This is a genomic window from Coprobacillus sp., from assembly GCF_984815275.1.
In genome coordinates this window covers 1-57,671 of record NZ_CFJNYH010000019.1, presented here as the reverse complement: position 1 = coordinate 57,671, position 57,671 = coordinate 1, and the positions used below count along the sequence as shown (strand labels likewise).

Sequence of the window (57,671 nt, the reverse complement as noted above, 5' to 3'; positions counted from 1 at the left end):
CAATACTTGATATAGAAATAGACCACCAAATTCCATTAAGTGCTAAGAAGGTTGTTGATAAAATCATAACAAGAGGTATTCTTGCCACTGTGAGTACAATGGATACTGAGGAAGGGATAAAGGTTTTTCCAAGCCCATTTAACGCTCCTGCTAAAGTACTTTCTATACACATAAACAATTGTGAAAAAGCGAGTATTTGTAAATAATCTATACCTAAAGGTATAACATCTTTTTCACTAATAAAAATTTGGAATATAAACTGTGGAAATATAAGTAACACAAGCGTTGTAAAAACACCCCATATCATGCAAGTCTTAAGGGCTGAAAAAGTTCCTTTTTTAACTCTTTCTATATTTTCTGCACCATAATTTTGTGCCACAAAGGCATTCAATGCATTTCCAAAGCCTTCTGCACTCATCCAAGATATAGATTCTATCTGCGATCCTACCTTTTGCACTGCAATTGCTACATCCCCATATCCTGCAATGAATCTAGCAATAACCATTGAAATGAAAGTAAAACACATACTTTGTATACCTGTTGGAAATCCTATTTTAATAATCTTCATAAATATAGAGGATGTATTTTTTTGCATGACTCTCATCTCATCAAATAGTATTTTATCTTTTTTAGCATAGTATAACATCAATATCAACACAATTGCCTGGGCAATAACTGTTGCTATAGCAGCTCCCATAACACCCATATGAAGTCCAAATATTAATAATGGATCTAAGACAATATTAATAACCAATCCAATAGCAGTCGCAACAAATGGATGATGACTATTTCCAATAGCAGTCATCAAACTTGTAAATATCTGATTAACAAAATTAATAACAACAAACCCACAAGTAATAATTAGATATATTTCTGCATCTTTAATAACATCAGGTGATGTCAAATGAAAAAATCCTATCATCTGACTATGAAATAATAATGTAATCATTCCATAAATAACTCCAAAAATGATTCCTAACTGAATAGTAGCAGAAGCATATTGAGCAGCATCTTTTTTATTCTGTGAGCCAATTGATTGACCAACACGAACTTGTCCACCCATCTTTGCAAGTGTACTGATACCATTAGATAACCACATATACATCCCAGCACTACCAACAGCAGCAACTGCATTAGCACCGATTCTTCCAATCCAAATCATATCTGTTAAATTGTAAGCCATTTGAATTAAGGATGTTCCCATAATTGGTAATGCTAATTTCATTAAGCTTGAAAATATTGGTCCCTCTAATAAATTAATCTTCTTCTCCATAATATCTCCCTGTAAACAAAAAGATAGATACCTCTATCTTTAGTCTTCTTCAATAACTCCCATAATTTCTAATATTCTATTTAAATCCTTTGTATCAGAATATTTAATTGTAATCGTATTATCATCTACTTTAATTTTTGTACGATATTTTTTTCTTAATAATCCTTCTACATAAACATATTCTTTAGGCTTCTCCTCTTTAGGCTTCGCTTTTCTTGCATCCTGAAGTTTGATACCTTTCACAATATCTTCAACTTCTCTAACAGACAATTCGTTATCAATTGCTTTTTGAGCAACTTCTAAAGCTTTCTTTTCATCTATTGTAATCAATGGTTTAATATGACCCATTGTTAATGTACCTTCTAAAACATAATCTTGTAACTTTTTAGGCATTTTTAAAAGTCTTACTGTGTTTGCAATATGAGCTCTTGATTTTCCAACACGTTTTGATAATTCTTCTTGTGTCAGCTTCAATTTCTTCATCATAGACTGATATGCTTGAGCTTCTTCAATTGCATTTAAGTCTTCTCTTTGAATATTTTCTAATAATGCAATCTCCATCATTTGCTGATCCGAAAAATCAACTATAATAGCTGGAACTTCCTCTAAACCAACAATAGATGCTGCTCTAAAACGTCTTTCTCCAGCAACAATTTCATAGCCCTGAACAGATTCTTTCAAAATAATTGGCTGGAAAATTCCATGTTCTTTGATTGAAACAGCTAACTCATTTAACTTTTCTTCATCAAAATGCTTTCTAGGCTGATATGGATTAGGTCTAATATCTTTTAACTTAACTTCTACCTGGGATAACTGTGGGGCTTTTTTCTCAATAGCACTAATGACTGATTGTAAATCTCCACCTTGTGATGCCTCTCCAAAAATAGCATCCAATCCTTTTCCTAACTTCTTTGTTTTTTTACTTGCTGGCATTACGTTTCACCACTTCCTTAGCTAATTTTGCATATGCTTTTGCACCTTCAGATGTATTATCATAATCAAAGATATTTAATCCTTCAGATGGTGCTTCTGATAATTTAATATTTCTAGGAATGACAACATCATAGACTTTTTCTCTAAAGTATTTTCTCACTTCCTGAGAAACTTCGATACCTAAATTTGTACGTGAATCTAACATTGTTAAAAGAACACCCTCAATAGTTAATTTCTCATTAAAAACTTTTTGTGTTAATAAAATAGTATTAAGTAATTGTGTTAATCCTTCCAATGCATAATATTCACATTGAACTGGTATCAATACTGCATCTGAGGCTGTCAAAGCATTTGTATTTAATAGTCCCAACGCAGGGGGACAATCAATAATTACAAAGTCATAGCGTTCTTTCACTGTTTCCAATGCATTTCTAATTCTTTGTTCTCTACCTGATTTTACTTGTGATAGTTCAATTTCAACACCTGCCAAATCTATATTAGCAGGAACTATATCTAAATTTTTTACATCTGTAGAAATAATAATGTCTTTTAATGGTGTACTTTGTGTAATTGCATCATACACTGTTAATGATAACGATGAACGATCTACACCTATTCCTTGTGTAGCATTTGCTTGAGGATCAATATCAACCAATAGCACTTTCTTTCCCATATACGCAAGCGCAGCACTTAAATTAACACTTGTTGTTGTTTTTCCAACGCCACCTTTTTGATTTGTGACTGCTATAACCTTTGACATTTATATTTCCTCCTCTAATAATTATGCGTAACTATTTTAACATAGCCTTTCTCTTTTTTATACCTATTTTTTCACCCATAAGAACTCTTGTTTCATCATGATGACTAGAATTTCTAATAATGTCTTCATCAACATCTATAATATCCTTTTTAAGTAGGACAACGATTGTTGAACCACCAAATTCAAAATAACCTTTTTCTTGCCCCTTTTGGAAACTTTGTAAATCGTGATTCACAATCTTACCAACCATCATTGCTCCCACTTCCATATAAATAACATCATTAAAATGATCTGTATGCAATACAGAATATGAGCGTGAATTACGTTTATATATTGGATAATAATCATTTGCAATTGGATTAACTGTATGGAAAATCCCTTGAATATAACAATCCTTTTCTTTTGTTCCTGAATCAACAAAACAGTATCGATGATAATCATCAACTGTTAATCTAAAGATTAAACAGATGCCTCCATGATATTGTTTCGCTAATTCTACATTTTGTAATAAGTCTTCTAAACTATAGAGAGAATCTTTTATTTTTAATTGAATATTTTCAGTAATTGGATAGTATGTAAGTTTTGAATCAGCAGGTGCTATAAAAATATTTTCTTCTAATCGAATTTGTCTTTGACCTTCAATAATATGTCTTGTAAAAAAATCATTATAACTGCTATATTCCTTTTGAACATATTGACTCATATCAATGTGATTGTTATGAATAAATGGCTGAATTTTACGTTTTGAAAAAGAACTATTCATATACATCCCACCAATATGGGTAATAAAAGGAAGGGTTAGCACTTTGAGCACACATCTTCCTAAAAAATGACTATATAATAATTTTAAGAGATTATTCTGGCCCTGATCAACAATGACCTCTTGACCATTTCTATCATAAATTTTCATTATACAAACATCAATCCTATAAAAATGAGAAATCCTACAAAAGCCATTCCTATAATACCTTTTAATCCTGGTTTAATCACCTTAAAATCAACAACAAAAGCAATAGCCACAAGTGCCATACACCATCCATATATGCTATATGTTAACAAAGGACTCAAAAATCCCTTTAACAAGTAAATTGCTGGAAAAATTAAAGAAGCACTTGTTACAGGTAGTCCTTGATAATATTTACGTTTTTCAGTTGTTTCTTTTTGTCTCATTTCCTCGACAACATTAAAATATCCAAGTCGACTCACTGCACAAATAGCATAGATACCAAATATAATTCCCCATAACCAGCCAGTAAGTCCCATTGTATAACCAATGATTGCTGGAAAGATACCAAAACTAAACATATCAACAAGTGAATCTATTTGTATACCAAACTTCTTTTCTGCTTCAGTTCTACCTTTTTTGGTACGAGCAACCATTCCATCGAATGAGTCAAAAGCTCCACATAATAACAAACATGTGAGAGCAGCAACAGTTTCTCCCTGAAATGCCAAATGTGTCCCAAATAAAGCACTGATTAGACTTAAATACGTTAATATAACCGTATAATTATAATAACCAATCATATTCTTCTCCCAATTTCTAGTTTAACGTCTGTATTATAGCATACTTCTACATTTTTTTATAGCCCTTTTATCAAATCACAAAAATTACCTTTTCTTTTGTTCTTGATTGTATCCAAAACTCAATATTTCATGATAAAATGGTAAATTATGACTTTATAGATTCAAAAAATTCTTATATTTAATAACATCTTGATTCTTTTCTTCTTCAATACATTTTCAAAGATTTTTTTCTATATAAGAAATATAATATCCAATTTATAACACTACAAATAAATAAAAACTAAAATATAATTCTAGCCAGTTGTTAATGCAATAATCTATTTATTCCTACAATATTATATATTTCACGACTATCCATTCGATATAAACTATCCAGTAATAAGAAAAATAATGGCAAAGTTATATATGCCATTATTTAAAAGACAATCAAATTTATTAGATGAATTCTACACATCTACATATCAATTTGAATTCCACTCGATATTCTTTTATTTACTTTCTCTTTCATCTTTGCTATAGAAATTTGAATACCTTCATAACCATTAAGACCATGTTTCTTTGCAAGTTCTTCTGTATAATCTTTTAATCTATAAACAGTAAAATTTTGTCTTGTTCCATAAGCATCTTTTAAGTTAGTAATTTCATAATGATTAACCAAAGGTGTTAAAACTACATTTTCAATAGAACAACGATTATCTTCTTTCTTTAAGTCAAAAGATATCATACCTTCCAATTGTGTTTCTTCTTCCATCATACCACTTACAAAGTTACCTAAACTATATGCAACTAATGTCTTATGACCATCTTTGCCTTCTACCCATTCTACTGGTTGTAAAGTATGTGAATGAGTTCCTAAGATAACATCCACTCCTAAATCAGCAAATAATTTTGCATATTTCTTTTGAAAAGCATCTGGTTCTGTATCGTATTCATTTCCCCAATGGCATGACACAACAACAAAATCACTAATTTCTTTTGCATTCTCTACATCTTTTTTAATAACGTCTTCATCAAAAAGATTCATACAATACGAATTTGGCATTTTGTGACCATTTGTTAATTGATTATACGATAACAGAGCAATCTTAATTCCATTTTGTTCAACAACAGTAATATCATCTCTTTTTTCTTGAGATTCATATAAACCTATGTATTTCATATTCTTATATTGCTGGAAAACTTTAATAGAATTTAATATAGCATCTCCACCCTTGTCTAATGAATGATTTGTTGCACCATTCACAATATCAAAACCAACATCCTGTAAATTCTTTGCCATAATATCAGGTGTATTAAAATTAGGATATCCTGAAGCTTTACCTCCACCTAAAATTGTTTCCTGATTCACAAATGCCAGATCACTCTTTTCAATGAATGGCTTGATATTTGTATAATAAGGGCTAAAATCATAACCATTATCAGTCTTGGCTTTATCTAACAATAACTGATGCATAAGATTATCTCCAACTGCTGTAAATGAGACTTTATTTTCTTTTGTTACAGGTGTGTCTTTTGTTGTATCTTTTGGGGCTGAACAGCCTACAATCAATAACATTGCTACTATTAATTTAATTATTTTCATATAAACTCCTTATCTGGTTGTGCTCCCAAATCCTCCATTACGCAACTCTGATACATCATCATCTTCAACAATACCATATTGCATAAAAATTCCTTGAGCGATACCTTGTCCTTTTTTGACATCTACAATTTTTCCTTCATTAGAATCATTTGTTATTTTAATGAAAATATGACCTTCATTATCAGAATAAAAATAATCACTATCAATAACTCCAACTGTATTATTAAGCTGTAAACGATATTTAAATCCTAATCCACTTCTTGGATAGATCATAAGAACCCATCTCTCATTCATTTCACAACGTATACCTGTTGGTATTTTTAATGTTTCTCCAGGTTTAAGATAAACATCAATAGGAGTATAAAAATCATACCCTGCTGATCCTTTCGTTGCTCTTTTGGGTAACTTCAATTCATTATAAATATTATGAATTATTTCTTTTGAAGCATTAGCATTATAATCTAAGAAACCTTCTTCAAATTGCTCATATGAGACTTTATAAAACTTTGCTGTATCCATAACTCCTCCTATTGTTTGTAATATTCCTCTAAAGTTAAATTCTGATCATGTAATTTTGTTGCTAAATCTATACCAACATAACGAATATGCCATGGTTCGTATCCATAATTTGTAATAGCAACCTTATCTTTCTTATATCTTAAGGTAAATCCATATTTATAAGCATCACTGATTATAAACTTACCAATTGCGCTATCAGCAACTTTTTCACTTAAACGATCTCCTTGAGTTGTGTATGAAACATCAATTGCTAAACCTAATTGATGCTCACTTCTTCCTGGATAAGCACTATATTGAGATGCATATTCCTCACCATAAACTTTCACTTGATTATTCCAATATAAGGTTTGAGTTGCGTTTGTACGATATCCAGATATAGAATAAATATCGATACCTTTTGCTTTTGCAGCATTATAAAATTTTGTATAAGCCTCATTTGCTTCTTTTCTTAATTTCTGATTAGCATTATCAATAACTGGTTCTAAATCATCTGGAGTCCATCCTTCTGGAATCTGATGTAATTTATTCACAAGAACTGTTACATCTTCTGGATTATCAACTGTATCTGCTTTTACACCTAACGGACTAAAGATTCCATTTTGAAAGTATTTTACAACATCTACCAATAATGTTTGTTTGCTTTCATTGCCACTTTCATCCTTAACAGTGTATTGAACTTCATATTGACCAGTCTTTGAAGTGTCAATTTCATTATATTGAACTGCTGAAATTAAATCTCCATCAACTTCATCAATTGCTTTTTGAATATAAGATTGATAATCAACTTGTGAATTCACTCCAACCTGTACTCTTGTTTTTGTTAATTCTAATGCTGGTGCTGTTTTATCTTCTTCTTTTACTATAGAACAACCAGTTAAACATAATGCACCAATCATTGTTAGTAAAGCTATCTTTTTCATTTTTCTATCTCCTTCTAGCGAACACCGCCACCGCCTCCACCTGAGAAGCCTCCTCCGCCTCCTCCAAATGAAGAACCACCACCAAATCCACCAGATCTGGCAGCCTCAGCCTGAGCATGTGCTGATGCTGAAGCACGCATACTATTATAAGCAAACATATGAACCATATGCATTGTATAAATCGTATCAAGATTTGATTGTTCATTGAATGTTGGACACATTTTTCCAAGTTGTTCTTGAACTTTGTCCGCAATACCTAATATAGATGCAAAGATTAAATATTCTTCCCATAATTTGACCTCTATCACTTCTTTTTCATCTATTAAACTCATCTCTTGCAAGAATTTCTTTAAACCTATAATATGCTCCATTTCCTCACGTACTGATGCATCAAAAACATCTGTATTATGAGAGATTTTCATACCCATAAATTGAGTATAGGTTGTTTCTAACTTTAATAAACCCTTTTCGCGATATTCACTTTCAATATTCGTTTCAATCTCTTCAAACCAATGATCAATCTCTTCATAATGAGATTGACACCACTGATCAAATTCTTTTGTTTCCAGTTTTCTATTAGATCCAGCTGCATTTCTAAAAAATCCCAATAGTTTCAATTCTAAAGGATGATCTAGAAGAATTTCTTTATCTAAATCAATTGAAAAACCTTCTTTTTTCAAGAATATCATATGTGTTTCTTCAGTCTTTTCAAATTCAATAAAGCCACTACGAATCCATTTTAACAATACAGCTGAAATCATTCCGCCTTTATCACTATCGCTAATCAGTCCAATTTTCTTGGCTAGGTAATAAAACTTAAAAATATCTTTTTGACAAGGAATATCTCTAAACATATTCACATTGTTGATATCAAGTGGTATTTGATCACTAAACGTAAATTTTTCTTTTTTACTTGATTTAGCCAAAAATGAAACAATGACAATAAAACCTATAATGCAAAAAATAACAAACCCAGGGATAAATATACTCAAATATCCATTATTTGAATTTCCATAACTGTCATAGGTAAATGAATTATAATATCCATTATTTTGACTATAATCATTATCATTATAGTCGCTGCCTTGTTTAGCATCAGCTAAAACATCCTGAAAATCTTCACCCTTATCATATGCCTTTGTAAAAGTTCCATTATCAATACGCATTAAGAGTTGCATTTTAGCACCTTCTGGAACACTTCCATCAGATTCCATAATGACTTTTCCATCTTCAAATGATACTTTTCCATTATAACCAAACGCCCATATAGAAGCATTATTCTCATTAAATTCATATGGTGAAGAAAGAGTAATTTTTGCTTGTCTTGGCTCTAATTCCATTTCAGAGAAAAATGCATAATTAATACCTTGATCATTCGTATATTGATTTACAAAATAAGAGACATCATATTCAAACGTATACGTTCTGTTGCCATATTCACCAACACCAAAACACAGTTCATAGCCATCCGCCTTTGTAACAAGTCCACACTTACCATTTTTCTCAGTACGACTGGCATTAACATCCCATTCACCAATATTGCGATAAACAAGACCATTTTCATCTTTGACCTGTAAATTTGAAATCTGTGATGCTCCCATATTATCAAAGACTTTATAAACTTCTGTTCCCTCATTAACATTCATATCCCATATTTCTTGTATATGTGCACTCCCATCCTCATTAATATAGGCATTGACAACCATATCATTTAAATCCACACTGCTAGCAGCAACTGGACTTATAGAAAAGAGGCAACTGAGAAAAAGAGAAAATATGATACATATTTTCTTTTTCATTTTAGAATTTAACCTCTGGTGCTTGCTTATCAGCCTCATCAACTTCAAAGAATGTTGCTGGCTTAAATCCAAACATATTCGCCACAATAACTGAAGGGAACATTTCAATTTTGTTTTGATATGCATAAACAGAATCGTTATAAAACTGTCTTGCATAAGTAATTTTATCTTCTGTATCTCTTAATTCATTTTGTAATTGAATAAAATTTGTATTAGCTTTTAAATCTGGATAAGCTTCACTTAACATCATTAATTTATTTAATGCCTGTGTTAATTCACCAGCTGCTTTCATCTGATCCTCTGGCAAAGAAGCACTCACATAAGTATTTCTTGCTTTAATAACATGATCCAATGTCTCTTGCTCATGCTTAGCATATCCTTTCACTGTTTCTACCAAATTAGGAATTAAATCAGCACGTCTCTTTAAGACAACATCAATTTGTGCCCAATTTGTTTTCACTTTATTTCTTAATCCTGTGAGAGAATTATATGTCATTCCCACATATAAAACCAACACAACGATAATACCTACAATAATCCATATCATAATGATAACCTCCTTATGTTATTATTATAGACTATCTTGCCACAAAATTCCTTAATTTCTCATTAATTTCTACTATTTCATAAAATTATAGTTTATATTGCAATGACATATGTTGACAAATCATCAATCAAGATATACATTTGGTATATAAGAAACAATAATAAAGAACTTTAAGAATAGGAGGAATCTGCATGAAAAAGAAAAAAATTTTATTCATTATACCTATATTTGGTCTCATATTTATAAGTATTGTATTCTTTTGTGATTATACTGGTATGTTTAAGACTGATCCTGATGAGCAGTATGCTTATAAAACAGTTCGCACCATTCAAAATGAATGGAAAATTCAAATAGATGGTTCCCCAGAACTGATTGATTATAAAATATCAGATATGAGTTTTAGAGGCGATTCTGAAAAGTTCTTTGTCCTCAAATTAAAGAATGAAAACCAAATTCAAACAATAAAAATGAATCGTATTCAAGACACTGATCTTGAAAATGCTTTTATCCAGGCAACACAATCAGGAAAAGGCTATGATAAAATGCCTGATTTTACACAAGAATACACTTGGAAAAAAATTGATAAAGATAATGATTCTTTATTTATTATTTATTCTCCTCAAGAATTGAAACTCTATTTGCTTGAAAGTCGTATATAACGTTATTATAAAGGAAAAGGACATTCATTTGTCCTTTTCCTATTTATGTGAGTTTTGTTATATCTACTAATGAAGTATCTCCTTGTTGACGAATCTGTAGACAGTGGATTAATGCTTGAGCAGTATCTAATGATGTATAAATAGGAATTCCTGCTTCAACTGCAAATCTTCTAATCATAAATCCATCTTTTAAATTATTATTTCTGGTTGGGATATCAATAATAAGATCGACTGTATCTGTTAACATTAAATCAAAGATTGTATCAGCTGGATCATTAATTCTATTGACCAATTGAACTGGAATATCATGCTGTTTTAAGAATTGATATGTTCCTTTTGTTGCATATATGTCATATCCAAATTGATAATATTCTTTAGCAATTGGCAAGAATTCATCTTTTGCACTATCTTTAATTGTACAAATAATATTCTTTTTCTTAGGTAATTGTATTCCAGTTCCAATAAAGGCTTTATAGATGGCTTCATCATAATCTGTCGAAATTCCTAGTACTTCACCAGTAGACTTCATTTCAGGTCCTAGACTTATTTCAGCACCTTTAATTTTTTCAAAGGAAAAAACTGGCATCTTAATAGCAATTGTATCTTTTTCAGGTGCTAAGCCATATTTATAACCTTGGTCTTTGATTGATTTTCCCATAATCACATGAGTCGCAATATCTACAACGGGAATATCTGTTACTTTAGAAATATAAGGAATTGTACGAGACGACCTTGGATTGACTTCAATAACATAAACTTGATCTTCATAAACAATAAATTGAATATTAATCAATCCAATAACATGCAGAGCTTCAGCAAGCCTTTTCGTGTAATCAACTATAATCTCCTTAATTTCAGATTTAATCTTTTGTGTTGGATAAACAGAAATACTATCGCCACTATGAACACCAGCACGTTCAACATGTTCCATAATTCCAGGAATAAGGATACCATTTTCATCACATATGGCATCGACCTCAACTTCCTTACCAGCCAGGTACTTATCAATTAAGATAGGATGTTCTTGATATTGACGATTAATAATACCCATAAATTTCTTTACATCACCATCATTTAAAGCAATTTCCATACCTGCTCCACCTAAAACATATGATGGTCTTACTAAGACAGGATAGCCTAAGCGCTGAGCAGTTTCAATTGCTTCTTCAATTGTAAAAACTGTTGAACCTTTTGGACGATCAATTCCACATTTTTCTAAAATTTCATCAAATCTTTCTCTGTCTTCAGCAGCATCTACATCAGCAGCAGATGTTCCTAAGATTTTTACTCCCATTTCCATTAAAGCCTTTGTTAATTGTATTGCTGTTTGTCCACCAAATTGAACAATAGCACCATCTGGCTTTTCAATGTCAATAATACTTTCAATATCTTCTGGGGTTAATGGTTCAAAATATAATCTATCTGCTATATCAAAATCTGTAGAAACTGTTTCTGGATTATTATTCACAATAATCGTTTCATATCCAGCAGCTTTAAGTGCCCATACACAATGGACTGAACAATAATCAAACTCTATCCCCTGACCAATACGGATGGGTCCTGACCCCAATACCATAATTTTCTTTTTATCATTTTGGGGATTCACTTCATTATAACCACCATGAACAGAATAATAGTATGGTGTAGATGCATCAAATTCAGCAGCACATGTGTCAACTGTTTTGTAGGCCGCTGTTATATGCTGAGTTTTTCTCATTTCATGAATTTCTTTTTCACTTTTTCCTGTATACTTAGCAATAACTCTATCCGGAAATTCTAAGCGTTTGGCTAGCTTTAATAACTCAACTGTGAGCTCTTGTGTTTTTAATTGCTGTTCAACCTCAATAAGATGCTGAATTTTATCAATAAACCAAAGATCAATTTTTGTAATCTCGTGAATATCTTTCGCAGCAATTTCTTTTCTAAGAGCTTGTGCTACTACAAAGATTCTTTGGTCATCAACATCTTTTAACTTATGAATGAGTTCTTCTTTTTGAAGATTTTCTAATTCCGGAATAAACAGATCATATACATTTTGTTCAAGAGAACGAATAGCTTTCATAAGTGCACCTTCAAAATTATTACAGATGCTCATAACCTCACCAGTTGCTTTCATCTGTGTCCCTAATTCTCTAGATGCACCTACAAACTTATCAAATGGCCACTTTGGAATTTTGCAAACAATATAATCTAAAGTTGGTTCATAGGAAGCAAATGTCTTTCCAGTGACAACATTGACAATTTCATCTAAAGTATACCCTAAAGCAATTTTGGCTGCTAATTTTGCAATTGGATACCCTGTTGCTTTAGAGGCTAAAGCAGATGAACGCGAAACGCGTGGATTGACCTCAATAACACAATATTCAAAACTATCAGGATTTAATGCATATTGAACATTACATCCCCCTTGGATATCTAATGCAGTAATAATATTGAAAGCTGAGCTTCTTAACATCTGATATTCCTTATCACTCAGTGTTTGACTTGGTGCCACAACAATACTATCTCCAGTATGTACTCCAACAGGATCTAAGTTTTCCATGTTACATACTGTAATACAATTGCCTGCACTATCACGCATAACCTCATATTCGATTTCTTTCCACCCAGCAATACAACGTTCAATTAAACATTGGTTGACACGTGACAATCGCAAACCATTGGAACAAATGTCATGTAATTCTTTTTCATTTGCAGCAATACCACCACCTGTTCCTCCCAATGTATAAGCAGGTCTGACAACAACAGGATAACCAATTTTATCTGCAAAAACAATCGCATCATCAACATGATTTACTACAATAGATGCAGCACAAGGTTCATTGATTGTTTCCATCAATGTTTTAAATTCCAATCTATCCTCTGCTAATTTAATTGTTCTTGTGGACGTTCCAATAGTCTCAACATGATGTTCCTTTAAGAACCCTTCATCAGCTAACGCCATTGCAATATTTAAAGCATTTTGTCCTCCCAATGTTGGTAAAATACTATCAGGTTTTTCTTTCTTAATTAAGTTTTTAACTACTGGCAATGTCAATGGCTCTATATAAACTTTATCAGCAATATCTTTATCTGTCATAATTGTTGCTGGATTAGAATTGATTAAAACAACTTCAACGCCTTCTTCTTTCAATGCTCGACATGCTTGTGTTCCTGCATAGTCAAACTCAGCAGCCTGACCAATAATAATTGGTCCAGAACCAATGACTAAAACTTTTTTGATATCTTTATTCTTAGGCATGATTCTTATCCTCCATCATTTTCATAAATTCATCAAATAAATAACTTGTATCCAATGGTCCAGCACATGCTTCAGGATGAAATTGCACAGTTTTAATATTCTTATGAATATACTCTATCCCCTCAATCGTTTGATCATTCACATTACGAAACCATGGTTTAGCGATATAACTATCAATCGTCTCATCTTTCACGACATAATTATGATTCTGTGTAGAAATATAGACACGTCCAGTTGATAAATCTTTGACTGGATGATTTGCTCCATGATGTCCATATTTCAATTTCTCTGTTTGAAATCCATTAGCCAGTGCCATTAACTGATGACCCAAACATATAGCAAAAATCGGTATTCCACTCTTCATTAATATCTTAATTTGATTAATAATATCAACACATTCACTAGGATCACCAGGACCATTAGATAACATAATACCATCATAACCTTCCTTTAAAATATCAGCAGCTGAAGTTGTAGCAGGATAAACTGTCACTATACAATCTCTCTTGACCAATTCTTTTGCAATATTCTTTTTAGCACCAAAATCATAAAGGGCTACCTTCTTTTTACCAATGCCTATTGTATACGGTTTTTGACAAGTTGTTTTTAAAACCTCACCAGTCACTTGAAACGCTTTTATTTTTTCTATAATATCTTCTCGATTTTCATAATAGGTTGTTGTAATCATACCATTCATACAACCTTGATTTCTTATCATCTTTGTCAGATATCTTGTATCAATACCCTGAATTCCTGGAATATCATTTTGAATACAATATTCCTCTAAATCCATATTCTTTCTAAAATGACTTCCTACTCTTGCAAGTTCATTGACTATTAATCCTTGTATATATGGTTGAGAAGATTCCTGATCTTCTAAACATACACCATAATTTCCAATCAACGGATATGTCATAACAACGCTTTGTCCTGCATAAGACGGATCACTTAAAACCTCTAAATAACCTGTCATAGATGTATTAAATACAAATTCACTAATGATTTCTCTTTGCGCTCCAAAACTCTCACCTTCAAAAATATGACCATCTTCTAAAATTAAATATGCTTTCATAGTGCCTCCTTATGTTACAAAAAAACATATCAAATATAATGATATGTTTTTAATAAATATAAAAATGAGAAAAGTGATTGATGACATATTTTGTTATTAACAATTTTATAAAAATTCACCATACTTCTCATTCCTTTCTTTTTTCTTTATACAGTATAGTTAAATTTATATAAATATGCAAGAACTTTTTATAATTTTTTATTATTATGTTATTATTTTATTACAAACATTGGAAATATATTTATTATACCAAACATATTGACAAGTAAACTTGTCATGATATAATAGATATGTAAAGAAAACTTGTCAATGATGGAGATGATAATATGCAAAAAGATGAGATTCTTGAAAAGGCAAAAAAGAAAAATGAAAATGATCTTGATGAAATGGAGATGCAAATAATGTTAAAAGCTAATCAGTTTGCTGTCATTTCAAGTTTTATCATTTGTATTGTTCTCATGGTTATTAAAATACTAGCAAATCAGCCTTATTATGATGTTTATGGTATTGTTTGTATGATTATGTGTTGCCAAAATCTTTATTTTGGTTTAAAAACCCATAAAAGAACACATATTGTTTTAGGTATTGGTTGGGGTCTTCTCACAATACTTATTATTGGAACTTATATTATTGATGTACTTGGTTAGGACATGATAAATATCCAATAGTGGAAAAATGAAGGAGAACTCTTTATTGAAAGACTTTATATCGATGAGGCTTGTTGGTATATATAGTCATGTCATTTTTATGATCTTAAGAGGACGTGATTACAGATGTTGTCTTTATCCTCCAATTCATTTTTCTTATTTGTTTTTATGGAATGAGTGGATATTTTAAAATCGATAGAACTTGTACACTGAATTTTATCGGCTTAATGATTTATAAAATAAGCTTATGATATGTTAGGATGGGATAAGATAAAATGAATGATCAATTAATTCTTAGAAATAATTTAAAAGAGGCACGTCATGAAAAGAATATCTCGCAAACAGAGCTAGCTAAAATGGTTGGTGTTTCTAGACAAACTATCAGTTCAATTGAGACTGGGCAATTTAACCCAACTGCCAAATTAGCACTCATATTATGTATTGCTTTAGATAAAACATTTGAAGAATTATTCTACTTTGATTAAAGAGACCAGAAATATAAACATATTCCTTTGATAGAAAGAATAGTGTTTGATTTCTGGTTTTATTGTTGTTGTTGAATTAAACGAATAGAAGCAATGATAATATCAACAATATGTCTAATTGCAAATTTATTATATTTATCTTCATATGAAGGAACTATTAAAGTGTATTTAGGAAATTCAATATTATGATTACAAGTGACTAGCCATGTTTTGACATCAGCATTGACTAAACGTGAAATAATTCTCTTATTTAATTGAAAAATGGTGCCATTTGTACTCAGTATCACTAAAAGATGATCTTCTTTAAATTGATACTCTTTAATAAAATCTGCATCACAAATAACTACAGGTATATACAGGGCGCTTAATTCTACCTGAATCACATTACAAAGTGAACGATTATCTCCTTGAGCATAAAGATAAACTTTTTGACTCCTTAATATATCGTTAATCAAATGATTCAAATTAGAATAATTGATCTTATCACCAACATACATAATTGTTTGCGACATATATTCAGCGAATATCTTGGCATTTTGGGGTAAATCATATTCTTTTGAGAAGAACGCAGGTTTATCTCTAAAGGAATGGCTATAATCGACACAAGCATCTTTAAATTCTAAATAAGATGCAAAGCCAAGATTCTTAGCACATTTTGATATTTGGCCTTTAGAAGTATAACAATCTTTTGCAACTTCTTCTATTGTCATATGAGCAATATCATGAATATTGGACTTTATATATGCACAAAACACATACATTGTCGTATAAGATTCAACACTATTCAGGACTTCATTGAGTTTATCAATAATCATATATTCATCCCCTTACTTCTCTTTCTTTCATTATACACGAAAAACTCTTACTCATACATAGCAAGAGTCAATCGTTTGTACATTCATCAATCTAGGTCTTCCCCATGAGACGAGATGACTTTTTGATACCAGTAGAAAGAGTCTTTCTTATATCTCTTCATTGTTCCCTTTCCATAATCATCACTATCTACATAGATATAACCATAACGTTTACTACGTTCTGATGTTCCGGCACTGACAATATCAATGCATCCCCATGATGTATAACCAATCACTTTTACGCCTTCATCAATACATATTTTCATTTGGTGAATATGTTCCTTTAAGTATTTGATACGATAATCATCATGGACTTTTTTATCAGTTGTAAGTGTATCATATGTACCTAATCCATTTTCTGAAATAATAATTGGTTTATGATAACGATCCCATACTTCATTAATCGCAATTCTTAATCCAATTGGATCAATTTGAAATCCCCAATCAGTCACTTCTAGATTATCATTACGTACTTTTCTTGGATGAAATTCATCAATAATTTCATTGTCTGGAACAAAAGCAACTAAGCCTTCTTCGTTTTCAGGCGATGCACAAGTACATAAAGAATAATAATAACTAAATGAATTGAAATCTACTGTATTCTCTTTAAGAAGAGTTATATCTTCTGGCTCCATCTTAATATTCACATGATTTTTCTTTAGATATGTCAAAGCATATTCAGGATATCGACCTTTAGATAATATATCTAAGAAAAAGTAATTCACACGATTCGCTGATTGAGCTGCTAAAATATCCTCTGGTTTATTTGTTTTTGGATAATATAATGACATTCCTAACATTGACCCTATTTGAAAATGAGGATTGATTTCTCTTGCTACTTTTGTAGCAACAGCACTTGCAACAAATTGATGATGCAAAGCTTGGAATGTGGCTTGTAATTCACCTTCTGATTTTTCAATAAATATAGCTCCACCTGTATATGGTAAATGTAGTGACATGTTAATTTCATTGAATGGAATCCAATATTTGACTTTATCTTTATAACGTTGAAATACAGTCGTTGCATAATTCTTGAAGAATTGGACTAACTTTCTATTTTCCCATCCATTATATTTTAAGGCAAGATTTAGTGGTGTTTCATAGTGTGATAGAGTCACTAATGGCTCAATGCCATATTTTAAACATTCGTCAAAAACATTATCATAGAAAGCTAATCCCTCTTCATTAGGGGTTTCATCATCACCATTTGGATATATTCTAGGCCAGTTAATAGACATTCTAAAACATTTAAAGCCCATCTCTGCCATTAATGCAATATCTTCTTTATAGTGATGATAGAAATCTACCCCCCACCTTTTCGGATAATATTCATTATCATGTTGCCCTGCTATAATCTCTAGAGCTTCTTCATATGTCACTGTCTCAGTATTTTTACCTTGACTAATCTCTCTTGGTACAAATTTAACCATGTCAGCAGTGCTTAAACCCTTACCACCTTCATTATATGCTCCTTCTAACTGATTAGCGGCTGTAGCACCACCCCATAAAAAATCTTTTGGAAATTGACTCATAACTCTTCTCCTTTACGATTGTTGTGTTTGTTGCTTATTAGCCATTGCAACAAATGGTAAATAGATCAATACACATATGACAAAGACAAGACAGACTGATACTGCCGTTTCCCATGAACCTGAAGCTGATAAGAAAGCTTTAATAGGTTGTGGAGTTGTCCAGCCAACATCTAATGTACCTGGCAATACAAATCCTGTTGAAATCATTAATGCACCTAAACCCATTGAAACAATTGGACTTAATATAAATGGAATCACAAGTATTGGATTTAAGACAATTGGCAGCCCAAAGATAATAGGTTCATTAATACAGAATAAGCCTGGTATGAATCCAATCTTAGCTGTTTTTGTATAATCATCCCTTTTCCAACCCTTCTTGCGAGATAAAATTAAGATAGCAACTATCAATGCAAGTGTATTTCCTGTCCCGCCAATACATCCATAATTTTCAAAAAGTGCAAACCATGTATAAGGATATGGTGATCCAGCAGTTGTTCCAGCTTGTGCAGCATAAGAAATATTAGCAATATTCATTGATGCATAGAGTGTTAGATAAATAGGAGAAACTGTAAATGTTCCATGAATTCCTACAGACCATAAAATCATAGCCATCAAGATTAAGATAAGTGGTGTAAATGGAGTAGCTCCTAAAGATTGAATTGGTGCTTGTAAAGCAGCATAAACCAATGCATTTAACCCAGCAGGTTCAATTAATGAAATACAATAAGAAACAATTGAAGTCAATATAATAAGAATAGCCGAAGGAATTGCAACCATAAATGATTTTGCCACTTCAGGTGGAACTTGTTCAGGCATCTTAATTTGAAGTTTGTCAACCTTTGTTAACTTACTAAAACCATAACCAACTAGTAATCCAGCAATAATGGCTACAAAGATACCATTTGCTCCTAAATAAGAATCAGTTAACATGCCTTCTACTTTAGGTGGATATAACACAAAGAATGATGCCAAAGCTGTAAGCCCAGCTTTTAAGCCATCAACTTTATATTGATTGGCCATATTTCTAGCAATTAAGAAAACGATAAAGACAGCCATTAAATTAATTGTTCCATTCCCTACTGGTGCAAGAACAGCTTGGAAATCATCTAAGTTAGGAATCAATTTCACAAGAAACTGACCAATAAAACCTGTAGAACTTAATAATACAACATTAATACAGACAACGATTGACCCCACAAATGTAAGAGGGAAAATCTGTATAAATGCATCACGGATAGCAATTAGCCCTTTAATACTATTGAGTTTCGTCGCAAAAGGCATAAAATATTTTTCAAAAAAACGATTTAAAGCTTGCATACTTTCTTCCTCCTTTTTTAGTTCAGTCATTCATTTAAAAAGAGACTTACATAAAATGAATGAATAATGTTATCTGATTTATGATAGCTTGATCAGTTCTATAATAAATCTTGACATGCCCCCTCCTCTTTTCACCTTTATTATATTCAAAAGTTTTCTCAAAATCAAAAAAGTTTCCACGAATGGAAACCCTTACATTTAGATAAAATCTACATATTTAAGTTATAATACAGAAAAAGACAATATTTGACATAAAATAAAACTCTATCATGAATTCTATAAATACTTTTTATTATACAAATATTGATTCATTAATTCTCTTAATAAATACTCAATAGCAAGATGGATATGTAATCGAGAATCAATATCATAACCTTCGTCTTTAGATACAGAAACATTCATAACATAATCAGATAATTGTGTCATTGGTGAATTTCTTGTTTCTGTGACTAACAAGATTTTACAGCCACTTAATTTAGCATTCTTCATCACATCAAGAATAGGCTCTGTTGTTCCACCTCTAGAAAGGACAATAACAAAATCTTCTGCCGTTAAATTATTAGCTTCTAAATAAAGAAACCAATGATCATCAGGATATATTGTTCTAATTCCATACAAGCTTAATTTAACAGCTAATATTTTAGCAACATATTTATTCATCCCTGAAGAACAAATCAAGACACTTTTTGCTTGAACAATATCTTTAACTGCATCATTAATATCTACATTTCTTAACATTTCCATTGTATCTTTAATTTCTTTTTCTAATGAATCACAGGTACTTTCAGTTGGTGCTTGATATTCATATTCATCTCTGCGATGATATAATAAATCATACCGAAAATCCATAAATGTTTTATAATTTAATTTCTTAACCATTCTAAAAATTGTTGTAGTAGAAACATTAAGTGTATCTGCTAAAGAAGAAATAGTGAGGCTTGGTTCTAAATCATGGAATGCTAATAATTTATTAAAGCATTCTATTTCTAATTCAGTTAAATGATTACCATGTTTTTGAAAGTTCTTAATCAAACTCATATATTACCATCCTTTCTACAAGAAAATAGAGTAGAATTCATCTACTCTATTATAACAGTAACAAAAGTATTTGACATAATATTTTTGATAATAATTTCACCATTTTTATTTTCAAGTTCTATTTTTTTCTTCTCTTGAACATCACTCAAATAACATTTCTTTGTTAAAGGAACATGAAATCTAACATTCTCCACATCATTATCACGATTATTTACTATACGAATAACTGAATATTGTCCATGTTCTGCTTTCTTTAAAGCCATAAGTTCTACACGTGTATCAAGACTGATAGCACTATACTGCCAATCTAGACCTTGATTTTTCTGTCTACTTATATCATTTAAATAACGTGTTTGTACAGGCGTATTTAGCATTTCTGCATCTTGTATCATCTTTGACATATCTGCTTGTATGCCAAAGAATAAAGAGTATTCACTCGTTATGTTCTTATTTAATAACTGCGAAGATGGAGCATCCATACGATATCCAGAAGCTCTTCCTGGTCTAATTAGCAAGTCTGCTTTTCCAAATTTCCCTACACTTCTTAATAAAGTTAAACAGATTTTCTGATTATTTTCTATTTCATATTCTAAAGGGCCTTTACTAATCAGTGCCATAATTGACTTTTGGTGATGTAATTGAACAAAGCGCTGCATTGCATACATTGGTAAAACATATTCAGTTGCACCGTCTTCTAAACTCTTTTGATTTTCGATAATATTTTTACGAATAATTGTTCCAAACTGATCTTGACTACAATTTTCTTCTGATTGGTAAAGATCATCAAAAGTGACTCTAACAATATGATCACATGAATGATTTTCAATTGTTGTTGTAAAATCAATTGTCTGACTTCTTGCTTTTAATGAAACATCACTAATTATTTTTAATGCTTCTAATTCCTGAACTCGTTCATGATTAACGACTTTTGCTGGAACCTTGGCATTGTATTCTATACGATACTTGACTTCAATATCAGAAGATTCAATACATGTTATTGTTGGTTGATTATGATAAATACTGATTTCTTTATCGTTTCCACATGGTGAATAGTTATACTCATCACCATCATCTCCCTTTTCTACGAAAGCATTTAAATGATGATAAACCTCTTTTGTTTTCTTATTTTCAACTGATATTGTTCCATCTTTTTGAATAAACATCTTTAAATATTGGTTTTCTGCTCCATTCTCTAAGATTTGAACATCGCCAATCATTTCTTGAGAATTTTGTTGATGAAAACAAACTTTTAAGATTTCATATCCCATTGCTGGAAGAATAGATGCATCTATTTTGATTTGTATTTTATATTTTGTACCTTCTAAAACCTCTCCAGAATCATGAAAGTTCTCCATACCATTGTAATACTCAATATCGTGACACGTTGCTATGACTTCATTCATCATCTGATACGGAACAATTGTCCCATCTTGACGCTTTAATACAAAATCTTTATGTTTAACAATCATGCTTACAAATGCATAATCCTGTCTTTGATATGGCAAAGTATTAAACAATACAAGTATATCTTCATCTTTTTGTACTGAACTTAGATTTGCTGATTCTGCCAAATATCTAAAATTCATCCAGATAAGTTCATTTAAACCATGTCTTAAATTTAATAAACGATTCTCAACAGTTTGATTAATACTCTCAGGTGATGAACTATATATAGAATCATGAAATTGATTTTTAAAGATAATTTTCCAAAAATAATTCACCAATTCCTGATGACAATGACCACCTTGAAAACGTGAAATAGCAATCATTGGTTCAACAACCTTAGCCATAAGGGTCTCATAATATCTCATGGCATTTTTAATATCAATACGAGTTGAGGTAATACCAGCATGAATTCTCCCTAACGTCGCACTTCTTGCTTCGCCTTGATATTCTTCAAGAACATGATGATTGTGTTTAGCAGCTGATAAGAGAGTCTCTAGGTAATCTTCAGGATTGTTCATTTGACAATCATAACCTTCTTGCTTTAATTTTTCAATCATTAAAGAAGAGTGCTTACGTGGAAAGGCATAATCACTTCCTAGCATAAACAAAACTTCCTGATCCTGAAAACGTGCTTCTAATTTTGGTATAAAGTCTTGCATATCTGCTTTGACATTTTCATATTCTTCTGGAAAACCACGATAATGACCATAACCTAAAGCAAAATGAACAGTAGGTAATTTAACATTCCCATTTCCTTTCCACATAAACAAGGAATCCTTTAAGACTTCATAATCAAATCCACGCCAAGCATAAATTCCTTTCATGCCCAATTCTTTAAATAAATATGGTGTAATTTTATTTTGCCCAAAGGCATCAGGAACCCACCCAACATTCATACAATGACCTAATGATGATGCATATTGAGACCCAATGAGTAAATTTCTAACCAATGCTTCACCTGAAGGAATAATCATATCAGGTTGAACATACCAAGGACCAATGAAGAGTCTTCGTTCTTTTACTAATTTTTTTATTGTCTCTTTTTGAAACGGTTGAATTGCAAGATAGTCTTCTAAAGCAGCAGTTTGACCATCAAAAGTAAAGTAATACATTTTGGGATCATTCTCTAACATATCAATTAAACGATCGAAGAAATAGACAAGCTTTATTCTTGATGAATCTGTTGAACGTAGCCATTCTCGATCCCAGTGAACATGTGGAATAAAATGTATTCTACTCAACTGTCACACCCACATTCTCAGCAGTTTCACTATTTTGTTTGATTTGTAATTTCACAAATGGATAATAAAGAACTAAATCTAATGCAAACAAAGCAACCATTAAGATAACTGGACTGATTGTAAATGCACCTAATACCCAAGCATTTGCAAAAACTGGTTCTACACCTGAATTTAATACAACCAAATGATTAACCCATCCAGCAGCGGTTGCAACATAACCAACAATTGCATTAATAACTGGTACAAATACAAATGGTAAGAACATAATTGGATTGAAAACAATTGGTAATCCAAATGTTACTGGCTCATTAATTCCAAATAATCCAGGAATAATAGCAACCTTTCCAATTGATCTTTCAGCTGAACCTTTCTTACCTAAAACAAGTAATAAGACAACTAATGCTAATGTTGAACCAGAACCACCAATCATTGCATAAACATTACATAATGTATTAGGTGCAATTTCTTTAATTGCAGCAAACGATCCAGTCTCAACATATAATTGAATATGTTCGTAGAAGATTGGCATCCATAATACAGAGATTAATCCCCACATAATTGAGAATCCATGAACTCCAAAGAACCATAATAACTGCATAATAATAATGACAATAATAACTGCTGGTAAACCAGTACCAATACCATTAAGTGGCGAAATAATAAATTGTGTAATTAATTGTTGCAAAGATTCAAATCCTGCTAATAAGACAACTTCTTTCACAACTGAAAACACTGTAATAATAACTAAGAATGGAATGATAGACATAAATGAATTCAACACCATTGGTGGAACTTGTCCAGGCAATTTAATTGTAAAGTTAGAATTAATTAAACGGTAGTACATATAAGATGATAGTAGTCCGATAATCATTCCAGCAAACATTCCTTCATAATTAAAGAAATTAATTTGGAATGCTGTAATTGTATTATCACCTACTTGAAGTGCATTTGGAATTGTTGCAATATAAGCAATTAAAGAAACAATACTTGCAACCAAAGGAACACATTTATCTCCTTCTTTACCCATTCTTAATTGTGTTGCATAATTATATGAAGATGCAAGCACAACAACAATACCAATCAACCCCATAGCAACTGTATTGATGTTAGAAAAAGCATGAACAACACTACCTAAAATTCCTTCTAATGGGATTCCCCATTGTCCAAACCAATAAGTCGCTTGTTGGCTGACAAGCCCTGCCAAAGAACCAACAACAGTAAATGGTGTTGTTAAGATACATGCGTCTTTGATCGCATTTAATAATTTATTTGATGTAATTTTATCTGAAAATGGCATCAAATATTTTTCTAAAAAAGTCATAATATATTTCATTTGAAACTTCCTCCCTTGCATATTCAAGTATATAATAAGCGGTTACATAAAAAAATTACAGAAACTGTAATTTTTTTACATCTTAAAATATGCTTTCAATACAAGTTCAGCAAATAAAGAATTTGCCCAGCAAAACCAAGGCCTTGTATATTTTGAGTCATCGTTGACATCAAAACTTTCATGACAGACTCCAGTCCCACCAGTATTATTCATAATCATATCAATTAATTCTTTCATTTCATTTTCATTTTGTGAAGTTAAACCCTGCATTGATAATGCAATTGGCCAGATATATTGTGGCCATGTATGTGGCGAACCAATTCCCTTTGCACGTGTTCCTTCATAATAATAAGGATTTTCATGACTCAAAACAAATTGTCTCGTATTTTGATAAACTTCATCTTGATAATCAGTAAACCCTAAATAAGGAACTGATAATAAACTTGGTACATTGGCATCGTCCATTAAAACATGATTTCCATATCCATCTGTTTCATATGCATACATCTTACCATATTGAGGATGATGAACAATTCCAAATAATTCTATTCCATAGTCAATTTGAAATTTCAAATCAACAATACGTTCTTCTAAATACGAATCTTTATAAATATCTCTAACAATTTCTCTTAAATAATTTAAAATTACACTACAAAACATATTACCAGGAATATTATAGTTAAATGTACACGCATCATCAGATGGGCGAAAAGCACTCCATGTCATTCCTGTATATCTTGTATCAAAGCCATGTCCATGATTTTGAAGTGTTTCTGTTTTTCTTAAATCCCATGTCTTAGCTATATCTCTTTCAAAAGTGTATGTAGAGTTTTCACTATGTTTTTGTTCTAATTCGATAATATTAAGTATTGTATGAATAAAATGTAAATATTTTTCATCAAAGAGACTTTGATCTTTTGTCTCTTGATAATATTGATAAGTCAGTTTGACAGGATAACATAAAGAATCTAATTCATATTTTCTTTCCCAGACATAAGGTTTCATTATTGTTGTATCATGATATTCTCTTTCAACATCTGGTTCACTCAGAAAAGCATTAGCATAAGGATCAAGCAATATGTAATCAACCTGCGCTTTAATTAGACCTTTAATAAGTTTTTGTAACTTTAAATCATCTTTTATAAACTTAAGATAATGATTCACTTGGCAACTAGAATCACGTAACCACATAGCATTAATATCGCCAGTAATGATATACGTTTTATCTCCTTTTACTTTGACACTTGTTTCTAATGTTGATAGAAAGCATTTTTTAAACATTTCTCTTAGTTTTTCATCTTCTAATATAGTATCTGCTTGTTTGAATAAATCTTCTATTTTCATATTCTTTTCCTCCAACTCTATCTTAACTATATTTAACTCTTTTGTCTATTTCAAGGAGAGAATTATTTTTACAAACTTAATAATAGAAAAATCACGTGGTTTTCCCACGTGATAGATTTCTATTTATCAATTATTTAATGGCTTTATGATATTCTTGTAAAGATTTAACTTCATGACTACCATGAATCTTCATTTCCATAATACCTTCTAATGAAGCTTTTGCAGCAGCAATATTTGTCATATATGGAATTCTCATTTTAATAGCTGATTTACGAATATAACTATCATCATGAGCACTTTGTTTACCATGAGGTGTATTAATAATAATTGCTAAATCACCATTTGTTAAAGCATCATTAATATTTGGTCTACCTTCATGAATCTTCTTAATCTTTTCTACAGGAATTCCACTTTGTTTAATCAATTCATATGTATTTCCAGTTGCGACAATTGTAAATCCAGCATCATAATATCCTTGAGCCAAAGCTACAACTTGTGGTTTATCTAAATCATTAACACTGAATAAAACTTTTCCTTCAGTTGGAAGAATTGTTTTTGCACCTTCTTCAGCTTTGTACATTGCTGCACCGTATGAACTGGCAATTCCTAAAACTTCTCCTGTTGATCTCATTTCAGGCCCTAAAATTGGATCAACTTCTGGGAACATATTGAATGGGAAAACAGCTTGTTTAACCCCAATATGTGGAATTTTCTTTTCAGTTAATGTAGGAACTGGAGAAACTCTTCCAGTTAATTCGCTTGTCACAATATCAGTAGCAATTTTAACCATGTTAATATTACATACTTTAGATACCAAAGGCACTGTTCTTGAAGCTCTTGGATTGGCTTCTAATACATAGACCTTATCATCAGCAATTGCATATTGCATGTTCATTAAACCACGAACATTCATTTCTTTAGCAATTTTCTTTGTATATTCTTTAATTGTTTCTAAATGTCTCATTGGAATATGTTTAGAAGGTAGGATACATGCTGAGTCTCCTGAATGAATACCAGCTAATTCAATATGTTCCATAACTGCAGGAACAAATACATTTGTACCATCACTAATAGCATCTGCTTCACATTCCATAGCATTATTTAAAAATCTATCAATTAAGATTGGTCTATCTGGAGTTACGCCAACAGCCGCTTTCATATATTGTTCTAATGATTCATTATCATAAACAACTTCCATACCACGACCACCTAATACATAAGAAGGTCTTACCATTAATGGATAACCAATACGTTTTGCAATTTCTAATGCTTCTTCTACATTGACTGCCATTCCTGATTCAGGCATTGGAATTTCTAATTTTTCCATCATTGCATTGAATAAATCTCTATCTTCAGCCATATCAATTGTTTCTGGTGTTGTTCCTAGGATATTTACACCATTTTTCTTTAATTGAGCAGCTAAGTTTAATGGTGTTTGTCCACCAAATTGGGCTATAACACCAACTGGTTTTTCTTTTTCATGAATGCTTAAGACATCTTCTAATGTTAATGGTTCAAAGTATAACTTATCAGAAGTATCATAATCAGTAGATACAGTTTCAGGGTTACAATTGACAATAATTGTTTCAAATCCTAGTTTTTTTAGTGCTAAAGAAGCATGAACACAACAATAGTCAAATTCAATACCTTGACCAATTCTGTTAGGTCCTCCGCCTAAAATCATAATTTTCTTTTTATCAGTATGAATATCACTATGATCTGGAGCATTATATGTAGAATAGTAATAAGCATTATCTTTTGTACCACTCACATGAACTGGTTCCCACGCTTGATTAATTCCATTAGATAATCTTTCATTTCTAATCACTGCTTCTTCTACATCTAAGATTTCACTTAAATATTTATCAGAGAAACCGTTTTGTTTTGCTTGTTTTAAAACATCTACAGGTAATTCTTTTCCTTTGAATGTTTTTATATTTTCTTCTTCTTCAACTAATTCTTTCATTTGTTCAATGAAATAATGTTTAATTTGAGTTAATTCAAATAATTCTTCTACTGTTGCCCCTTTTCTTAAAGCCTCATACATAATGAATTGTCTTTGACTTGTTGGTACAGTTAACTTTTGTAGTAATTCTTCTTTTGTTAATTCATTGAAGTTTTTCGCATATCCTAATCCATATTGACCAATTTCAAGTGAACGAATTGCTTTTTGGAAAGCTTCTTTATAAGTCTTACCAATACTCATAACTTCTCCAACAGCCTTCATTTGAGTTCCAAGTTTATCTTCCGCACCTTTGAATTTTTCAAATGCCCATCTTGCAAATTTAATAACAACATATTCACCATCTGGTTGATATTTATCTAAAGTTCCATATTTTCCACATTCAATCTCATCTAATGTTAATCCTGCTGCTAACATAGCAGAAACAAGGGCGATTGGGAAACCAGTTGCTTTAGATGCTAATGCTGAAGAACGTGAAGTTCTTGGATTGATTTCAATAACAGCAATTCTATCAGAGACTGGATCATGAGCAAATTGTACATTTGTTCCACCAATAACACCTACAGATTCAACAATTCTAAATGCTTGATCTTTTAAACGATCTTGAACTTCTTGAGATATTGTTAACATTGGAGCACTACAGAAAGAATCTCCAGTATGAACCCCTAATGGATCAATATTTTCAATAAAGCAAACTGTAATCATGTTTCCTTTTGCATCTCTGACAATTTCAACTTCTAATTCTTCCCATCCTAAGATAGATTCTTCAATTAAACACTGATGAACTAAACTTGCTTGTAAACCACGAGAAACAACTGTTTTTAACTCTTCTACGTTATAGACAAGTCCTCCTCCAGCTCCACCCATAGTGTAAGCAGGTCTAACAACGACTGGATACCCTAAATCTTCAGCAATTTCTAATGCATGTTCAACTGTATTCGCAATCTCACTCTTAGCCATTTCGATGCCAAGTTTATTCATTTCTTTTTTGAATTCAAGGCGGTCTTCTCCTCTTTCAATTGCATCAACTTGAACACCTAATACTTTCACGTTATATTTATCTAAAACACCAGCTTCTTGTAATTCTAAACATAAGTTTAATGCTGATTGTCCACCTAAGTTTGGTAACAATGCATCTGGTCTTTCTTTTTCAATGATTTGTGTTAATCTGTCTAAATTTAATGGTTCAATATAAGTCACATCAGCAGTTTCTGGATCTGTCATGATGGTTGCTGGGTTTGAATTGACTAATACAATCTTATATCCCAAACCTCTTAATGCTTTACATGCTTGTGTCCCTGAATAATCAAATTCGCACGCTTGACCAATAATAATTGGTCCAGAACCAATAACTAATACAGTATTAATATCTTCTCTTTTTGGCATATATATTCCTCCACTTTCTCTTTATAAAAATTCTCATAAAAAAGACATATCAACAAAAATGATATGCCTAATGAAACAAATATAAAAAACGAGAAAAAGAACTTTTTTTGCAATTGTTTTTAACTACAATATCTCTAAAAAATGTCATTTTTCCTCATTCCTTCCTTATTCTTATATAGTATATTAGATATAACAACAATATTCAAGGAAAATTTTAAAAACTTTTTGTTTTACATCAATCATATATCCACATTATTTTAATTACATTTCTTTATCATATCATTAATCCATATATTATATTTATAAATCAGTCATGGCAACAATGATACTTTCTATAATTATATAAACATATCAATTTCTTATAACATTCTGTGTTTTTATCAATACTTATTCGACAAATATAAATTGACTATTTTCATCCAAATAATCAACTTTATCTTTAGAACTCCCATAGAATATTAATTTCTTTTGATAAATTGTAAAATAAATATCTATATCTTTTTCATCATCATGTAAGATCAGTCGATGTCCATCAACTTTATAATCTCCTCGATACATGGTAGAACTGATAGTCGCAGGTGATAATTCAAAACAAGTTTCATCATCATTTTCTTTAAGTTCCAAAGTTGCCAGTACTGATATATCATCACCTTTATATATATAACTTCCTTGTTCAACATTTATATCAGCTTGTTGACAAGCTACTAAAACCACCAACATAAAAATACAACATAATTTTTTTAGCATAATTCATCTCCTTTTTATAAATTTGGGAGCTCATTTCTAAAATTATCTAAACCAAAGTGAGAGACTGCCAGTATATGGGCAATTATAAATCTTATAGCTTATTACCCTACTTGACACTATATATTAATATAACTCATATATCCCACTACACTGAAGAAAACTCTTTATTTTACTATAGAACACATATGTATAAATGTCAATAATTGTGATTTCAAGGTAATGCAAGACAAAAAATAGGATATTTCTATCCCATTAATCAAACCTATTCTAGTTAATCTTTGTAATAATATATCCTTCTTCACTAAATGTATCAATAATCTTTTGAATATGTGATTCACCATTTGTCTCACAAGTCACACGAAGTTCAACTTCACTAAAACGGGCAAAGTTTTTAAACTGGTTATGGTCAACGCCAATAACATTTGCATTACATTGTGATAAAACATGTGCAACATATTCTAACTGTCCTGGTTTATCTGGTAATTGAACAGAGAATGTAAAAATTCTTCCTCTCGCAATAAGGCCCTTATTAATCATTGATGAGATAGTCATCACATCAATATTTCCACCACTAATTAATGATACAACTTTTTTATTTTTTTCATTGAGTTTTTTTAAACCTGCTAATGATAAAATACCTGAATTTTCAGCGACTAATTTATGTTTTTCAACCAACAGCAAGAAAGCATCCATCAATTCATAATCAGAAACAGTAATAATTCCATCTACATATTCTTTAATGTAATCAAAAGTTAATTCACCAATTTGTTTAACTGCAGTTCCATCAGCAATTGTCACAGCTTCTTTTAAAGCAACTACTTGATCTTCATTAATAGCAGCTAAAGCACTTGCGGCTCCTTCTGGTTCCACACCAACAATTTTAATCGTTGGCTTAATTTGTTTGGCTGCACAGGCAATTCCAGAAATTAAACCACCGCCACCAACTGGAACAAGGATGATATCTGTATCTGGTAATTCCTCTAAGATTTCTAAAGCAATTGTTCCCTGCCCTTCAATAACATCCTCATCATTAAAAGGATGAACAAAAGTATAATCATATTCTTTTTGTAAATCACATGCTGCCTTATATGAATCATCATAAACTTCACCAGCTAAAACCACTTCTGCTCCATGTGACTGTGTCGCTTCAACTTTAATAAGTGGTGTATGTTTAGGCATAACAATTGTTGCTTTAACACCAAGCTTATTAGCAGCATATGCAACACCTTGAGCATGATTTCCAGCTGAAGAAGCAATTAATCCATGTTGTTTTGCTGAATCATCCATTTTGACTATTTTATTATAAGCACCTCTAATCTTAAAAGCCCCTGTTCTTTGAAGATTTTCTGGTTTTATATAAACTTCATTCTTACATTCTTTTGAAAAGGCATCACTATATATTAAGGGAGTTGGAATAATAACTTCATCGACTCTCTTTTTTGCTTCTTGAAACTGTTCTAATTTTAACATATTCTTCTCCTCCACATATTTTCCCCAATTATAGCACAAACATTTTATTATTTGAATTGATTTTTTTCATTATCATAAATATAATCTATTGTTTTTAGTTTTTCTACAATTTCTGACTTAGAAATATCTAAATCATCACATAGTCGTTCCAATGAATCATATTGATCTCTTAGTTTCATATTAATATAACTTAACAACATCGCTGGATCATTTGGTAACATTATACATCAATCCCTTCTATAACTTGTGAAAGTGTGTAGGCAATACCGTCATCATCATGAGATTTTGTAATCATATCCGCTCTTTCTTTGACACCATCAACAGCATTATCCATAGCCACACCTAATCCAGCATACTCTATCATACTCAAATCATTATATCCATCACCAAACGCAATGACTTCTTCCTGACGAATTCCCAATGTCTTAACTAATCTGTCTAATGAAGCTGCTTTATCGATTCCCTGCGCCATCACTTCAATAAAGAATGGAGCACTTCTATAAATACTCAATGTATCCCCAAATGGTGCTTTAAATTCTGCTTCAATATTACCCACATAATCTGGATCACCAGTTAATAAAACTTTATGTATTGGCTCTTCTAAACAATCAATAAATGAACTGACTTTCTTTTTTTCAATATCATTAATTTGTCCTTCAATGCATACATATTTATCATCAATATCTTCAGTCATAATCATATTATCTTTATATGTCATACAAGATAACTGATATTCTTTTGAGCGTTCATAAGCTCTCTTAGCCTCTTCAAGAGTAAGTGTCTGTTCATAAACTGTTTCTCCTGTTTTTACATCAACAACTCTAGCCCCATTAAAAGATAAAATATACCCTTCATACTTTTCTAATTCTAACTCTTTCGCCTCATGACGCAATCCTGGTGTTGGTCGACCTGATGCCAGCACAATTTTCATGCCTAATTCTTGTGCTTGTATTAATGCTTTTTTTGTCTTTGGCGTAATTTTATTCTTTGAATTTTTTAATGTACCATCTAGATCTAATGCTATTAATTTATATTTCATAATTCCCTCCATTTTTTATAATACTAAATGATTTTATATATTTTGTCTATCTTTTCTCAACTGGTATTGATATCTGTATAAGATACTTATAAATATCTTGGGATGTAAAATGATTATGAATCTCATATTCATACATATCACCAATCACTTGATAACCCTCTTTCTCAATAAAATCCAATAATTTACAAACAGATTCATGTATAGTATCATAGAATCCTTCATGAAGAATTGTGCCATATAAACCTTTAGGTTTCAACCAATAATTATCATCTTTACGTTTCTTTTCTATTCTAACATAATAACAATTTTCATTATAACTTCCCTTTAAATATTGATTTTTATAAACAATACTTCCAATTGGCAATTCCTCTGTCAAATGATTCTGATGACAATACTCCAAGTGTTCACTAATATAAGTCATCATTTCTTTATCAGTCATTTGTCGACCAGGTAAAGATATAGTCAACAGATGTTCTTCTTTACACTCTTCAAAAAAAGGTTCCATGTGTTTTGTCTTCATTCCATATTCAGTCATATGAATAGCTTGTTGAATACGGTATTGCATTCTTTGAATCTTCTTTTTTTCGTTTTCTAATTCCTGATTTTTTTCACTTAAAATATTCACAAAATTCTGACTGTTTCTTTCTTTCATAAAAAGTTGAATCTCTTTTAATGACATCTTTGCTTCTTGAAGAACTTTGATAAAATCATATTCAAAATATTGTTTAGATAAATAATAACGATAGCCATTTTCTTTAACAAGATCTGGTTTAAGCAATCCTAACTGATCATAATGAAAAAGTGTTTCTTTGGTTGTATGACATAGTTTTGCAAATTCACCAGTTGTATAGTATGTTTGATAATATTGAGACATTTTTATTTTCCTCCTTGACTATAGGGTAACACCATAGTTTATTATAGCATGGGAGGTGAATTTTATGAACAGAAAAAATATATTTGCAACCTTTATTAAGTACACAAGCTTAAGTATGCTTAGTATGATAGGCTTATCTTGTTATATACTAGCAGATACTTTATTTATAGCTAATGGTGTTGGTCCTTTAGGATTAACTGCATTGAATTTAGATTTACCTATCTATAATATTATATTCGGTTTAGGTACAATGTTAGGTGTGGGAGCAGCAACACGTTTTTCTATTTTAAAGAGTCAAGATAAACATCATGAAGCGAATCAATATTTTAGTCAATCTCTAATTGTTGGTCTCATTATTTCTATTCCTTTTATGATTATTGGAATCTTCTTTCCAGCAACTATAGTTCAATTATTAGGTGGAAATAGTGAAGTTCTGCCTATTGCGGTTGATTATTTGCGTACATTTATTATTTTTACACCTTTTTTTATACTCAATCAAATTATGGTAACATTTGTTAGAAATGATCATAATCCTAAACTTGCCAGTATTGCTATGTTAATGGGAACATTATTCAATATTATTTTTGATTATATTTTAGTATTTCCTTGTCAATTAGGTATGTTTGGTGCTGCTTTAGCAACTGGATTTTCACCTGTTGTTTCTTTATTGATTTGTATGTTCCATTTTGCTAAAAAGAGAAATAACTTTACTTTTGTAAAAACAAAACTCTATTATGAACATCTTTATCATTTTATAACTATTGGGATTCCATCATTTGTAACGGAATTATCAGGTGGCGTTATTATTTTTATTTTCAATATTGTTATTCTTAATATTGGTGGAAATATTGCAGTTGCAAGTTATGGAATTGTATGTAATCTTGCTTTGGTTGTAACATCTTTTTATACAGGTATAGCCCAAGGGATTCAGCCACTGCTAAGTCAATGTTATGGTCATCATCAAAATGAATTAATTCATACAATTACTCGTTACGCTATTGTTATGAGTTTAATTGTTTCTGGAATTGTCTATATTCTTATCTTTATGTTCCCAGAAAATATTATTTCTTTATTTAATAGTGAAAACAATATTGTCATGACAGAAATTGCTAAAAATGGCTTATTGTATTATTTTACTGGTTTCTTCTGTGTTGGTATTAATATGATTGCAGTTTCCTATTTTGCATCTGTTGAAAAAGTCAAACCATCTTTTTTAATATCTATTTTAAGAGGAGGGTTGTTAATTATACCTATTGTTTTAGTCACATCTCAGTTCTTCTCATTAACTGGTGTTTGGTTGGCTTTTCCTCTTACCGAACTCATTGTTTTATTTATTGCATTTCTACTGCATAACAAATATCATCTTATTCAAACACTATGATAATAAAAATAAGGGCGAAACATTAATTTTCGTCCTTTTCTAATGTGTTATATAATTGATAATGATTTCTACCTGTCTTCTTCACTTGATATAAAGCTTGATCAGCAAACTGATACAAATCATCAAAAGTATTGGCTTTTCTTGAAAAAGCAACTCCTAAACTTACTGTTACATCTATTTCTTTATCCTTACATATATGATGAGATACTACCTCTAACAATCGTTGACAATAAACCTCTACATACTCTATACTTTCAGGATATTTTAAACCTATAATGAACTCATCACCACCAACACGGCCAAGAATATCTGTAGATTTCGTTACTCGTGATAGAGTCATTGCTAATTCCTGAAGAACACGATCACCAAAATAATGACCATACTGATCATTAATAGATTTAAAATGATCAATATCTAAAATAATAAAAGCAAGCCTACCTTTATAATTCTTTTCTTCTTCTAAAAATTTATTAATGAGATCTCGACATGCTGCAGAATTATAGATTTTTGTCAAACTATCTCTTTGAGCAAGCTCACGCCATAATAATTGTTCTTCTTTTTGAGCTTGTATATCTGTTACTTTCCCTATGATATGAGTAGCTTGATTTTGATTATCATAAATTGGCTGCAACAATACATTCTGCCAACGTTTTTCACCATCTAAAAATTCTATATAACATTCTTCATTAAATGTTTGTAAAGTATTTAATACTGAACGAATTCTTTCACTTTCTCGATAACAATTTTTTAGATAATCCGGATATATTAAAACAGAACTCAATAAGAATGCACCACCTCCACTTAAGGTCAAGCAATCCTTAGCAATATTATATTCTAAAAAACAATCACCTGACAGTTCACTTATTTGTTGAAATCTTTCATATTCTCTACGAATTTTCTTATCATTTTTTAGCTTTGTATAATAACGCAAAGATAGATAGAGTCCAAGAAGCACCAATCCAAAGAGTATAAACTCTACTGGATTTTCCTGAATATAATCAATTAATGATAAGTCTTCTTTTACGTATGTAGCATTTTTAAATACAATATCTTGTATTTGTAATGCTGTTACACTATCTATTCCCTTGTTAATAATATTGGTCAATTGCGATGAAACGTCATTTCTAATTGCTATACTTGTTTTTTGACTATAATTCTTTTCCTGTGGAATCATATTAATATTATCATATTTTGATGATGTATTGTAAAACATGGCTGTGTGACTATTTAAGTAAGTATAATCCGCTTTTCCACTTTCAACCGCATCCAAACATGCAAGTGGATTATCAAAATACTTCACTTTTCCTTCATAGTCATTCGTAACGCTAATACCCTTCGGCAAAGCAATTGTGTGATTATATATATCTGTAGCTTCTATGTTTTTAACTAAGACAAGCTCAACGCTTGACTCTAAAAAAGAACGTGATAATGTATATTTTTCTTCTTGTGAATGATAAGGAGATGCAATCCCCCCTAATAACATATAATCCCCTTCAGATACCCATTTCCGATATTCATCATATGATTCCGTATATACATACTTAAATTGTATGCCAGCTAACTTACCAATACTATCAAGTACATCTACTGTAATACCTGAGATATCTCCTTGACCATTCATCGATTGGAATGGTGCCTTTCCACCTAAGAACGCAACTTCAATAACTGGATTCTCTTGAATAAATGCTTTCTCACTATCAGTTAAACTAAACTCGTTATTTCTTAAAGAAAAATATTCATCATGTAACTCACTCATTAAAGTTGGTTGTTCTTTATTAAGTTTCGTCATAGCATCATTAAGTTCAGAAATAAGATGAGAATTCCCTTTTGTTGTGGCTAAATAAAATGGTCTTGGAGAATAGGTTGCAACAACCCTATAGTTTCCTTTTAATGCAGATTGTTCCGAAACTGAAATACTATCAACATCGCCCTTTTCTAAAGCTTGATTCATCTTTTCAAATGAATCATAACAAACTTGTTCAATAACAATTCCATTTGTTTCTCCAAACTTATCTAAACTAGGATTCTTTTTATTTGATGATGATAAAACACCCACTTTTAGATTTTTCATAGAATAAATATTTGTCTCATTAATATTGGCATTATTGGCTGATACATATAATGCCATATTTCCCATACCATAGTTGGTTGAAGTATAATCATATATAGATGCTAAACTCTCATCATATATTATGGCCCCCATAAGATCTAATTCACCATTTTTAACCTTTTCTAGTGCAGCTACAAGTTGATCATTTACATCTCCTTCTAAAGTTACAAATTCAAATTCAAAATCTGTAAAACGTTCAAGTTCTTTTAAATAATCATATGTATATCCAGAAAACACCCCATTCTCTGAAATTTCAGTTAGACCATCTTGAATAGGATATGCTACCTTTACTTTTGTTTTTGCAGAGAGCGGAACAATACATGTTATTATCATAATGAATAAAGTTAAAATTGTAACTAATTTCTTCATCTATTCGTCCCTCCTCATCTTATTTATACAAATCTTCCTTTTTTGATACAATATATTCTTATAATACTCACAATAGATTATTAATGTCAATGATTACTGCCTCGTTTCAAAAAAAGAAAATATAAAAAAAGAATACTATTCATAATTAAATAATATCCTTATTTTCAAGCAAATTCTCTAGTGTATTTAAAAATTTATTTTTGATCTCCAAAGTTCTCTTAGAGGGTCCCTTAAGATGTTTTTGAGCACGCCTTTGCTTTGCTGAAATATATCGTGACATTAACAACTGATCAATATTATCAATATTTATTATCATTCCAGAAACATGTATAACCTTCACTTGTTTTCCTAATAATAAACTCGCTAATCCATAATCCTGAGTAACAACCAAATCATATGGTCGAGCCTGATTAATAATCTGCATATCTACACTATCACGTCCAACTTCGCAATGAACAACATGATAATAATCATCTTCTAATAGATGAGCATAATCCGCAAAAACAATCATCTCTATACCATATTTTTGTGCTAAATTTTTCACTTCTTCCTTATTAGGACAAGCATCTCCATCAATTAAAAGTCTCATATTAATTTCAAAACAAGCAAAATAACAATGCTTAGTATGCCTCCAATAAAGCCTCCAAGATGACCAGTTTTTGATATGCGTGGATTAAATAATGTATAGAGTAAATTGATGAAGATAACAGTTAAAAACTGTTCCAATAAATTCATATATATCCCACCAACTAAAAAACCTAATGCACAAATCGCACCAAAGAAACCATAAACAATCCCACTTGCACCAATAGTCACTGTCCAGTCATATCGACTAGATATCTCAGCTGCACTATAACACATCAGCGAACTTAACAACATAGATACAACTACAAGTATAAGATAACTTCCAGTCCCTAATATATATTCAAAGAATTTTCCCAATTCATAAATAGCATATGCATTCATTAGAAAATGCAAGAAATCAATATGAATAAAATGACAAGTCATAAAACGCCAATATTCTTTTCTCTCTCTAACATTTGGTGGATAAAATGCACCTAACCTCAATGCACAATCCATTTTATCTCCTTGCTGAACAAAATTTATATAAATAAATACGCCTGCACAAATAATTAAAATTATATTAGTCACTATCATCTTTGACAACTGTTACCTTTCTAACTTTTTTACCAACATTACCAGCATTATCTTTAACTGTATAAACAATCTGGTAATCTCCTGGCTCTTCACTATTAACTGTTCCTTCAACAATGATACGAGATGTAATATCTCCTTCAAGATCATCAATAGCTGTAATGCCTTTTAATAAATCAATCTTTTCACCAACTTTAATTGTTATATCTTTAACACCATTAATTTCAGGTAAAACCTTATTTGCTTCAACAACAATCTTTACTCTTAAAGCTGAAGATTGATTTCCATGTTCATCTTCAACAACTATCTTTTCAATATATGAACCTTCAACATTATAAGATTTTGACTTCGATTTCTGCTTCGACTTCTCATCATAGAAATAAACTTCTGTTTGAGAACGATCTTCTATATTTTTAATTAAACTTTCTGCTTTAATGGTCTGTCCTAATTGGATATTCCATTGCACTTTTTTTAATTGTACCTTTGGTTTTACAGTATCAACAACTAATATCTCAAAAGTTTGCTTTTCTCCAAAGTATTCAATAGTTCCTTGATATTTTCCAACCTCTGTAGATACATGTGATAAATCTAACTTCACACTTTCCAAAACAGAGGGATTCGCATCAACATAATCAACAACATTTGTAGAAATTTCCTCACCATATTGATACGTAAAACTATTCCTTCTTAACTTAATTGGTGAAATTGTCAATGCTAAATAGATCAACAAGACATCTACCAAAATAAAACCAGATAAGATAGAAATTATAATCTTATTTTGCATTGCGTACACCTCCGATAATTATTATATCATACAAATGTGAAATTCCTGTGTCATATTATCACATTTATAATGTTGTTTGTCAAAAAGATATCATAAATAAAGTGCAACATAAAACAAATAACCTTTTATATTATTTGTAGTCAAAAAGAAAGAACCAGAAGTTTACCTGATTCTTCAACTAATGTATTATCTCATAAGTAATTGTCTTTCCTAGTGGTGTCTTAAACGAATATATAATTTTATATTCTGCATTTATATCATATGTCTCTTCAACATGAATCAATTCTGTTATCGTTTTTGACGTCACTTTCTCAGTATGAATCAACTGATTATTCTTATAAACTTCAACTTTCTGATCTTGACGCAGTTGATCTATTATCTCGAATTCCTCCATGGCAGAAGTTTCCTGATAGATATGCATGCATGTTTCAAATTGTATATCATCTCCTAAATATCCTATCCCATCTTCTGAATTTATATAACATAAATCAATGAAAAAACTTTTATTATCCTGATTAGAAAACTGAGGATTTATTTTTAAGCCATATAGATATTCTTCAATAGGAAATGCAATATCTGTAACGTTTATTGTTTGTTCACCAATGATAAACGTTATACTTTTTATATCTCTTGCTGCTATTTCTTTATTAAACATAAACTGAGGATCAGAAGAATCACTAGATATATTTTCAAAAATTTCTAATGTCTCTGTCGTATTATTATCATAATGAATAATCATTCGTTTATCTGATTCTTCATATCTTGTACCAATAAGTGATAAAAATCCTTCAAAACGAATCTTTTGTTGTTGATAACTTGTAATTCCTACATTGATGTTTAATCCACGTATGACTTGACTCTTTGAGATCTGATATGTCATATTATTCACTTTCTCAACTTCAGGTAATGATGATGTTTCATAAGTGATATTTCCTAATGATGTCAATAAAGGACATATGACAAAAACCATTAATAAGATAAGAACAATTGAAGTCACAATAACTAACAATCTATGATTCTTACGATGCGTTCTAAGGATTTCCTCTTGTTGATGTATGATTATATCTTCGCTTCCATTTTCTATAATATTTTGATTATCAATATTCACTTCATTTTCTCTAACCAATTCATCAACAGTTATTTCAAAGATATTAGCAAGAATCAGTAATGTTTTTACATCCGGTTCATTATTATCTGATTCCCATCTTGATATAGCCTGTCTAGAAACCATTAATTTTTCAGCTAATTCCTCTTGAGTTAATTGTTTTCTTTTACGATAATATTGAATTCTTTTTCCTAATGTCATACTTTTCTCCCCTCTCTCTTTTAATATAAGATATTCCCCATCTTCTCACTACCATCAATTCGTAGAATTGATGATACGTATCGTTGCTTATCATAATTATACAGTAAAAATAAAAAATATTAAAAATAATTCAATTTATTTGTCACATAACACATAAAAGACTGTCTAATAAAAGAGAAGAAAAATAGAATAGAGACATAATTAATACAGTCATAAAAGGAGGGATATATTATGGCAAGAATTCCAAAGGTTAAAGAACTCATCAATACAAGACTAGCTAGTACATATGGTGGTTGGATATACTGTGATTATTGTGGTCAAAATATTGGTTATTTATGTTATGTGACTTATGACCATTTTACCTTTGATTATAAGTGTAAATGTGGTCATCATGGACATATGCATATTGCTTTTCAAGATAGTAACTATATAAAAACTTCTCAAGATAAATTCATTATTATTAAAAATAGATTATGTTGCCCACACGATCATTCACCATTACTTACTATTTTTTCAGAAAAGTTAGAAGATTATAAATTTGAGATTGTGTGTGTAGAATGTAAAAGAAAATATCAGGAGGAAAAAGTGTAATGATGGAAATTTTATTAACTTGTATAATCGGAATTGTTGTAGGAGCAATTGATGTTTTACCTATGATCAAAATGAGATTAGATAAATATTCAATTATATCTGCTTATGTTTTTTATTTCATACTTCCATTTGTAATATTTAATATTGATTTATATGGAATAACTTGGTGGTTAAAAGGTAGTATTGTAGGTTTCGCATTAGCCTTACCAACTATTATTATAGTAGCAAAAGAGGATAAGAAATCAACACCTCCAATGATCATAATGTCAATTGTTTTAGGCACACTCATTGGGATGATTCAATATTTTCTTCTTTAAGAATAGTCATGTTATGACTATTTTTTAGGTCAAAAGATTTCTTTGTCTCTATCATCAATCCATTAGAAATGATGCCAAGGCATTCGTAACCCTAAAACAGATCATATTGATTCATTAATTATAGCTCAATATAGTATTGATTTATGGTATCGTACAAAGCAGCAGATTGACAGAACTCAAGAGCGTCAGGAACTCCTTCTATTAGGAAAACAATACGAGCAGTATTTGAAATCCTACGTCGCTCGTTGTCAGTTATTGAATCAATTAATTGATCAAACAATGCCTGATGCATATGGTCTATTAGATGATTTTAATCGCTATAATGGCAAAGATAAGCTTGTGACTTTATTTTTGACAATTGGCATTGTGATAATATTACAAAGAGTTCAAAGAAAGTATTCATTAAGAAGTATCTTAACTGGTTAAAGAAAAAAGGATACCGCCAAAATGAAAATGAAGCCCGCCAGCTCTATTACATAAAACAAGCTCCAAAGGTTTTTGACTGGTGACACTGTATGTCAATTCTTTTTAAAGAAACGTGCAGAGGGAAAGCCGTATAGAGTATCCATGATAGCTGCCTATAATAAATTTCTAAGGATATATCATTCACGTGTATCAAAAGTATTAAGTGAATCGGAAAAAGGCGATACATAAAACATATAATACTCATATTTTAAAAACCATATTTTTATGGTCTTTTCATTATGCTTTAGAAAACTGATTGATTATTTCAAAAACATACTTGATTTTTATTAGCAGGTTTATCGTAGTGACATTATATAAATTTGGCAAGGATTCCATTCGCCCCATAGAGTAGGAAAGACTTCAAATTCCTTAAATCCTAAACCGAGATAGAAACGATTGGTGTTATCATATTCTTCGTAATGTCCCATTTGAACAGTCTTTACCTGAAGAAACGAATATCCATTTTCTGATGCAAACCTCTTAGCCTTCAAAAATAGCTCTTTCCCAATTCCTTGGCGATGATACTCCTTTAACACGCCCATCACACTCAGTTCCAGTGTATCCTTACTCGTTTCTTTCAAGCATAAGAAACCTGTTGCTTGATTTTCATCAAGTGCAACAAAGAAAAGTTGGTCTGTACTATCTTTAATGTAATTCTCCCTTGCTTCTTCTATACCGAACCACTCAGGCAGTGCTTCTAATAGTTGTCTTGCAATTTTCTGCTTATCCTCATAATCCTCAATTAGCTTAATTTTCATCTTCATGTTCCTTTTCATAAATTCTCATTAAACAGCTTCTGTTAAATACTATATTTTTTAGATAGTTTAGCTTATCATTTAAAATATCTATTATATTGTCTAAATAATAAATTATGTTTTTTATTGCATGGTTCATTAAACCAATTATTACACTTATTATCAATACTCATACTTAATAAGCCCTTATTAACCATCAATTCATATTTTCCTTCTACAAAAGCATATTCTTCTACAACCCACTTTGCATTATCATTATTTCTAACTACGACTTCTCCAAAATAAACAGACATCAAATTCTCAAATTCTTTTCGATCCAAACCAATAGTATCAAATAAATTATTTTCAAATAAATCAAAATACCACTTTTCTAATTGCTTTAAACTATCAAAAGTATAATCTGGTAAAAAAGAAAAATTATCTTTACATAATACTTCTAATTTATTAAATAATATTTTTCTGCCTCATCTAAATTACTAAAATTTTTTTACTTTTCTCCATATTGAAGAGCAACATTTAAACTATACTTTGACATCCAATCATACTCCTACAAATACCAATTTATCTACACCAACATTATATCACGCTCTTTTAAGCGCTGTCATTTCTTTTTTGCTTTTGAAAAGTTACTTATCAGCCTATGATTTTTAAAGGGTGTTATTCAGCATTGCTTACGTAACAAGCCCTTGACAAACGATAGACTAATAAGTTATAGAACAATCAAGCAGAAATGAAATAATCTGCTGTTTCACTGCATAGAAAAAGACACTCTGTTTGAAATGTCGTTCTTTCATAACTCTGTATTTCTTTGCATAAGTCGTTATATAAGGCTCTTTCATTTGTTGTAAATCGCCTAATATTTTTTCTTTTAAATCCCTCTAAATGATGTATTTATGCGGATAATTTGCATTTTTGTACCGTTTTTATTTAAAAAAGAAGGATATGAATTATCCTTCTAATCTTCCTAATACTTTTTCTTTTCCAAGTAACATAATTGAACTTGCCAAATCAGGACCATGCATAATTCCAGTTGTTGCAATACGAATTGGCATATATAACATTTTTCCTTTTGCTCCAGCTTCTTTTTGAGTTGCTTTAATAGCAGCTTGGATATTTTCTTTTGTAAACTCTTCTAATTCTTCTAATTTTGTCTTAAAAACTTTTAATGTGTTTGGAATTGACTCACCTTTCATAAACTCTCTTGATTCATCATCTAAATGTAATTCATCTTCAAAAAATAAGGAAACAAGCTCAACAATCTCTTTACCATAAGATAATTGATCATGATAGACAGCAATTAAATCTCTTATCCATTGTTCATCATGTTGAGATAGATCATATACTTCTTGTAAGAATGGTAAACACAAATCAATAACTTCATCTAAAGATCTTTCTTTAATATATCTATTATTAACCCATTTCAATTTATCTTTATCAAACATAGATGGTGATTTAGATAAACGTTTTTCACTAAATTCTTTAATTAAACCATCATGATCAAAGATTTCTTGTTCACCTTCTGGTGACCAACCTAACAACGCCATAAAATTGAACATTGCATCTGGTAAATATCCTTCTTCTTTATATTGAGAAACAAATTGCATAATTGATTCATCACGTTTAGATAGTTTTTTTCTATCTTCATTAACAATGAGAGTCATATGACCATAAGTTGGTGCTTCCCAGCCTAACATTTCATAAATCATTAATTGCTTCGGTGTGTTACTTAAATGTTCTTCACCTCTAAATACATGTGTTATATCCATAGAATGATCATCAATAACAACTGCATAATTATATGTTGGAATTCCATTGGCTTTAACCAATACCCAATCACCAATATCTTCTGATTCAAAAGAAACATGTCCTCTAATCATATCTTCAAATTCATAAGTTTTTCCAGCAGGAACTTTGACTCTAATTGTATAAGGCATTCCTGCATCTTCTTTTGCTTTCACTTCTTCAGCTGTTAAATCACAGCATTTTCTATTGTATTTAGGAGCAACACCAGCAGCAACCTGTTTTTCATGTTCTGCATCTAATTCTTCTGATGTACAAAAGCATTTATATGCATATCCTTTTTCTAATAAAATATCAGTATATTTTTTATAAATATCTAATCTTTCCATTTGTCTATATGGTGCATATTTTTCTACTGGTTTCAATGGTGACTCATCAGGAATAATTCCTAACCATTCCAAATTTTCTAATTGACTTGCTTCGCCACCTTCAATATTTCTTTCAATATCAGTATCCTCTAATCTGAAAATAAAATCTCCACCATGATGTTTAGCAAATAAATAGTTAAACAATGCTGTTCTGGCACCACCAATATGTAAATGTCCTGTTGGACTTGGTGCATATCTTACTCTTACTTTATCCATAATTTATCCTTTCTTATTTAATAACACAACACTCTGAGAAACAATACCTTCTTTTCTTCCCACAAAACCTAATTTCTCACCACGTGTTGCTTTTATATTCACTTGTGTGATATCACAATGTAAAACACGAGCAACATTCTCTCGCATAGTTATAATGTATGGAGCCATTTTTGGTTCCTCACACATGATTATACTATCAATATTCCCAATCTCATATCCCTCTTGTTCCATGAATTCATATGTATGTTGTAAAAGAACCATTGAAGAAATACCTTTATACTTAGGATCTGTATCAGGAAAATGTTTTCCAATATCACCTAAACCCATTGCTCCAATGATACTTTCAATAATAGCATGCAACAAAACATCTGCATCACTATGCCCTTTTAATCCTAATTCAAATGGAATCTCAACACCACCAAGAATTAACTTACGTCCTTCAACTAATTGGTGAATATCTATAGATTGCCCAATTCTCATCATGTTTATCACCTTCCTGACCTATTCTAGCACAAATTCTTTGAATATACAAAAGCAAACTTATCTTCCTATTACTATTTATGGAAATTGACTCATTTTTCTACTTCTATCCTCAACTAGGATAAAATTAACGCTTTTTTGATTCTATTATATATGATCATATTTTCTTATTTTAACTTAATAACATATTTATCATATTACTGAGTTTTATTATGAAGCTGTTGATAAATCTTTTGCATTTTATCATCTGTTTTAGCCATTTGTTCCGCACATTCTTTAAGTTGTCTACTCATGTCTTCACACACAGTATAATGGTTTTTATAATATAATTCATGTTCTAGACTGGCCCAGCAATCCATAGCTATTGTACGTAACTGAATTTCGACTGGGACACTAATGATTCCATCTTTTGTATAAATCGGAACTTTCACAACAAGATGTAACGAACGATATCCACTTTCTTTAGGATAATCTATATAATTGGATTTTTTAATCAAGCGAATGTCCTCATGTAATAAAAGTAATTGTGATATATACTGAATATCATTAATATAATGACAAACGACTCTAATGCCTGCAATATCATTAAGACATTTCATCCCATTATTTGTTTTCGGATATCCTTTGCGTTCTAATTTATCTATTATACTCTCAGGAGATTTTATTCTTGATTGAATCATATGAATAGGACTATATGTATTTTCACATTTCAATTCATCATCAATACTTTCCAGTTTTGCTTTTATAATATGCGTTGCTGTACGATACGGATACATCATTTGTCTTAATTGTTTATAATCCTTAAATGCTTGCTCTAGTTTCATTTTTTTCACCTTCACTATCATTTTACTAACTAATTATCTTGTGATTATCTACAATATATGGGAAAATGAGTGATATCATTAAACAAAGGAGAATGGATATGAAAAGCTCTCAATCTGATTATAAAAAGCGAGGAATGTTAGATATGAATCTGTGCAATCAACTGCAGGAAGCCTCTTATAAAGAGCTTATAGATACACTACAATCATCTCATGCTGATTGGCGTACAGCCTGTATACATCTTCTTTCTAAAAAATATAACACTCATCCACAATTCACTGATGTTTTACTCCAACAGCTTGTTAAAGAAAAAGCACTTTATACAAAAATTGAAATACAAACCCAATTATCTCAATATGGGCAGATATCTAAAATGTGTCAATATTTAGGGTGTATTGGAGACAATCAATATCGAGCTATCCCATTAAGAGGATCAAAGAAAAAAAGTTATCCTTTGCCAAGAGATCTCATTGCAAGAAGCTTAGCACATATGGAGGTGCAACGATTCCAAGATTTTTTTGTAGAATTACCTCAACTTTCTTATTCGCAATTATTAGAAGCTATAGATGCTTTTGGCTTTCTTTGTTTTTATCATCAATCTTTAGTCAATAAAGAGACTTATGAATATATCAAAACATGTATATTAAATTATTGGGATGACGATCTTATGCTTTGGAAACTCATGACTTGTTTGAGTGCGTTTCCAATGGCTATTGATTTATTACAAGAATTACAAACACAACAAAAACACCCTACTATCCTTATGGAAGTAGAGCGTTCCTTAAAACTATTGATCAATTAAATAATCTGTTAGATTGATACCATTCTTAAAGGCATGAAGGATATTGTGACGATCCCTAATGTCTTTTATTTTTTCTTCTAAAATAATTGCTATATAACGAGCATCATCATCAAGAATCATTGGCCAGTAAAAATAAAATTTTTTACCATCCTGAAATTCAAACAAAAAATCAGCAGTATACACTACATATGCAATTGGACTTCCTAATTTCATATAACGCCTTTTCCCAATAACACTCACCTTTTCAATTTCATCATATCGATAATAATGCATCATTGCTTCATCTTTTCCTAATAATACAGCAATAAAATACTGTAAATTATGAATCGGTCCAGTAAACTCATAATAACATATTCCATCTCTTAAAAATTCTACAGACTGATCAATTGAATTATCTAGCATCGTTGGTGATGTATTCCTACAAGCAAATCCTATAAGAATAATCTCCATGAAAATTGTTATTGCTAGACAAATCACAATACCTTGAACTGTTGGAATATCTATTGCAATAACAAAGAACCTTCCTAAACCAAACCCAATAACCAAAGAACCAATTAAACTATAAAAGAGTTGCCTTATTGCCCAAGGTTTGGTCAGTTTTCTTCCCAAAGAAACAGTTTTGGTTGTTTTTTGAAATCCTAGTCTAGCTTGACTTGTACTCTTTTCTACTTCTGCTAATTCTGATATTAAAGGAAGATCTTTATCATGGTAATCTTCTATTGTTTCTTTAATTTCTTTTATGCTTTCAATCTGTTTATCCAAATGAATTTGATTAATTTTTAAACATTCATGAAAATCTAATTCACCATTTAAGATGGCTTTGACATCATCAATAGAAATTTCTAGATTTCTTAAAAATTTAACTAACTTTAAGACTTGTACATCATTAGAATTGTAATTACGATAACCATTTTCATCTCTTTGAGGCTGAATAAAGCCCTCTTTTTCATAATAACGAATAGTATGTTTTGATAATCCCAAATCTCTTTCTAAATCATTTGTTTTCATAGTATCCCCTTCTTTCTCACTCTATTCTAGACTATAGAGTTGCTCGATGGTCAATACAAAATAAACTTATTTTACATATTTTCATCATCTGCTGGGAAAAGAATGCCGGCTTTTCTTCTAGCTATAGTTTGTATTTCAGTCACGATCATACTATGTTCTAGCATGTCATAACACTTTTGATAGTCATTCTGTTCATACATTCTGCTAAATTCAAAAAACTCTTCATACATTCTATGAACATCATTATTTTCATTAATTGTTTGTGTAGACCCATCATTCATCAATAAATCAAACGAACCTATATAACTTACTGGTGTTGGAATATGAATACATCCTCTATCTCCTTGAATATTATTAGATAATGGTGCTTTACAATCTTTCGCTCCTATACAGACACATTGGAATGTATCATATTTTAAAATAAGTATTCCTGATGTGTCTATCCCTTTTTCTATATTTGGATAATATTCAATATCAATTGGTTTCCCAAATAATCCTACAACAAAATGAATATTATAAATATTCAAATCCATTAAAGCTCCACCTGATTTTGTATAATCAAAAGCTGGTAAAATCATTCCTTCCTTAAATGCATTATATCTTGAAGAATATTGAGAATAATTGCACTCAACAATCTTTATATGACCTAATTCATTTAGCAATGATTTTATTTTATAAAAGTTTGGTAAGTATTGATTCGTAATCGCTTCCCATAGAAATAAATGATTTTGAATTGCTAATTTTTTTAACTCCTTGGCTTCTTCTATTGTAGATGTCATTGGTTTTTCTAAAATAACATTTTTATGTGCTTCTAAAGCAAGTTTTGTATATGAATAATGAAGATGGTTTGGTAATGCTACATAAACAGTATCAACTTCAATATCATTCAATAATTCATCATATGAAACTGAACACCTTTGAAAATGATGCTTTTCTTTCAACTCTCTTACCTTTTCTTCACTACGCTTTGTACCTGAAATATGAATCAGTTCGATACTTTCTATATCATGAATAAAAGATAGAAGATCGTTGACAATCATACCAGTTCCTACAATTCCTAATTTCATTCTATCGCCTCCTTAATTTATTTTAACATGATTAAAATAATAATCATCGTTTTTTTCAAGATTTATCAACGAAATATTTTTATTTTATTTGTGTCATCTTTTCGTAATAAGTTAATTTATTCTTAATATTTCTATCATAGTCTAATTTAAAATAACATGTATAAAGACTATCCAAGATATAAAGCAATGACATTCTTGTTGAGAAGGACGATATTTTATTATAATGATCTTCATGTGAACTCATGTATAGAATATAATCAGCAGAATTCTTTAAAGGGTTTTCTAAAGTAGAACAGATTAAAACTATTGGTGTCTTATTTTTCTTCAACAATTCAGTAATTGCACCTATTGAACTTCCTCGTCCTCCAAAAGATATGACAAGTGCAACATGATCTTGATTACTCATTGCTGCAGCTAATCTTTGCTGATATTCTTCTAAAGGAACATGAATATTGATTCCTATTTCTTGCATTTGAAATTTAAAGTTTTCAGCAAAATAAATATTTCCTGCTGAAGTATAAACATCTATGCTTTTAGCTTTTCTCATTTGGTTTGCAATTAATCGCAATTGTTCGAGATCTATTAAATTTAATGTAGATGTAATTGTTTGTTCATAAACTTCTTGTAATTTATGAACTATTTGATATTGTGTTTCATTTTGTTTGAAAGGAAAATTATAATCAAACTTTTTCTCTTCTTTTAAATGATTTTCAATAGATGCAGAAATATGGACTTTGAGTTCTGAAAGTCCACTCACATCTAATTTATTGCATAATCTATATAAGGTTGAAACAGAGACGAAACATGTCTTGCTAATGTCTTTTGCACTTAAACGAATAAAGTCATTCGTATGCTCTTTCATATAACAAACTAATATTTTCTCATTATCTGTTAAATCAACAAGCTGCTCAAGTTTATTAAAAATGTTCATAAGTTTTCACCTCATGAACATTATATATGATATTAAGTTTAGGCACAAATCAATTCAATTCTGGCATATGTTTATGTAAACATACTGCAATGCCATCTTCATCATTAGATAATGTCACTTCATCAGCAACATCTTTTAAATCTTGAACAGCATTTTCCATAGCAACACCAATACCAGCATATTTCACCATTGAAGCATCATTATGACCATCACCAAAAGCAATCATTTCCTCTTTTTTATATCCCATTGGAATTAAAACAGTATCTAAAGCTTTGGCTTTATCAATTCCTTGAGCAGTAAATTCAAAATAGAATGGACCTGTAAACATACAACTTAATTTATCTTTAAATGGTTCCATCATTTCTTGATAATGTTCTTGTAAATACTCAGGGTCACTCGTAGTTAAAATCTTGTTTAGTTCAAAATCGACAAATTCTGCTAAATCATCAACTTCACATAATTTAAACTTTCCACCACGTGATTCATATTGAATAACATCAAATGGTGCCCCATTCCATTGAATCATATTATCATAAACGTTATTCACATACATATATTCCCCTTTATCAATCATAGGTCTTACTTTATCAAAAGATTTCATATGTTCTAAAACAGCTTTTCCTTCTTCTACACTTAATGCTTGATTAAATAATGTTTCCATTGTTTCACAATCAATAACTTTTGATCCATTATATGAAACCAATAACCCATGATGTTTATCCATTTCTAATTCTTTTGCCAAATCTAATAATCCAGATGTTGGTCTTCCAGAAGCTAAAATTAAAATAGCACCTGCTTTTTCTGCACGAATTAATGTTTCCTTAGTTTTAGGACTTAATTCTTTTTGACTATTCATTAATGTTCCATCAACATCCATGATAATAACTCTTACGCTCATCTCATTTCCTCCTTATTCTTAGTTTCTATGATATACTATTTTTCTAGACTATCAATATTTCTTGCAAATATTGAAAAAAACATATCACAAACTGTCTTTTTTCAAATAGTGATGTGACATATTTTTCTCATATCAATTTTCTAACCAATTTTAATTGTTCACTTGTATATTTTTTGTACTCTATCAAGATTTGTTCCTCTTTGCTATATTCTATTTTAAAAATCACTCATTATAAAAAAAGCCCAATTGGGCTAAATATACTGAAATATATCTAACAAAGTTTCTAAAACTTTGATATTTTCATCATCAACATGTTCTTTACCAATGAAATAAGGTTGAATTCCTACTTCTTGAGCAGCTAAGATATCTTTTCCGAGACTATCTCCTATATAAATAACTTCTTGAGCATCTAATCCGATGATTTCTAAGGCCTTCTCAAACGCTTCTTTGGCTGGTTTATAATAATGTGTCATTTCACTTGAGATAATTGCTTTTGGTTGCAGCTCTAAACGATTCATGCTTTCTTCTACATATTTTGTATCATTGTTAGTGAGGATATAAATTGGTAATTGACATTTAGCAAAGAAATCATAAGCATCATCAAATGCAGGTGTGTTTTTCCAATGTTCTGCTAACATATCTGTATAATGTTGACTATCACCTAACAACCCAAGTTCTGCTTTGGTGCATTCAAATGCTTCACATGCAATTTGATATTCAGTTTTATAATTCTCTCCATTATATTTTTTAAGGAGTTCATCATGTTTTGTAAACCAATATTTTGTAATCGTTTGAGAATCACAATCAGGGCAATTCTTAACACACTCACTCATTAATTTTTCTAAATATTCACTTTGTTCATAGACAAGTGTTCCCATATGGTCAATCAAAACTGCTTTTATCATTTTCTTTTCCTCCTAAAAAAATTCATTTTCTTTCTTTACCATGCATTGCTTTTGTAACTTTTGTGATGCCATTTTTATTTTTATAGAACTGCATTTTCTAGCTTGTTGTGGACAGATATGGACACAACGCATACATGAAATGCATTGACCTTTCATTATCTCTTGAGGATTATCAAGTGGAATCGCTTGAACAGGACAGCGGCGTGCACATAATCCACACTGATGACATGTGCTTGATGCTTTAGGATGCAAGGGAATAACATGGTATTCTTTATACGGATTATTGCCTGGGACATATACAGATATAGCCTGTTTTTTCAAGCGTTTTTTTACCTCTTCCATAAATCCTGCCATCTCATTTAAATCATCTTGATTTGGTCTTCCTTTTGCAAACTGATGCATGATTGAATGCTCTGCCACACAAGCAATTGCTGCAATACAAATAAAACCTTGTTGTTCTAGTGTTTCCTTGAGTTCTAATAACGTATCTTCATATGCCCGATTACCATAAGTCACCACAGCAAGAACAGGTGTTTGATGACCTTTTAATTGAGATAATCTTTTTATCGCAATATCAGGAACTCGTCCACCAAACGATGGAACACCAACAATACAAAAATCATCTTTTCCTATATTAATAGAAAAATTATTTTTAGGTAGAGATAGATCAACATCAGTGCACGTATTTATTTGATTAGCTAAAAAACTTGTTACTTTTTGAGTACTCCCTGTTGGACTAAAATAAATATTATAAATCATGATGAATCACTCCCTCACAATATCGTTCCTCACAAGCTTCACAATTATCCTGCTGGACTTCTTCAATTTTTCTAAACAACCGAATAAGTGATGTCACACGACTACTTCGATAATTAAGATAATAGAAGTTTTTAGTTCCTTCTTCTCGCATCCCAACAATTCCACAACCTTTTAAGATTTTTAAATGATGTGATAAAGCAGTCCTAGAAATATGAATCTCGTCGACAAGTTCACCAACTCTCATACCACCTGTTTTCATATTTTCCAATAAACATAAAATAATACTTTGTCTTGTCGTGTCACCTAACACAGAAAGAATAGGTCGACAATCATTAAATTCTTTTGCTAAAGTCTTTCTTGTCTCTCCCATATCCTTTTTCCTTTCGTCAATATTCATTGACCATTATATACATAAAATGGAAAAGTCGCAACATTGGTTAAGCAAATCCGTACCAACCTATCAAATACTAATGAAATTGTTACCTGTCTTATTAATATTTTTCTCCTTTATTTTACTATAGGTGTTGTTAGTTCAATATGGTTGCCTTCACTATCAATAAATTCAACAACCCAGTTATCTCCTATTTGTGTTAATGGAAAACAAATCTCTAATTGTTGAATCTTTGATTGCAAAATATTTAAGTTTTCAACTTCTAAACTTGGCAAACAATTACTTCCGAAAATATGTTCCTCACCCATTTTCTGATATGCAAACAACCCAAATCGAAAACCATGAATATCAAAAATACTATAAACTTCATCCCTAATCAATACCTCTTGTTCAAAAAAATCTTCATAAAAATGAATCGCTCTATCCATATCATTGACACATAAATACATTGATTTTATATAACATTCCATATGAATTGACTATACTCCTTCCTTAAAATTGAATAATACAATTTCTCTACATACATACCATCTTTATAAAAAATTCTCTCATATTGAAACCTACATTTTAAAACAACTTGCTTTGATACAAGATTTTGAGCCATATAACAGATTTGGATTTTATGAATCCAATACTCTCCTCAATTCTTCTAAAGTGCAATAAACTGGTTCTCGATACATTGATTGAATATCTTCATCTGTATATGAAAAGTGTCTTAATAATCATCTTCTGTTGCCATATTTTGAGTTCCTACGTGTGATGTCCTTAGTCTCCTCCACTTTTATCATAATCTGCGTTATATATTCGTCCATATTGGCAATCGCAAATTCATTTAGTCCCAGTTCATAAGCATATCCTATTAAATTGAGATGATGGCATGATGCATACTCTAATATTTCTTGATATAACTGTGAAAGTCCACTCCATTCACCCAAAAGATATGCAACAACATACTTTCCTTTTGGTCTTATCACTAAATCAGCATTCTTAATACGATTGGTTATTGGTATAAAAAAACCTTCATATTCATCATAATCTCCTTGCTTGATTTTGTCTATAGAAATATAACTTCCAAAACCCATTCGATATAATTCTGGTTCCCATGCTTGCTTGATATGGGCATAAGCTGTTTCAATATCATCATCTACAAAACTATACGGTGATATAAGTATATATTGTTCTTCACAATCTATAATTTCAATTTGATGATTGTGTATTTTTTTACACAATAAAAGTTGTTGTTGCTTCTTTTGTAGAATTTGTTTAGCCCTTTTTAATCTTTGTATTTCTGTATCAATTTCCCCTATTTTTTGTTTGGCAATTTCTTGAAAAGCCAAAACATCTGGATGATTAAGATAAGTTTTTATTTCATCCAAACTCATATTTAATTCTTTTAACATCAATATATATTCTAAATCTACACTCTGTGCATAATCATAGTATCTATATTGATTTTTACCTTTATAACGTGGAGAAAACAATCCAATATCATCATAATAATGTAATGTTCGTTTGTTCAAATGGTGTAATTTTGAAAATCGTGATGTTGTTAATTTCATTATCTTCTTATTCATACTCTTTCCTCTTGACTCTACAGTTACTGGATACTTTAAGATAAGTATACAAGATATACAAAACAATGAAAAGGAGTTATAAACAATGAAAAATAAAATGATATTGAGAGAGTTTCAAAAAGAAGATACAAGAGAAATGATAGACATCATTAGAAAGACTTGGCATTATGATGAATTCTGTAGTCATAAAGTTGCTAATAAACTTGCAAAAGTTTTTCTATACAGCTGTTTAGCAAATCAAACTTATACAAAAGTAGCTGTTATCGATAATTGCCCTATAGGCATTATTATGGGGAAAAATATTGCTAGACATAAATGTCCATTTCGATATCGTATAAAACAAATGATTTCAATTATTTCACTTTTACTATCATATGAAGGTCGTCAAGCTATTCATCTCTTTAGAGATGTGGATGGGATTGATCGAGAATTGTTAGATCATTGTGAAATAGATTTTCAAGGTGAAGTTTCGTTTTTCGCTATTGATGAAAATTATCGTGGTTTAGGTATTGGCAAGAATTTGTTTGAATCTTTGCTTTATTATATGAAGGAACAAAATATTCAGCAATTCTATCTATTTACTGATACAAGTTGTAACTATGGATTTTATGAACACCAAGGTATGAGAAGAGAACATGAAAAATCATTGACTATGGATATCGCAAATCAAAAACAAGTTATGAAATTCTTTATTTACTCATATCAGATTTAAACATTGGAAACAAATCATTTAACGAAAATAATCTGATAATCACATGTCTTGTTCTATTCTATTCGTTAAAGACGTAAAAAATTTCTTTTTATATAAGAATCATATCATAATAGATATAGTCAGCAATAATAAAACTATGTAAGCAGATAGATTATCTTCTGCTTACATAGTTTCTTTTTTATTTATTTCTTATTTTGACAAGCAGCGGTTATAAACCCTTGAAATAAAGGTTCACTTCGATTAGGTCGCGAAGCGAATTCAGGATGAAATTGTGCTGCTACAAAATAAGGATGATCTTTTAATTCAATAATCTCCACTAGATCTCTTTCAGGATTTCTACCTGAAATAATCAGTCCATGTTGTTGTAATACATCTTTATATTTATTATTAAACTCATATCGATGTCTATGCCTTTGTTGAATGAGATTTTTTCCATATAGAGATTGTGCTTTTGTTCCTTCTAATAGTTCACAATCATAGTTTCCTAGTCTTTGTGTTCCACCCATATCATCTAATGATTGATCACTCATTAAATGTATAAGAGGTGTTCGACACAATTCGTTAAACTCCATAGAATTAACATCTTCTAAATGACATACATGTCTAGCAAACTCAATAGAAGCTAGTTGCATACCTAAACAAATTCCTAAGAATGGTATATTATTTTCTCTTGCATATTGTATAGCAATAATCATACCTTCTATTCCACGTTCACCAAAACCTCCAGGTATTAAAATACCATCAGCTTCCCCTAGCAAATCTTGAACATTATCTGTATGCACATCTTCGGCATTCACCCATTCAATATTGATTGTACTATTTTCATAGTAACCCGCGTGTCTTAAAGCTTCATTGACTGATAAATAAGCATCTGGGAGTTGAACATACTTCCCAACCATTTTAATTGTGACTTCTTTATCAACACCTTTAACTCTCTCTATTAATTCCTTCCATTCACTCATATTTGCTTGAGGTGCATCTATTTTCAAATGTTCCAAAACTAAGTCATCCATATGCTGATCCAATAACATCATTGGTAATTCATATAAAACATCAACATCATAATTTGAAATAACTGCTTTTGTAGGTACATTGCAAAATAAAGAGATTTTATCTTTTAAATCTTGATCAATATATTTTTCACTACGACAAACAATCATATCTGGCTGAATTCCATAACCTCTTAATTCTTTAACACTATGTTGTGTAGGTTTTGTTTTGACTTCATGACTTGCCCCAATATATGGCAATAAAGTCGTATGAATATAAAGAGTATTCTCATAGCCTAAATCTAAACGCACCTGTCTGATAGCTTCAATAAATGGTAAACTTTCGATATCTCCAACAGTACCACCAATCTCAGTAATCACAATGTCAGCATGACTAGATTTTGCAGCAGCGTAAATCTTTGCTTTAATTTCGTTTGTGATATGAGGAACAACTTGAACTGTTGCCCCAAGATATTCACCTTTACGTTCCTTAGAAATCACATTGCTATAAATTCTGCCTGTTGTAATCGATGAATTTCTATTCAATTCCTCATCTATAAATCTTTCATAATGTCCCAAATCTAAATCTGTTTCTGCACCATCAGCTGTTACAAAAACCTCACCATGTTGAAAAGGTGACATTGTTCCTGGATCCACATTAATATATGGATCTAATTTCTGCATAAATACTTTTAGTCCTCTTTGTTTTAATATTCTACCTAAAGATGCAGCTGTTAAGCCTTTTCCAAGTCCTGAAACAACTCCACCTGTAACAAATATAAATTTAGCCATTTGCTTGTCTCCTTCCTTATTTTTCCAATAAAAAATGCACTTCAACGGAAAGCCGTGAGTGCCCTTTCTCATTCTAGCAAAAAATAATTATTAATGCAATTATTTTTTATCTATATTTCTATAAGAATATATTACCATTTCACAACTTATTCAAATGTTATCCAAAATGAGCTAAGATATACGTTTCTTTGAATTAATTAAGAAACCAAATATCTCATTTGATAGATTTTTAACTTCCTGTATTTAATATTCTCGTTTTTTAATAAGATGGTCATTTAAATAAGTATTGTTGCTACGTTAAATTCAGCTAAAATTTATATTAAATTTTATATTTAATTTTAGATTATCCGCATAAACACTACACTTTTAAACATTT

The 57,671-nt window shown here is 30.7% G+C and carries 55 protein-coding genes (1 of these 55 running past the window's edge); 9 read left to right on the top strand and 46 right to left on the bottom strand.

The features are described from left to right. The 10 genes from AC5M21_RS08345 to AC5M21_RS08300 all read right to left on the bottom strand — a co-directional run. Window positions 1-1,273, bottom strand: partial view of an MATE family efflux transporter gene (locus AC5M21_RS08345; protein ID WP_017144055.1) — the 5' portion only. It extends 62 nt beyond the left edge of the window; 1,273 of the gene's 1,335 nt are visible here — the first part of the coding sequence; its start codon is at window positions 1,271-1,273; the stop codon falls past the left edge of the window. A gap of 39 nt (window positions 1,274-1,312) precedes the next feature. Then, window positions 1,313-2,206: a ParB/RepB/Spo0J family partition protein gene (locus AC5M21_RS08340; RefSeq protein ID WP_008789270.1), complete on the bottom strand. Its 894-nt coding sequence runs from the start codon at window positions 2,204-2,206 to the stop codon at window positions 1,313-1,315. Beyond that, entirely contained in the window at window positions 2,193-2,966 is a 774-nt protein-coding gene (locus tag AC5M21_RS08335) for a ParA family protein (RefSeq protein ID WP_008789269.1), read from the bottom strand. The genes AC5M21_RS08340 and AC5M21_RS08335 overlap by 14 nt, the downstream gene beginning before the upstream one ends. A 31-nt stretch (window positions 2,967-2,997) precedes the next feature. Further along, complete coding sequence (locus AC5M21_RS08330; protein ID WP_008789268.1) at window positions 2,998-3,876, bottom strand: phosphatidylserine decarboxylase; 879 nt, start codon at window positions 3,874-3,876, stop codon at window positions 2,998-3,000. Beyond that, window positions 3,876-4,493: a CDP-alcohol phosphatidyltransferase family protein gene (locus tag AC5M21_RS08325; RefSeq protein WP_008789267.1), complete on the bottom strand. Its 618-nt coding sequence runs from the start codon at window positions 4,491-4,493 to the stop codon at window positions 3,876-3,878. The genes AC5M21_RS08330 and AC5M21_RS08325 overlap by 1 nt, the downstream gene beginning before the upstream one ends. Window positions 4,494-4,947: 454 nt before the next feature. Then, a complete protein-coding gene (locus AC5M21_RS08320) occupies window positions 4,948-6,075 on the bottom strand; it encodes a CapA family protein (RefSeq protein WP_117599011.1) in 1,128 nt (375 codons plus the stop codon). A 9-nt stretch (window positions 6,076-6,084) separates the two neighbouring features. Further along, complete coding sequence (locus AC5M21_RS08315) at window positions 6,085-6,594, bottom strand: dUTP diphosphatase (protein ID WP_008789265.1); 510 nt, start codon at window positions 6,592-6,594, stop codon at window positions 6,085-6,087. A gap of 8 nt (window positions 6,595-6,602) precedes the next feature. Then, window positions 6,603-7,514 carry a D-alanyl-D-alanine carboxypeptidase family protein gene (locus AC5M21_RS08310; protein ID WP_008789264.1) on the bottom strand — a complete coding sequence of 304 codons (912 nt, stop codon included), beginning with the start codon at window positions 7,512-7,514 and terminating at the stop codon, window positions 6,603-6,605. 14 nt (window positions 7,515-7,528) lie between these two features. Beyond that, window positions 7,529-9,313, bottom strand: a complete 1,785-nt coding sequence (locus AC5M21_RS08305) for a DUF2207 family protein (protein ID WP_017144054.1) — start codon at window positions 9,311-9,313, stop codon at window positions 7,529-7,531. A 1-nt stretch (window position 9,314) separates the two neighbouring features. Continuing rightward, window positions 9,315-9,860, bottom strand: a complete 546-nt coding sequence (locus AC5M21_RS08300) for a LemA family protein (protein WP_008789262.1) — start codon at window positions 9,858-9,860, stop codon at window positions 9,315-9,317. 191 nt (window positions 9,861-10,051) lie between these two features. Here AC5M21_RS08300 and AC5M21_RS08295 point away from each other — a divergent pair, with 191 nt between their 5' ends. Then, the gene (locus AC5M21_RS08295; RefSeq protein ID WP_008789261.1) at window positions 10,052-10,519 is read left to right on the top strand and encodes a hypothetical protein; all 468 of its coding nucleotides are present in this window, start codon (window positions 10,052-10,054) and stop codon (window positions 10,517-10,519) included. Window positions 10,520-10,562: 43 nt separating this feature from the next. On the opposite strand, the gene carB (AC5M21_RS08290) is transcribed toward AC5M21_RS08295, so the two are convergent. Beyond that, window positions 10,563-13,760, bottom strand: a complete 3,198-nt coding sequence (carB, locus tag AC5M21_RS08290; protein ID WP_117599010.1) for a carbamoyl-phosphate synthase large subunit — start codon at window positions 13,758-13,760, stop codon at window positions 10,563-10,565. Further along, window positions 13,753-14,832: a carbamoyl phosphate synthase small subunit gene (locus AC5M21_RS08285; RefSeq protein ID WP_008789259.1), complete on the bottom strand. Its 1,080-nt coding sequence runs from the start codon at window positions 14,830-14,832 to the stop codon at window positions 13,753-13,755. Before AC5M21_RS08285 ends, carB (AC5M21_RS08290) begins: the two co-directional genes overlap by 8 nt. Window positions 14,833-15,158: 326 nt before the next feature. On the opposite strand from AC5M21_RS08285, the gene AC5M21_RS08280 reads away from it, so the two are divergent. After that, window positions 15,159-15,479 (top strand): DUF6442 family protein, encoded by a 321-nt coding sequence (locus tag AC5M21_RS08280; RefSeq protein ID WP_008789258.1) that lies wholly within the window; start codon window positions 15,159-15,161, stop codon window positions 15,477-15,479. A 275-nt stretch (window positions 15,480-15,754) separates the two neighbouring features. Then, the gene (locus tag AC5M21_RS08275; protein ID WP_008789257.1) at window positions 15,755-15,964 is read left to right on the top strand and encodes a helix-turn-helix transcriptional regulator; all 210 of its coding nucleotides are present in this window, start codon (window positions 15,755-15,757) and stop codon (window positions 15,962-15,964) included. Between the two features lie 59 nt (window positions 15,965-16,023). On the opposite strand, the gene AC5M21_RS08270 is transcribed toward AC5M21_RS08275, so the two are convergent. The 13 genes from AC5M21_RS08270 to AC5M21_RS08210 form a co-directional block, all read right to left on the bottom strand. Next, window positions 16,024-16,779, bottom strand: coding sequence for a MurR/RpiR family transcriptional regulator (locus AC5M21_RS08270; protein ID WP_008789256.1), 756 nt, complete (start codon window positions 16,777-16,779; stop codon window positions 16,024-16,026). An 86-nt stretch (window positions 16,780-16,865) separates the two neighbouring features. Continuing rightward, complete coding sequence (locus AC5M21_RS08265) at window positions 16,866-18,350, bottom strand: glycoside hydrolase family 1 protein (protein ID WP_008789255.1); 1,485 nt, start codon at window positions 18,348-18,350, stop codon at window positions 16,866-16,868. 12 nt (window positions 18,351-18,362) lie between these two features. Next, entirely contained in the window at window positions 18,363-19,667 is a 1,305-nt protein-coding gene (locus AC5M21_RS08260; protein WP_008789254.1) for a PTS sugar transporter subunit IIC, read from the bottom strand. 276 nt (window positions 19,668-19,943) lie between these two features. Next, a complete protein-coding gene (locus AC5M21_RS08255; RefSeq protein WP_008789253.1) occupies window positions 19,944-20,705 on the bottom strand; it encodes a MurR/RpiR family transcriptional regulator in 762 nt (253 codons plus the stop codon). A 41-nt stretch (window positions 20,706-20,746) separates the two neighbouring features. Further along, entirely contained in the window at window positions 20,747-23,392 is a 2,646-nt protein-coding gene (locus AC5M21_RS08250) for a glycoside hydrolase family 38 N-terminal domain-containing protein (protein WP_008789252.1), read from the bottom strand. Continuing rightward, a complete protein-coding gene (locus AC5M21_RS08245) occupies window positions 23,385-24,725 on the bottom strand; it encodes a PTS sugar transporter subunit IIC (protein ID WP_008789251.1) in 1,341 nt (446 codons plus the stop codon). Before AC5M21_RS08245 ends, AC5M21_RS08250 begins: the two co-directional genes overlap by 8 nt. Window positions 24,726-24,800: 75 nt before the next feature. After that, window positions 24,801-26,069, bottom strand: coding sequence for a glycoside hydrolase family 125 protein (locus AC5M21_RS08240; RefSeq protein ID WP_008789250.1), 1,269 nt, complete (start codon window positions 26,067-26,069; stop codon window positions 24,801-24,803). Window positions 26,070-26,199: 130 nt separating this feature from the next. After that, entirely contained in the window at window positions 26,200-29,418 is a 3,219-nt protein-coding gene (gene carB / locus AC5M21_RS08235) for a carbamoyl-phosphate synthase large subunit (RefSeq protein ID WP_008789249.1), read from the bottom strand. A 387-nt stretch (window positions 29,419-29,805) separates the two neighbouring features. Next, a complete protein-coding gene (locus AC5M21_RS08230; protein WP_008789248.1) occupies window positions 29,806-30,165 on the bottom strand; it encodes a hypothetical protein in 360 nt (119 codons plus the stop codon). Window positions 30,166-30,432: 267 nt separating this feature from the next. Next, window positions 30,433-31,635 (bottom strand): threonine ammonia-lyase, encoded by a 1,203-nt coding sequence (ilvA, locus tag AC5M21_RS08225; protein WP_017144053.1) that lies wholly within the window; start codon window positions 31,633-31,635, stop codon window positions 30,433-30,435. Between the two features lie 47 nt (window positions 31,636-31,682). After that, window positions 31,683-31,856: a DUF4250 domain-containing protein gene (locus tag AC5M21_RS08220; RefSeq protein WP_008789245.1), complete on the bottom strand. Its 174-nt coding sequence runs from the start codon at window positions 31,854-31,856 to the stop codon at window positions 31,683-31,685. After that, window positions 31,856-32,674, bottom strand: a complete 819-nt coding sequence (locus tag AC5M21_RS08215; protein ID WP_008789244.1) for a Cof-type HAD-IIB family hydrolase — start codon at window positions 32,672-32,674, stop codon at window positions 31,856-31,858. Before AC5M21_RS08215 ends, AC5M21_RS08220 begins: the two co-directional genes overlap by 1 nt. A gap of 46 nt (window positions 32,675-32,720) precedes the next feature. Continuing rightward, a complete protein-coding gene (locus AC5M21_RS08210) occupies window positions 32,721-33,548 on the bottom strand; it encodes a MerR family transcriptional regulator (protein WP_008789243.1) in 828 nt (275 codons plus the stop codon). Between the two features lie 64 nt (window positions 33,549-33,612). On the opposite strand from AC5M21_RS08210, the gene AC5M21_RS08205 reads away from it, so the two are divergent. Further along, entirely contained in the window at window positions 33,613-34,929 is a 1,317-nt protein-coding gene (locus AC5M21_RS08205; RefSeq protein ID WP_008789242.1) for an MATE family efflux transporter, read from the top strand. Between the two features lie 22 nt (window positions 34,930-34,951). Here the strand turns inward: AC5M21_RS08205 and AC5M21_RS08200 are convergent, their stop codons facing one another. The 5 genes from AC5M21_RS08200 to AC5M21_RS08180 form a co-directional block, all read right to left on the bottom strand. Beyond that, window positions 34,952-37,408, bottom strand: coding sequence for a GGDEF domain-containing protein (locus AC5M21_RS08200; RefSeq protein ID WP_008789241.1), 2,457 nt, complete (start codon window positions 37,406-37,408; stop codon window positions 34,952-34,954). A gap of 145 nt (window positions 37,409-37,553) precedes the next feature. Beyond that, window positions 37,554-37,997, bottom strand: a complete 444-nt coding sequence (locus AC5M21_RS08195) for a YaiI/YqxD family protein (RefSeq protein ID WP_008789240.1) — start codon at window positions 37,995-37,997, stop codon at window positions 37,554-37,556. Further along, window positions 37,994-38,488, bottom strand: coding sequence for a rhomboid family intramembrane serine protease (locus AC5M21_RS08190; protein ID WP_017144052.1), 495 nt, complete (start codon window positions 38,486-38,488; stop codon window positions 37,994-37,996). Before AC5M21_RS08190 ends, AC5M21_RS08195 begins: the two co-directional genes overlap by 4 nt. 64 nt (window positions 38,489-38,552) lie before the next feature. Next, the gene (locus AC5M21_RS08185; RefSeq protein ID WP_008789238.1) at window positions 38,553-39,347 is read right to left on the bottom strand and encodes an immunoglobulin-like domain-containing protein; all 795 of its coding nucleotides are present in this window, start codon (window positions 39,345-39,347) and stop codon (window positions 38,553-38,555) included. 178 nt (window positions 39,348-39,525) lie between these two features. Further along, a complete protein-coding gene (locus AC5M21_RS08180) occupies window positions 39,526-40,653 on the bottom strand; it encodes a helix-turn-helix domain-containing protein (RefSeq protein ID WP_008789237.1) in 1,128 nt (375 codons plus the stop codon). A gap of 231 nt (window positions 40,654-40,884) precedes the next feature. On the opposite strand from AC5M21_RS08180, the gene AC5M21_RS08175 reads away from it, so the two are divergent. The 3 genes from AC5M21_RS08175 (at window position 40,885) to AC5M21_RS08165 (ending at window position 41,987) form a co-directional block, all read left to right on the top strand. After that, a complete protein-coding gene (locus tag AC5M21_RS08175) occupies window positions 40,885-41,244 on the top strand; it encodes a hypothetical protein (protein WP_008789236.1) in 360 nt (119 codons plus the stop codon). Further along, entirely contained in the window at window positions 41,244-41,561 is a 318-nt protein-coding gene (locus tag AC5M21_RS08170) for a hypothetical protein (RefSeq protein WP_008789235.1), read from the top strand. The genes AC5M21_RS08175 and AC5M21_RS08170 overlap by 1 nt, the downstream gene beginning before the upstream one ends. Window positions 41,562-41,786: 225 nt before the next feature. Then, entirely contained in the window at window positions 41,787-41,987 is a 201-nt protein-coding gene (locus AC5M21_RS08165) for a hypothetical protein (protein ID WP_017144051.1), read from the top strand. Window positions 41,988-42,322: 335 nt separating this feature from the next. Here the strand turns inward: AC5M21_RS08165 and AC5M21_RS08160 are convergent, their stop codons facing one another. The 6 genes from AC5M21_RS08160 to AC5M21_RS08135 form a co-directional block, all read right to left on the bottom strand. After that, window positions 42,323-42,784: a GNAT family N-acetyltransferase gene (locus tag AC5M21_RS08160; protein ID WP_008789233.1), complete on the bottom strand. Its 462-nt coding sequence runs from the start codon at window positions 42,782-42,784 to the stop codon at window positions 42,323-42,325. Between the two features lie 74 nt (window positions 42,785-42,858). Further along, window positions 42,859-43,236, bottom strand: coding sequence for a hypothetical protein (locus AC5M21_RS08155; protein WP_488154017.1), 378 nt, complete (start codon window positions 43,234-43,236; stop codon window positions 42,859-42,861). A 246-nt stretch (window positions 43,237-43,482) separates the two neighbouring features. Then, a complete protein-coding gene (locus tag AC5M21_RS08150; protein ID WP_278666241.1) occupies window positions 43,483-43,620 on the bottom strand; it encodes a hypothetical protein in 138 nt (45 codons plus the stop codon). Between the two features lie 108 nt (window positions 43,621-43,728). After that, window positions 43,729-45,165: a glutamate--tRNA ligase gene (gene gltX / locus AC5M21_RS08145; protein ID WP_008789231.1), complete on the bottom strand. Its 1,437-nt coding sequence runs from the start codon at window positions 45,163-45,165 to the stop codon at window positions 43,729-43,731. A 3-nt stretch (window positions 45,166-45,168) separates the two neighbouring features. Further along, the gene (ispF, locus tag AC5M21_RS08140) at window positions 45,169-45,648 is read right to left on the bottom strand and encodes a 2-C-methyl-D-erythritol 2,4-cyclodiphosphate synthase (RefSeq protein ID WP_008789230.1); all 480 of its coding nucleotides are present in this window, start codon (window positions 45,646-45,648) and stop codon (window positions 45,169-45,171) included. Between the two features lie 194 nt (window positions 45,649-45,842). Further along, complete coding sequence (locus tag AC5M21_RS08135; RefSeq protein WP_017144049.1) at window positions 45,843-46,469, bottom strand: GTP pyrophosphokinase; 627 nt, start codon at window positions 46,467-46,469, stop codon at window positions 45,843-45,845. 98 nt (window positions 46,470-46,567) lie between these two features. On the opposite strand from AC5M21_RS08135, the gene AC5M21_RS08130 reads away from it, so the two are divergent. Continuing rightward, complete coding sequence (locus AC5M21_RS08130; protein ID WP_017144048.1) at window positions 46,568-47,269, top strand: hypothetical protein; 702 nt, start codon at window positions 46,568-46,570, stop codon at window positions 47,267-47,269. Here the strand turns inward: AC5M21_RS08130 and AC5M21_RS08125 are convergent. The 9 genes from AC5M21_RS08125 to AC5M21_RS08085 all read right to left on the bottom strand — a co-directional run bounded on the left by AC5M21_RS08125 (window position 47,255) and on the right by AC5M21_RS08085 (window position 54,802). Then, complete coding sequence (locus tag AC5M21_RS08125) at window positions 47,255-48,277, bottom strand: MerR family transcriptional regulator (RefSeq protein WP_008789226.1); 1,023 nt, start codon at window positions 48,275-48,277, stop codon at window positions 47,255-47,257. The two genes, AC5M21_RS08130 and AC5M21_RS08125, sit on opposite strands and share 15 nt — an antisense overlap. A 71-nt stretch (window positions 48,278-48,348) precedes the next feature. Continuing rightward, window positions 48,349-49,344 (bottom strand): Gfo/Idh/MocA family protein, encoded by a 996-nt coding sequence (locus tag AC5M21_RS08120; RefSeq protein ID WP_008789225.1) that lies wholly within the window; start codon window positions 49,342-49,344, stop codon window positions 48,349-48,351. A gap of 79 nt (window positions 49,345-49,423) precedes the next feature. Beyond that, on the bottom strand, window positions 49,424-50,275 hold the full coding sequence (locus AC5M21_RS08115; protein WP_008789224.1) for a MurR/RpiR family transcriptional regulator: 852 nt from the start codon (window positions 50,273-50,275) through the stop codon (window positions 49,424-49,426). Window positions 50,276-50,324: 49 nt separating this feature from the next. Then, window positions 50,325-51,173, bottom strand: a complete 849-nt coding sequence (locus tag AC5M21_RS08110) for a Cof-type HAD-IIB family hydrolase (protein WP_008789223.1) — start codon at window positions 51,171-51,173, stop codon at window positions 50,325-50,327. Between the two features lie 251 nt (window positions 51,174-51,424). Beyond that, window positions 51,425-52,078 carry an HAD family hydrolase gene (locus AC5M21_RS08105; RefSeq protein WP_008789222.1) on the bottom strand — a complete coding sequence of 218 codons (654 nt, stop codon included), beginning with the start codon at window positions 52,076-52,078 and terminating at the stop codon, window positions 51,425-51,427. Window positions 52,079-52,090: 12 nt separating this feature from the next. Continuing rightward, on the bottom strand, window positions 52,091-52,837 hold the full coding sequence (locus tag AC5M21_RS08100; protein WP_008789221.1) for an EFR1 family ferrodoxin: 747 nt from the start codon (window positions 52,835-52,837) through the stop codon (window positions 52,091-52,093). Further along, window positions 52,827-53,207, bottom strand: coding sequence for an ArsR/SmtB family transcription factor (locus AC5M21_RS08095; protein WP_008789220.1), 381 nt, complete (start codon window positions 53,205-53,207; stop codon window positions 52,827-52,829). Before AC5M21_RS08095 ends, AC5M21_RS08100 begins: the two co-directional genes overlap by 11 nt. Before the next feature lie 137 nt (window positions 53,208-53,344). Further along, on the bottom strand, window positions 53,345-53,698 hold the full coding sequence (locus tag AC5M21_RS08090) for a VOC family protein (RefSeq protein WP_008789219.1): 354 nt from the start codon (window positions 53,696-53,698) through the stop codon (window positions 53,345-53,347). Between the two features lie 252 nt (window positions 53,699-53,950). Further along, window positions 53,951-54,802, bottom strand: a complete 852-nt coding sequence (locus AC5M21_RS08085) for a MerR family transcriptional regulator (protein WP_117599008.1) — start codon at window positions 54,800-54,802, stop codon at window positions 53,951-53,953. A gap of 85 nt (window positions 54,803-54,887) precedes the next feature. Here AC5M21_RS08085 and AC5M21_RS08080 point away from each other — a divergent pair, with 85 nt between their 5' ends. Next, entirely contained in the window at window positions 54,888-55,514 is a 627-nt protein-coding gene (locus AC5M21_RS08080) for a GNAT family N-acetyltransferase (RefSeq protein ID WP_008789217.1), read from the top strand. A gap of 182 nt (window positions 55,515-55,696) precedes the next feature. On the opposite strand, the gene pyrG is transcribed toward AC5M21_RS08080, so the two are convergent. Further along, complete coding sequence (pyrG, locus tag AC5M21_RS08075; protein ID WP_008789216.1) at window positions 55,697-57,295, bottom strand: CTP synthase; 1,599 nt, start codon at window positions 57,293-57,295, stop codon at window positions 55,697-55,699. Window positions 57,296-57,671 lie beyond the last annotated feature (376 nt).

What these genes read in the sequence shown, in the direction of transcription:
- pyrG (WP_008789216.1), bottom strand. Translation starts at nt 57,295, where the DNA reads ATGGCTAAATTTATATTTGTTACAGGTGGAGTTGTTTCAGGACTTGGA.
- AC5M21_RS08210 (WP_008789243.1), bottom strand. Translation starts at nt 33,548, where the DNA reads ATGTCTCAATATTATCAAACATACTATACAACTGGTGAATTTGCAAAA.
- AC5M21_RS08205 (WP_008789242.1), top strand. Translation starts at nt 33,613, where the DNA reads ATGAACAGAAAAAATATATTTGCAACCTTTATTAAGTACACAAGCTTA.
- AC5M21_RS08305 (WP_017144054.1), bottom strand. Translation starts at nt 9,313, where the DNA reads ATGAAAAAGAAAATATGTATCATATTTTCTCTTTTTCTCAGTTGCCTC.
- AC5M21_RS08245 (WP_008789251.1), bottom strand. Translation starts at nt 24,725, where the DNA reads ATGAAATATATTATGACTTTTTTAGAAAAATATTTGATGCCATTTTCA.
- AC5M21_RS08125 (WP_008789226.1), bottom strand. Translation starts at nt 48,277, where the DNA reads ATGAAAACAAATGATTTAGAAAGAGATTTGGGATTATCAAAACATACT.
- AC5M21_RS08280 (WP_008789258.1), top strand. Translation starts at nt 15,159, where the DNA reads ATGCAAAAAGATGAGATTCTTGAAAAGGCAAAAAAGAAAAATGAAAAT.
- AC5M21_RS08320 (WP_117599011.1), bottom strand. Translation starts at nt 6,075, where the DNA reads ATGAAAATAATTAAATTAATAGTAGCAATGTTATTGATTGTAGGCTGT.
- AC5M21_RS08220 (WP_008789245.1), bottom strand. Translation starts at nt 31,856, where the DNA reads ATGTTACCAAATGATCCAGCGATGTTGTTAAGTTATATTAATATGAAA.
- AC5M21_RS08310 (WP_008789264.1), bottom strand. Translation starts at nt 7,514, where the DNA reads ATGAAAAAGATAGCTTTACTAACAATGATTGGTGCATTATGTTTAACT.
- ilvA (WP_017144053.1), bottom strand. Translation starts at nt 31,635, where the DNA reads ATGTTAAAATTAGAACAGTTTCAAGAAGCAAAAAAGAGAGTCGATGAA.
- carB (WP_117599010.1), bottom strand. Translation starts at nt 13,760, where the DNA reads ATGCCTAAGAATAAAGATATCAAAAAAGTTTTAGTCATTGGTTCTGGA.
- AC5M21_RS08120 (WP_008789225.1), bottom strand. Translation starts at nt 49,344, where the DNA reads ATGAAATTAGGAATTGTAGGAACTGGTATGATTGTCAACGATCTTCTA.
- ispF (WP_008789230.1), bottom strand. Translation starts at nt 45,648, where the DNA reads ATGATGAGAATTGGGCAATCTATAGATATTCACCAATTAGTTGAAGGA.
- AC5M21_RS08260 (WP_008789254.1), bottom strand. Translation starts at nt 19,667, where the DNA reads ATGCAAGCTTTAAATCGTTTTTTTGAAAAATATTTTATGCCTTTTGCG.
- AC5M21_RS08185 (WP_008789238.1), bottom strand. Translation starts at nt 39,347, where the DNA reads ATGCAAAATAAGATTATAATTTCTATCTTATCTGGTTTTATTTTGGTA.
- AC5M21_RS08265 (WP_008789255.1), bottom strand. Translation starts at nt 18,350, where the DNA reads ATGAGTCAATTTCCAAAAGATTTTTTATGGGGTGGTGCTACAGCCGCT.
- AC5M21_RS08150 (WP_278666241.1), bottom strand. Translation starts at nt 43,620, where the DNA reads ATGAAAGAGCCTTATATAACGACTTATGCAAAGAAATACAGAGTTATG.
- AC5M21_RS08180 (WP_008789237.1), bottom strand. Translation starts at nt 40,653, where the DNA reads ATGACATTAGGAAAAAGAATTCAATATTATCGTAAAAGAAAACAATTA.
- AC5M21_RS08335 (WP_008789269.1), bottom strand. Translation starts at nt 2,966, where the DNA reads ATGTCAAAGGTTATAGCAGTCACAAATCAAAAAGGTGGCGTTGGAAAA.
- AC5M21_RS08170 (WP_008789235.1), top strand. Translation starts at nt 41,244, where the DNA reads ATGATGGAAATTTTATTAACTTGTATAATCGGAATTGTTGTAGGAGCA.
- AC5M21_RS08285 (WP_008789259.1), bottom strand. Translation starts at nt 14,832, where the DNA reads ATGAAAGCATATTTAATTTTAGAAGATGGTCATATTTTTGAAGGTGAG.
- AC5M21_RS08095 (WP_008789220.1), bottom strand. Translation starts at nt 53,207, where the DNA reads ATGGGAGAGACAAGAAAGACTTTAGCAAAAGAATTTAATGATTGTCGA.
- AC5M21_RS08080 (WP_008789217.1), top strand. Translation starts at nt 54,888, where the DNA reads ATGAAAAATAAAATGATATTGAGAGAGTTTCAAAAAGAAGATACAAGA.
- AC5M21_RS08105 (WP_008789222.1), bottom strand. Translation starts at nt 52,078, where the DNA reads ATGATAAAAGCAGTTTTGATTGACCATATGGGAACACTTGTCTATGAA.
- AC5M21_RS08295 (WP_008789261.1), top strand. Translation starts at nt 10,052, where the DNA reads ATGAAAAAGAAAAAAATTTTATTCATTATACCTATATTTGGTCTCATA.
- AC5M21_RS08315 (WP_008789265.1), bottom strand. Translation starts at nt 6,594, where the DNA reads ATGGATACAGCAAAGTTTTATAAAGTCTCATATGAGCAATTTGAAGAA.
- AC5M21_RS08200 (WP_008789241.1), bottom strand. Translation starts at nt 37,408, where the DNA reads ATGAAGAAATTAGTTACAATTTTAACTTTATTCATTATGATAATAACA.
- AC5M21_RS08340 (WP_008789270.1), bottom strand. Translation starts at nt 2,206, where the DNA reads ATGCCAGCAAGTAAAAAAACAAAGAAGTTAGGAAAAGGATTGGATGCT.
- AC5M21_RS08175 (WP_008789236.1), top strand. Translation starts at nt 40,885, where the DNA reads ATGGCAAGAATTCCAAAGGTTAAAGAACTCATCAATACAAGACTAGCT.
- carB (WP_008789249.1), bottom strand. Translation starts at nt 29,418, where the DNA reads ATGCCAAAAAGAGAAGATATTAATACTGTATTAGTTATTGGTTCTGGA.
- AC5M21_RS08330 (WP_008789268.1), bottom strand. Translation starts at nt 3,876, where the DNA reads ATGAAAATTTATGATAGAAATGGTCAAGAGGTCATTGTTGATCAGGGC.
- AC5M21_RS08135 (WP_017144049.1), bottom strand. Translation starts at nt 46,469, where the DNA reads ATGAAACTAGAGCAAGCATTTAAGGATTATAAACAATTAAGACAAATG.
- AC5M21_RS08100 (WP_008789221.1), bottom strand. Translation starts at nt 52,837, where the DNA reads ATGATTTATAATATTTATTTTAGTCCAACAGGGAGTACTCAAAAAGTA.
- AC5M21_RS08325 (WP_008789267.1), bottom strand. Translation starts at nt 4,493, where the DNA reads ATGATTGGTTATTATAATTATACGGTTATATTAACGTATTTAAGTCTA.
- AC5M21_RS08255 (WP_008789253.1), bottom strand. Translation starts at nt 20,705, where the DNA reads ATGAGTTTGATTAAGAACTTTCAAAAACATGGTAATCATTTAACTGAA.
- AC5M21_RS08195 (WP_008789240.1), bottom strand. Translation starts at nt 37,997, where the DNA reads ATGAGACTTTTAATTGATGGAGATGCTTGTCCTAATAAGGAAGAAGTG.
- AC5M21_RS08110 (WP_008789223.1), bottom strand. Translation starts at nt 51,173, where the DNA reads ATGAGCGTAAGAGTTATTATCATGGATGTTGATGGAACATTAATGAAT.
- AC5M21_RS08115 (WP_008789224.1), bottom strand. Translation starts at nt 50,275, where the DNA reads ATGAACATTTTTAATAAACTTGAGCAGCTTGTTGATTTAACAGATAAT.
- AC5M21_RS08160 (WP_008789233.1), bottom strand. Translation starts at nt 42,784, where the DNA reads ATGAAAATTAAGCTAATTGAGGATTATGAGGATAAGCAGAAAATTGCA.
- AC5M21_RS08130 (WP_017144048.1), top strand. Translation starts at nt 46,568, where the DNA reads ATGAAAAGCTCTCAATCTGATTATAAAAAGCGAGGAATGTTAGATATG.
- AC5M21_RS08090 (WP_008789219.1), bottom strand. Translation starts at nt 53,698, where the DNA reads ATGGAATGTTATATAAAATCAATGTATTTATGTGTCAATGATATGGAT.
- AC5M21_RS08190 (WP_017144052.1), bottom strand. Translation starts at nt 38,488, where the DNA reads ATGGATTGTGCATTGAGGTTAGGTGCATTTTATCCACCAAATGTTAGA.
- AC5M21_RS08215 (WP_008789244.1), bottom strand. Translation starts at nt 32,674, where the DNA reads ATGAAATATAAATTAATAGCATTAGATCTAGATGGTACATTAAAAAAT.
- AC5M21_RS08300 (WP_008789262.1), bottom strand. Translation starts at nt 9,860, where the DNA reads ATGATATGGATTATTGTAGGTATTATCGTTGTGTTGGTTTTATATGTG.
- AC5M21_RS08085 (WP_117599008.1), bottom strand. Translation starts at nt 54,802, where the DNA reads ATGAATAAGAAGATAATGAAATTAACAACATCACGATTTTCAAAATTA.
- AC5M21_RS08270 (WP_008789256.1), bottom strand. Translation starts at nt 16,779, where the DNA reads ATGATTATTGATAAACTCAATGAAGTCCTGAATAGTGTTGAATCTTAT.
- AC5M21_RS08275 (WP_008789257.1), top strand. Translation starts at nt 15,755, where the DNA reads ATGAATGATCAATTAATTCTTAGAAATAATTTAAAAGAGGCACGTCAT.
- gltX (WP_008789231.1), bottom strand. Translation starts at nt 45,165, where the DNA reads ATGGATAAAGTAAGAGTAAGATATGCACCAAGTCCAACAGGACATTTA.
- AC5M21_RS08230 (WP_008789248.1), bottom strand. Translation starts at nt 30,165, where the DNA reads ATGCTAAAAAAATTATGTTGTATTTTTATGTTGGTGGTTTTAGTAGCT.
- AC5M21_RS08240 (WP_008789250.1), bottom strand. Translation starts at nt 26,069, where the DNA reads ATGAAAATAGAAGATTTATTCAAACAAGCAGATACTATATTAGAAGAT.